Annotated in this window: 51 protein-coding genes (2 of these 51 running past the window's edge); 7 read left to right on the top strand and 44 right to left on the bottom strand. The window is 49.7% G+C overall.

Annotation, left to right across the window (positions count from 1 at the left end; translation table 11 throughout):
* From fabG to ACH33_RS19830, 6 genes are all read right to left on the bottom strand, one after another.
* Positions 1-450, bottom strand: partial view of a 3-oxoacyl-ACP reductase FabG gene (gene fabG / locus ACH33_RS07065; RefSeq protein WP_057898371.1) — the 5' portion only. Its footprint begins 291 nt before the window's first position; the window shows 450 of its 741 coding nt (coding positions 1-450); its start codon is at positions 448-450; its stop codon lies off the left edge, out of view.
* Between the two features lie 19 nt (positions 451-469).
* Complete coding sequence (fabD, locus tag ACH33_RS07060; protein WP_057898370.1) at positions 470-1411, bottom strand: ACP S-malonyltransferase; 942 nt, start codon at positions 1409-1411, stop codon at positions 470-472.
* Entirely contained in the window at positions 1408-2436 is a 1029-nt protein-coding gene (locus ACH33_RS07055) for a beta-ketoacyl-ACP synthase III (RefSeq protein WP_057898369.1), read from the bottom strand. Before ACH33_RS07055 ends, fabD begins: the two co-directional genes overlap by 4 nt.
* The gene (gene plsX, locus ACH33_RS07050; protein WP_057898368.1) at positions 2423-3427 is read right to left on the bottom strand and encodes a phosphate acyltransferase PlsX; all 1005 of its coding nucleotides are present in this window, start codon (positions 3425-3427) and stop codon (positions 2423-2425) included. Before plsX ends, ACH33_RS07055 begins: the two co-directional genes overlap by 14 nt.
* A complete protein-coding gene (gene fapR, locus ACH33_RS07045) occupies positions 3424-4017 on the bottom strand; it encodes a transcription factor FapR (RefSeq protein WP_057898367.1) in 594 nt (197 codons plus the stop codon). Before fapR ends, plsX begins: the two co-directional genes overlap by 4 nt.
* A 179-nt stretch (positions 4018-4196) precedes the next feature.
* Complete coding sequence (locus tag ACH33_RS19830; RefSeq protein WP_057898366.1) at positions 4197-4451, bottom strand: aldo/keto reductase; 255 nt, start codon at positions 4449-4451, stop codon at positions 4197-4199.
* A 180-nt stretch (positions 4452-4631) separates the two neighbouring features.
* Between ACH33_RS19830 and ACH33_RS07035 the strand changes: the two genes are divergently transcribed.
* Complete coding sequence (locus ACH33_RS07035) at positions 4632-10373, top strand: S8 family serine peptidase (protein ID WP_057898365.1); 5742 nt, start codon at positions 4632-4634, stop codon at positions 10371-10373.
* A gap of 160 nt (positions 10374-10533) precedes the next feature.
* Here the strand turns inward: ACH33_RS07035 and rpmF are convergent, their stop codons facing one another.
* Positions 10534-10710 (bottom strand): 50S ribosomal protein L32, encoded by a 177-nt coding sequence (gene rpmF / locus ACH33_RS07030; protein ID WP_057898364.1) that lies wholly within the window; start codon positions 10708-10710, stop codon positions 10534-10536.
* Positions 10711-10820: 110 nt separating this feature from the next.
* Positions 10821-11354 (bottom strand): YceD family protein, encoded by a 534-nt coding sequence (locus ACH33_RS07025; protein ID WP_082705939.1) that lies wholly within the window; start codon positions 11352-11354, stop codon positions 10821-10823.
* Between the two features lie 164 nt (positions 11355-11518).
* Between ACH33_RS07025 and ACH33_RS07020 the strand changes: the two genes are divergently transcribed.
* Positions 11519-12766, top strand: a complete 1248-nt coding sequence (locus ACH33_RS07020) for a nucleotidyltransferase (protein WP_057898362.1) — start codon at positions 11519-11521, stop codon at positions 12764-12766.
* Positions 12767-12769: 3 nt separating this feature from the next.
* On the opposite strand, the gene ACH33_RS07015 is transcribed toward ACH33_RS07020, so the two are convergent.
* Both ACH33_RS07015 and ACH33_RS07010 read right to left on the bottom strand, forming a co-directional pair.
* Positions 12770-13858 (bottom strand): SepM family pheromone-processing serine protease, encoded by a 1089-nt coding sequence (locus ACH33_RS07015; protein ID WP_236781982.1) that lies wholly within the window; start codon positions 13856-13858, stop codon positions 12770-12772.
* Positions 13855-14637, bottom strand: a complete 783-nt coding sequence (locus ACH33_RS07010; RefSeq protein ID WP_057898360.1) for a patatin-like phospholipase family protein — start codon at positions 14635-14637, stop codon at positions 13855-13857. Before ACH33_RS07010 ends, ACH33_RS07015 begins: the two co-directional genes overlap by 4 nt.
* Before the next feature lie 126 nt (positions 14638-14763).
* Between ACH33_RS07010 and ylbJ the strand changes: the two genes are divergently transcribed.
* The gene (gene ylbJ / locus ACH33_RS07005) at positions 14764-15996 is read left to right on the top strand and encodes a sporulation integral membrane protein YlbJ (protein WP_057898359.1); all 1233 of its coding nucleotides are present in this window, start codon (positions 14764-14766) and stop codon (positions 15994-15996) included.
* Between the two features lie 17 nt (positions 15997-16013).
* Here the strand turns inward: ylbJ and coaD are convergent, their stop codons facing one another.
* Together coaD and rsmD are read right to left on the bottom strand one after the other, a co-directional pair.
* A complete protein-coding gene (coaD, locus tag ACH33_RS07000) occupies positions 16014-16502 on the bottom strand; it encodes a pantetheine-phosphate adenylyltransferase (protein WP_057898358.1) in 489 nt (162 codons plus the stop codon).
* Between the two features lie 16 nt (positions 16503-16518).
* Entirely contained in the window at positions 16519-17073 is a 555-nt protein-coding gene (gene rsmD, locus ACH33_RS06995) for a 16S rRNA (guanine(966)-N(2))-methyltransferase RsmD (protein WP_057898357.1), read from the bottom strand.
* Between the two features lie 345 nt (positions 17074-17418).
* On the opposite strand from rsmD, the gene ACH33_RS06990 reads away from it, so the two are divergent.
* Positions 17419-17943: an MgtC/SapB family protein gene (locus ACH33_RS06990; protein WP_322787627.1), complete on the top strand. Its 525-nt coding sequence runs from the start codon at positions 17419-17421 to the stop codon at positions 17941-17943.
* On the opposite strand, the gene recG is transcribed toward ACH33_RS06990, so the two are convergent.
* Genes recG through sdaAB form a run of 3 tightly spaced genes read right to left on the bottom strand, consistent with a single transcriptional unit; the run spans position 17940 to position 21605 of the window.
* Positions 17940-20000, bottom strand: a complete 2061-nt coding sequence (gene recG / locus ACH33_RS06985) for an ATP-dependent DNA helicase RecG (protein WP_057900281.1) — start codon at positions 19998-20000, stop codon at positions 17940-17942. The genes ACH33_RS06990 and recG overlap by 4 nt on opposite strands.
* Complete coding sequence (gene sdaAA / locus ACH33_RS06980; RefSeq protein ID WP_057898356.1) at positions 19993-20889, bottom strand: L-serine ammonia-lyase, iron-sulfur-dependent, subunit alpha; 897 nt, start codon at positions 20887-20889, stop codon at positions 19993-19995. Before sdaAA ends, recG begins: the two co-directional genes overlap by 8 nt.
* A 53-nt stretch (positions 20890-20942) precedes the next feature.
* Positions 20943-21605, bottom strand: a complete 663-nt coding sequence (gene sdaAB / locus ACH33_RS06975) for an L-serine ammonia-lyase, iron-sulfur-dependent subunit beta (protein ID WP_057898355.1) — start codon at positions 21603-21605, stop codon at positions 20943-20945.
* A 320-nt stretch (positions 21606-21925) separates the two neighbouring features.
* Between sdaAB and rpmB the strand changes: the two genes are divergently transcribed.
* The gene (gene rpmB, locus ACH33_RS06970) at positions 21926-22114 is read left to right on the top strand and encodes a 50S ribosomal protein L28 (protein ID WP_057898354.1); all 189 of its coding nucleotides are present in this window, start codon (positions 21926-21928) and stop codon (positions 22112-22114) included.
* A gap of 233 nt (positions 22115-22347) precedes the next feature.
* On the opposite strand, the gene spoVM is transcribed toward rpmB, so the two are convergent.
* The 17 genes from spoVM to ACH33_RS06890 form a co-directional block, all read right to left on the bottom strand.
* A complete protein-coding gene (gene spoVM / locus ACH33_RS18635) occupies positions 22348-22425 on the bottom strand; it encodes a stage V sporulation protein SpoVM (protein ID WP_082706166.1) in 78 nt (25 codons plus the stop codon).
* A 195-nt stretch (positions 22426-22620) separates the two neighbouring features.
* Positions 22621-23280, bottom strand: coding sequence for a ribulose-phosphate 3-epimerase (gene rpe / locus ACH33_RS06965; RefSeq protein WP_057898353.1), 660 nt, complete (start codon positions 23278-23280; stop codon positions 22621-22623).
* Between the two features lie 4 nt (positions 23281-23284).
* On the bottom strand, positions 23285-24160 hold the full coding sequence (gene rsgA, locus ACH33_RS06960; protein WP_057898352.1) for a ribosome small subunit-dependent GTPase A: 876 nt from the start codon (positions 24158-24160) through the stop codon (positions 23285-23287).
* Between the two features lie 18 nt (positions 24161-24178).
* A complete protein-coding gene (gene pknB, locus ACH33_RS06955; RefSeq protein ID WP_082706165.1) occupies positions 24179-26170 on the bottom strand; it encodes a Stk1 family PASTA domain-containing Ser/Thr kinase in 1992 nt (663 codons plus the stop codon).
* 17 nt (positions 26171-26187) lie between these two features.
* Positions 26188-26931: a Stp1/IreP family PP2C-type Ser/Thr phosphatase gene (locus ACH33_RS06950; RefSeq protein ID WP_057898350.1), complete on the bottom strand. Its 744-nt coding sequence runs from the start codon at positions 26929-26931 to the stop codon at positions 26188-26190.
* Between the two features lie 14 nt (positions 26932-26945).
* Positions 26946-27986: a dual-specificity RNA methyltransferase RlmN gene (rlmN, locus tag ACH33_RS06945; protein ID WP_057898349.1), complete on the bottom strand. Its 1041-nt coding sequence runs from the start codon at positions 27984-27986 to the stop codon at positions 26946-26948.
* A gap of 95 nt (positions 27987-28081) precedes the next feature.
* Positions 28082-29473, bottom strand: a complete 1392-nt coding sequence (rsmB, locus tag ACH33_RS06940) for a 16S rRNA (cytosine(967)-C(5))-methyltransferase RsmB (RefSeq protein WP_057898348.1) — start codon at positions 29471-29473, stop codon at positions 28082-28084.
* Positions 29466-30404: a methionyl-tRNA formyltransferase gene (gene fmt, locus ACH33_RS06935; RefSeq protein WP_057900280.1), complete on the bottom strand. Its 939-nt coding sequence runs from the start codon at positions 30402-30404 to the stop codon at positions 29466-29468. Before fmt ends, rsmB begins: the two co-directional genes overlap by 8 nt.
* 41 nt (positions 30405-30445) lie before the next feature.
* Positions 30446-30904: a peptide deformylase gene (gene def / locus ACH33_RS06930; protein ID WP_057898347.1), complete on the bottom strand. Its 459-nt coding sequence runs from the start codon at positions 30902-30904 to the stop codon at positions 30446-30448.
* Positions 30905-30963: 59 nt separating this feature from the next.
* A complete protein-coding gene (priA, locus tag ACH33_RS06925) occupies positions 30964-33393 on the bottom strand; it encodes a primosomal protein N' (protein ID WP_057898346.1) in 2430 nt (809 codons plus the stop codon).
* Complete coding sequence (gene coaBC / locus ACH33_RS06920; RefSeq protein WP_057898345.1) at positions 33393-34604, bottom strand: bifunctional phosphopantothenoylcysteine decarboxylase/phosphopantothenate--cysteine ligase CoaBC; 1212 nt, start codon at positions 34602-34604, stop codon at positions 33393-33395. Before coaBC ends, priA begins: the two co-directional genes overlap by 1 nt.
* 144 nt (positions 34605-34748) lie before the next feature.
* Positions 34749-34943, bottom strand: coding sequence for a DNA-directed RNA polymerase subunit omega (gene rpoZ / locus ACH33_RS06915; RefSeq protein WP_057898344.1), 195 nt, complete (start codon positions 34941-34943; stop codon positions 34749-34751).
* A gap of 4 nt (positions 34944-34947) precedes the next feature.
* Positions 34948-35565, bottom strand: coding sequence for a guanylate kinase (gmk, locus tag ACH33_RS06910; protein WP_057898343.1), 618 nt, complete (start codon positions 35563-35565; stop codon positions 34948-34950).
* Between the two features lie 16 nt (positions 35566-35581).
* Positions 35582-35842, bottom strand: coding sequence for an extracellular matrix/biofilm regulator RemA (gene remA / locus ACH33_RS06905; RefSeq protein WP_057898342.1), 261 nt, complete (start codon positions 35840-35842; stop codon positions 35582-35584).
* Positions 35843-35898: 56 nt separating this feature from the next.
* A complete protein-coding gene (locus ACH33_RS06900) occupies positions 35899-36777 on the bottom strand; it encodes a YicC/YloC family endoribonuclease (RefSeq protein WP_057898341.1) in 879 nt (292 codons plus the stop codon).
* A gap of 18 nt (positions 36778-36795) precedes the next feature.
* Complete coding sequence (gene dapF, locus ACH33_RS06895) at positions 36796-37632, bottom strand: diaminopimelate epimerase (RefSeq protein ID WP_057898340.1); 837 nt, start codon at positions 37630-37632, stop codon at positions 36796-36798.
* A complete protein-coding gene (locus ACH33_RS06890) occupies positions 37629-40379 on the bottom strand; it encodes a calcium-translocating P-type ATPase, SERCA-type (RefSeq protein WP_057898339.1) in 2751 nt (916 codons plus the stop codon). Before ACH33_RS06890 ends, dapF begins: the two co-directional genes overlap by 4 nt.
* Positions 40380-40662: 283 nt before the next feature.
* Here ACH33_RS06890 and ACH33_RS06885 point away from each other — a divergent pair, with 283 nt between their 5' ends.
* Positions 40663-42390, top strand: coding sequence for an Rqc2 family fibronectin-binding protein (locus ACH33_RS06885; RefSeq protein WP_057898338.1), 1728 nt, complete (start codon positions 40663-40665; stop codon positions 42388-42390).
* Positions 42391-42400: 10 nt separating this feature from the next.
* On the top strand, positions 42401-44386 hold the full coding sequence (locus ACH33_RS06880) for an oligosaccharide flippase family protein (RefSeq protein ID WP_057898337.1): 1986 nt from the start codon (positions 42401-42403) through the stop codon (positions 44384-44386).
* Positions 44387-44626: 240 nt separating this feature from the next.
* Here ACH33_RS06880 and pyrE read toward each other — a convergent pair whose 3' ends face one another.
* The 12 genes from pyrE to ileS form a co-directional block, all read right to left on the bottom strand.
* On the bottom strand, positions 44627-45268 hold the full coding sequence (gene pyrE / locus ACH33_RS06875; protein ID WP_057898336.1) for an orotate phosphoribosyltransferase: 642 nt from the start codon (positions 45266-45268) through the stop codon (positions 44627-44629).
* A gap of 17 nt (positions 45269-45285) precedes the next feature.
* On the bottom strand, positions 45286-46005 hold the full coding sequence (gene pyrF / locus ACH33_RS06870; protein ID WP_057898335.1) for an orotidine-5'-phosphate decarboxylase: 720 nt from the start codon (positions 46003-46005) through the stop codon (positions 45286-45288).
* Entirely contained in the window at positions 46002-46934 is a 933-nt protein-coding gene (locus tag ACH33_RS06865) for a dihydroorotate dehydrogenase (protein WP_057898334.1), read from the bottom strand. The genes pyrF and ACH33_RS06865 overlap by 4 nt, the downstream gene beginning before the upstream one ends.
* A complete protein-coding gene (locus ACH33_RS06860) occupies positions 46931-47728 on the bottom strand; it encodes a dihydroorotate dehydrogenase electron transfer subunit (RefSeq protein ID WP_057898333.1) in 798 nt (265 codons plus the stop codon). Before ACH33_RS06860 ends, ACH33_RS06865 begins: the two co-directional genes overlap by 4 nt.
* Complete coding sequence (gene carB, locus ACH33_RS06855) at positions 47721-50954, bottom strand: carbamoyl-phosphate synthase large subunit (protein ID WP_057898332.1); 3234 nt, start codon at positions 50952-50954, stop codon at positions 47721-47723. The genes ACH33_RS06860 and carB overlap by 8 nt, the downstream gene beginning before the upstream one ends.
* Positions 50938-52041 carry a carbamoyl phosphate synthase small subunit gene (locus ACH33_RS06850; RefSeq protein ID WP_057898331.1) on the bottom strand — a complete coding sequence of 368 codons (1104 nt, stop codon included), beginning with the start codon at positions 52039-52041 and terminating at the stop codon, positions 50938-50940. Before ACH33_RS06850 ends, carB begins: the two co-directional genes overlap by 17 nt.
* Complete coding sequence (locus ACH33_RS06845) at positions 52041-53339, bottom strand: dihydroorotase (RefSeq protein WP_057898330.1); 1299 nt, start codon at positions 53337-53339, stop codon at positions 52041-52043. The genes ACH33_RS06850 and ACH33_RS06845 overlap by 1 nt, the downstream gene beginning before the upstream one ends.
* 210 nt (positions 53340-53549) lie before the next feature.
* Positions 53550-54920, bottom strand: a complete 1371-nt coding sequence (locus tag ACH33_RS06840; protein WP_057898329.1) for a uracil-xanthine permease family protein — start codon at positions 54918-54920, stop codon at positions 53550-53552.
* A gap of 72 nt (positions 54921-54992) precedes the next feature.
* Positions 54993-55550, bottom strand: coding sequence for a bifunctional pyr operon transcriptional regulator/uracil phosphoribosyltransferase PyrR (gene pyrR / locus ACH33_RS06835; RefSeq protein WP_057898328.1), 558 nt, complete (start codon positions 55548-55550; stop codon positions 54993-54995).
* 274 nt (positions 55551-55824) lie between these two features.
* Positions 55825-56769, bottom strand: a complete 945-nt coding sequence (locus tag ACH33_RS06830; RefSeq protein WP_057900279.1) for an RluA family pseudouridine synthase — start codon at positions 56767-56769, stop codon at positions 55825-55827.
* On the bottom strand, positions 56762-57229 hold the full coding sequence (gene lspA / locus ACH33_RS06825; RefSeq protein WP_057900278.1) for a signal peptidase II: 468 nt from the start codon (positions 57227-57229) through the stop codon (positions 56762-56764). The genes ACH33_RS06830 and lspA overlap by 8 nt, the downstream gene beginning before the upstream one ends.
* 18 nt (positions 57230-57247) lie before the next feature.
* Positions 57248-57671 carry the 3' end of an isoleucine--tRNA ligase gene (ileS, locus tag ACH33_RS06820; protein ID WP_057898327.1) on the bottom strand. The gene runs 2348 nt beyond the window's last position, so only the last 424 of its 2772 coding nucleotides appear in the window; its start codon lies off the right edge, out of view; its stop codon occupies positions 57248-57250.

The following is a 57671-nucleotide window of genomic DNA, read 5'->3' as shown; positions in this document are numbered from 1 at the left end:
GCCGGCGTTGCCCATAACCCCCACAACGGATGAGATATTAATAATGCGCCCCGTCCGCGCTTTCATCATCGGTCGCGTTACCGCCTTCATGCAGTTAAACACACCTTTTAAATTGGTGGCAATCACTTCATCAAATTCCTCTTCCTTCATGCGCATCAAAAGATTATCGCGCGTGATGCCCGCGTTATTGACGAGAATGTCCAGCTTCCCCAGTTCGTCCAACGTCCGCTTCACCATCGCATCCACTTCGCCCGCATTAGCCACATTCGCCTTCACCACGATCGCCCGGCGGCCCAACTTCACGATTTCATCGGCCACTTCACGCGCCGCGGCTTCGTTTCCTGCATAATTGACGGCCACATCCGCCCCCTGACGCGCTAGTTCAAGCGCAATCGCACGACCAATGCCACGGGATGCACCTGTAACGAGCGCCACTTTTCCTTTCAGCATTCCTCTGGCCTCCTAATCTTTATGCCTGCAGTTCTGCAAGCGCTTTTTCAAGTGTCGTGATATCTTGAATGGCAAGTGTTTTTACTTTGCGATTCACTTTTTTCACCAATCCTGAAAGCACAGTGCCCGGGCCGAGTTCCACGAACAGCTCAACGCCTTCTTCAAGCATAAAATGTACGCTGTCTTCCCAGAGTACAGGCGATGCGACCTGCTGAATCAATGATTCTTTGATGTCCTCTTTCGTCCGCACCGGACGTGCGGACACGTTGGCGACAACGGGCACCGCTGCGTCTTGGATTGTATAATCATCAAGTTTGCGAGCAAGCTTTTCCGTCGCCGGCTCCATTAGCATGGAATGGAAGGGGCCGCTAACATTCAGCGGTATTATGCGCTTCGCTCCGCCTGCTTTTGCCGCTTCACCGGCTTTCGCTACGCCCTGCGCGCTGCCGGAGATTACAATTTGTCCTGGGCAATTTAAGTTAGCGAGCTGCACAGGCGCGCCTTCCTCTGTTATCTTCCGGCATACATCGGCGAGCATTTCGCGTTCCATGCCCATGACAGCCGCCATCGCGCCCTGACCTGCAGGAACAGCTTCTTCCATGTACTGACCACGCGCACGCACAATTTGCACTGCGTCAGCAAACGACAACGCACCTGCCGCTACAAGCGCCGAGTATTCCCCCAAGCTATGCCCGGCTACATAATCCGGCACAACGTTCAGTTTCTCTTCCAGCACGCGTAACACAGCTACGCTCGTGGTTAAAATAGCAGGTTGAGTATTGGTCGTCAAACGTAGCTTTTCTTCTGGCCCTTCAAAGCAAAGAGCGGAGAGGGAAAATCCAAGCGCCCGGTCTGCTTCATCAAATACGGCTTTTGCTGCACTTTCCTTTTCATACAGATCGACTCCCATGCCAACAAACTGAGAGCCCTGACCGGGAAAAATAAACGCCGTTTTACTCATGATTGAACCTCCTTTTTCTCGGTCGTACACCATTTCATAACGGAAGCTCCCCATGTTAAACCGCCGCCGAACCCTACAAGCACAAGGGTATCGCCTTCTTTGATCCGCCCTTCGCTGACCGCTTCATCCAATGCGACCGGGATGGAGGCCGACGACATGTTACCGTACCGGTTCAGGTTCACAACCACCTTGTCATAAGGCAAACCGAGACGCTTAACCGCCGAATCAATAATGCGAAGATTCGCCTGGTGCGGAACAAGAAAATCTACATCCTTTTTGGTAATGCCTGCTTTTTCAAGCACCTGATCTGACGCTGTATTCATCGCACGCACGGCGAATTTGAATACTTCGCTGCCAGCCATGTAAATGTAGTTCTCACGACTACCCGGCTTCACCTTTGGTACCGGAATGCGGGAGCCGCCCGCTTCCAGCTTCAGCAGCTCCGCACCACCGCCATCAGCTCCAAGTTCAAACGACAAAAATCCCATGCCGTCTTCCACCGGACCGAGCAGTGCCGCACCTGCGCCGTCGCCGAACAACACGCACGTATTGCGATCTGTCCAATCAACGATTTTCGACAGGTTTTCTACGCCAATAACAAGCGCGTAACGATATAGACCGTTGGCGATAAATTGGGCGGCAACCGATGTGCCATACAAAAAACCGGAACATGCTGCCGACAGATCAAACGCCGCCGCACGCTTCGCCCCCAATCGCTCCTGCACAAGGCAAGCCGTGGATGGAAAGAACATATCTGGCGTAATCGTCGCAACGATAATCAGATCAATCTCTTCAGGAGCAATGCCCGCCTTGTCAAGCGCCTGGCGAGCCGCCGCCACCGCCATATCGGAAGATGTCTCATCCTCCCGTGCGATGCGCCGTTCCTTAATTCCTGTCCGGGTGACAATCCATTCATCCGACGTATCTACCATTTTCTCTAGGTCCGCATTCGTTAATACCTTCTCCGGCAAATAACGGCCCGTGGCTAAAATGCCTGCAGACCGAACTGCTTTAAACATTGCCATCCCCGCTTTCCTCTTGAATTTCTCTCGCAATCAATCCGTTAATATCCTGTTCAATAAACTTCTTCGCCTGTCTTACCGCAATATGAATGGCGCGAGGGTTGGAGGAGCCGTGCGCTTTAATGCAAATCCCTTGCACGCCCATCAAAAGTGCTCCGCCATATTCTGAATAATCCATCTGTGCTTTCATCCGCCTGAGTCCTGGGCGAAGCATCATCGCGGCAAGCTGGCTGGTAATGGTACGCGTAAATTCTCCCCTCATGACCGACATCATCGTTTTGGCCGTGCCTTCCATCGTTTTCAGCAAGATATTGCCGGAAAAACCATCGCAAACGACAACATCGCATACGTGTTCCATAATGTCCCGCGCTTCCACATTGCCAATAAAATTCAGCGAACTTTCTTTCAACAAACCGTAAGTTTCTTTCGTTAAATCATTGCCTTTTTTCTCTTCGGTACCGACGTTAAGAAGTCCAATGCGTGGCCGTTCCACGCCCATTACTTTTTCCGCGTAAATGTTGCCCATAATCGCATATTGTAGCAAATGCTTCGGATGAGCATCCATGTTGGCTCCCGCGTCAAGAATCATCACGCCCGCAGAATCCACCGTCGGTACAATCGGACTGAGCGCCGGGCGATCAATCCCTTTAATACGTCCGGTAATAAGCAAAGCCGCTGTCATGAATGCGCCCGTATTTCCAGCGGAAATGATCACATCAGCTTCCTTATTCTTCACCATCGTTACGCCAACAACCATCGAAGAGTCACGCTTGCGACGTACCGCTTTCACTGGTTCCTCGTCAGCCGCAATCATTTCGCTGGCATGTCTAATTTCAATATTTTTTGGCGCCTGGGATAGCATCGGGGCAAGCCGTGCCTCATCACCCACAAGCACGATGCGGACGTCCGGCATTTCCCGTGCAGCCTGAATGGCACCTTCCACATTCGAGGTAGGAGCGAAATCTCCCCCCATCGCGTCTATTGCAATAATCATACATCCTCCTGTTTATGACTGGCCATAGCGTCAAAATCCCGCATGCGGAACACGCGAAACGTTCCACTAAATACAAGTTCATCCTGTACCCTCGTCTCAACTCGCACTTTGCTCTGATCACCTTTCGTCTCGCGTACGGTAGCTTTGGCGACCAGCTTCTCGCCAAGGCGAACAGGACGAATATAGCGAATACGTGCCGCGGCAGTTAAAACAACGTCCGCATCAATAACCGCGACAGCCAGTGAATTAGCTTGGGCAAAAATATGATGCCCACGAGCAATTTGTGTCCGAGAAAAAATATGTTCTTCTGTAATCTCCAGCAAAGAAATACCCGAGCGATCCAGCTCGATATGAATTAACTCTCCGACGACCTCCTCAATCGGAAGAGACTTTACTTCATCCAGTTTCTTTTTCGCCATGTTTTTGATCCGTTCCCGGACTTCCGGAATGCCAAGTTCCAGCCGGTCAAGCCGGATCGTCTGGATGCTCACGCCAAAATGTGCGGCAAGTTCTTCGTCCGTATAAAACGGACTTTCCGCAAGCAAGTTGTGCAGTGCCTCCTGGCGAACTTTTTTCGCAAGGCGAGCCATCTTGCTTCACCACCTAAGTCGCTCCACAATACTCAGCCGTTCTTATTACCAGCTACTAATAGCAGTATATAAAAAAACCGCTAAAATAACAACGTTCTTTTTATGATTTTTTCCACTTATTTTCGCGTGTGGATCATAAATTCCTGCTTCATCAGAAAAGTAGTCAAAAATCGAGCAAATCAGACAAAGAAAAACCGACGGGCATAGCTAGCGAGTTTTTTACCGCCTAGCGGGTATACATCGGCCGTATCAAAGAAGTTTGCGCCTGCCTCAAACGCTTTATCCATAATGGCAAAGAAAGTTTGCTTGTCGGCTTGATTCCAAAAGTCATGGTCCCCAAACAAATTATAAATCAATTGGTCCCGTTTATCGTTCCAAATTAAATAAATATTGACAAAAAAATAAGAAAAATATAAATTGATATTGATTATCATAATCATTTAAATCCTACAAAATTCAAAGTAGAGGTGAAAAAAGGGATGGATACAAATGAAATTGTGTTAGAAAAAGTTGAATAATTGTACAAAAGTCTTTTCCAACACAATGGATTTGGCGAATTAAGGCTTTTTTGTATTAAAAAGAGGGAGTTACGCTTTTTCTAGGAGAGGTGTATTATGTTGCAAAAGAGAAAATGGCACAGGTTTGTTGGATCGCTGTTGAGTTTCGTCTTTGTTTTTACCATGCTCTTTCCCATGGGAACAGGGCTAGCCTTAGAGGCAGAGAATACCTTGGAGACAACAGCAGCTTTCGAGGAAGATAATCCTCTTGCGAACGGGGAAAAAACGACTTCCGCTGATAGCATTATCGTAGAGCCAGTAAAGCCTGGGGCTGGAACTATTGCTTCAGAAGAAGAACGTCCAGGTGAAATTATCGTTAAATATAAAAAAGGAAAAGAAAGGCAAGCAAGAGCTGCCCTTGCCACGATGGGAGTACAGGAAGTAGAGCAAGCAGACAATGGAATGACTCTATATACCCTGCAACCAGGGGAAGATATGGCGCAAGTAATAGAAGAACTGGAACAAAATCCTGCTGTGGAATATGCGGAGCCTAACCAGGAATATATGGTGTTTTCCGATGCATCCAGTCAAGAGGCAATCACAGATGAGTATTTCGAGCAGCAGTGGGCGCTGAAAAACATAAAAGCAGAAGAAGCCTGGGAAAAAACAGCAGGGCTATCGGGCACTGTTAAGGTGGCAGTCATTGACACAGGCGTAGACGATAGCCATCCGGATTTAGTCGGCCGGGTATTGCAAGGAAAAAACTTCGCTGAAAGAAAATCGGATGGTACGCTATATCCGGAGAATCGCGACAGTAAGGATGATCACGGACACGGTACCCAGGTAGCCGGTATCATTAGTGCCCTCTATAATAATCAAAAAGGAATAGCGGGAGCTGTTGGTTCTGCTGATGTTAAGATATATCCCGTTAAAGTTATGCATGATAAAGGATCCGGAAGTACTTTTGATATTGCCAACGGAATTCAGTACGCTGCCGACCAAGGTGTCGATATTATCAATTTGAGTTTGGGCGGCAAATATAGCAAAGCGATTGAGCAGGCCGTCAAGTATGCCCAGAACAAAGGAATACTTGTCGTCGCTGCTGCGGGAAATGCGGCTACCAATGTAGATGCTGTATACCCGGCGGCTCTGCCCGATGTGTTAACGGTAGGTGCCATCACACAGGATAAAGATAAAATCGCCGATTTTTCCAACCAAGGAAGCACCCTTGATGTCGTAGCACCGGGAGTGGATATCATTACTACGACGATAAAAGAAAAAGGGACGCTGGGTGATGAAAGTAAAGGATACTATGTGAAAGTAAGCGGTACATCTTTTGCTGCACCTTATGCAGCAGCGGTAGCGGCGCTATATAAGCTACAGAACCCGGGAGCGGCCGCTTCAGATATCGCTTACGCAATAACGGCGGCAGCTACCGATTTAGGTACCGCCGGACGCGATAACACATACGGGTACGGTAAGCTGAATGCGGCGAAAACACTCGATCCGATCACAGATCCCGAGCAGCGGCCCGCCATTCAAATTCTCGAGCCGACAAAAGATAGCCATGTTATGGGAGAAGTATCCATTCAAGCGCGGGTTTCCGACGAAACTATCAATTCGGTACGTTTTTATCTCGATGAAGTGAAAGAAGAGAATTTGATTTCACTTATTAATAAGCAAGGGGAACAGACGCTTTACAATACGAAATGGGATACGAAAAAAATTGCCGACGGTTCGTACACGGTATGGGCGGTTGCGTACAATGGAGAGGCGGAAATCGGGCGTACAAGCGTACCTGTCATCGTAAATAACAATCCGAAAAACGGTCTTATGCTGAATGTGTTTGACCCTGAGGGAAACAAGGCGCCGGGAGCAAAAGTAAGCATATATACAAAAGCGCCTGTTTCACAGGAAGAGACTCCGTTCCCTTCTTCTGCCACTGCTCCGTATACATATAAGTTACTATGGTCGGGCAGTACAGATAGTTTAGGAGTCGCGCGAGTGCCGGGAACGATTGTGACAGATTTAACAACTGTATCGATCGTCGTATACGGTGGGTTTGATTATGCAGATGCTGCGGAAGGAAATACCGTATTTTTATATAATAAGACAGTAGAAGGCCCCGGAGTCTTTACGATCAGGGGAGAAGAAACGGTTCCGGTTACGCTTAACACGCTTGGTGAAAATCAAAAGAAGCTGGAAAACGTAAAGTATTTTGCAACCCTCATCGATGATAACGGTATAACCGTTGGAACGACTACGGCTTTAAATGAAGAAGGTTCTTCTATCTCAACGGTTTTCATGAATAAAGGAAAATATAATTTATTTGCCTACAGTAAAGCAGCGGAGGCTACGTACTTCTTACATGAACGGGCAAAACAAATCGAACAAGCAACGACCATCGTATTCGACGGTTCAAAAGCGGGTGAAGTCGGGTTAGCGCCCGGCAATAATGAGAATAAAATTGTGAATGGCATTCTTTACATGTTTAATGAAGGAACGGAAGAAACGATCGGGATTAATGACGAAGTTCTCGTCGGCAGGAAGCTGCGGGTTACACCTGGGTCTTATGATTTTTGGGTCGATGTTGAGGTCAAAGACCCAGAAGGCGGGCAAAACTGGATTTATGTATTCGGTACCGGTGAAACCGGAGAGAAGTTAGTGGAAGTTCCGACAAACGGCAAGGTGTCCATCCCTGTAGGCGGAACGCTTACTCTTGCAGAATTTGCCCCGGATTTGGAAGAGTTGAAAAATCACCTGAAAAAGACGGGAAAAGAGTATGTGCCACAGGAAGACGAATTTACGGTTCAAAAAAGTTTCGAATATTTCTTTACAAAGCAAAAATTCACCGATGCATACGGCAATCTTCTTGTCGGTATGTATCGAGGCTCTCTAGAAGGCAGTGGACTGTGGAAAAAGCAGAATATGAACGGAGAGAATCCAACCGTCTCCCGACTTGATGAGCAAAGTAATAGCTGGCAGACGCAAGAATATTATTTTGGAAATATTTACCCTAATTTTAAAGTAACGCGTCAAGCGGATAACTTTACGATATACAATAACAAATTCCGCCAGTTTTATTATTGGGCGTTCTGGGCGGTGGTACTGCCTACCGTTACGCCGGGTAAGTATGATGTTCAATTGACGCTTCAGAACAATCCGCTGGCCGGCAAAGAGCTAACCGCTCATATGGTGAATACGGTAAAAGATGACCGGAAATACAAAACGATAAAAACCACATTGAATGGTAAGCCATTCGCAGCCAATGTAACTATTTATCATTCAGTAGAAGACGGCGGCGAAATGATATGGGAGAAGTCGTTCACAGGTAAAGCTAATGCCACTACAGGAGAGCTTGCCATTGAAGATAACATTAAGCTATCGAGTAAAGAGAACGGAAATCTGGCAAAAATCATCTATATTCTAACAGACAAAGAATATGGGGCCGCCAATAAAGGCGAGTATTTGTTCGCTTTCCGCCAATTCACAACGCTTGAAGAACTGAAAGAGATAAAGCTAGAGAATATGCAGCGGGTTGAAATCAGTGCGCAAGATCAAAACGGAAAAGCAATTCAAACTCCGATTCGCCGAGACCGCGGCATTATTTTCCCAGGGCTGGTTGAAGGAAAGAAAGTTCCTTTCTATCAATTTACCGGCAACGACTATAAAAAAGAAGTTGTATGGTTGGAGCCCGGTACGTATCACTTTGACGGTCACTACATTGTTGAAACTGGGGAAAGAAAGAAAGTGAATTATTACCTGTTCCAAAAAGATGCGGTTGTTTCCGGTAGCGAAGGAGCGGTAAACAAAGTATTGCTGGATGGTACCAAGACAGCAAAAATCACTTTTGAACCTGATACAGCGGGATATCATGATTTCAGGGGAGTAAGTCTTTTCCCGTTTAACCCATATCGTCATGAAATGAATGAACTCAACACCGTAGGTCATACTTTCTATTTAGCTGCAGATATTCCATATCATCTAGATACGAAATTAACGCTGGGAGATAAGGAGAATCCAGCGTATACATGGAATTATTTCTTGGAAGAAGCGAAAGAGCAGTCATTTGCACGCGGGGCAGAAAAAATCTGGCAGATCGGTAAGTTTGTACCGCAATTATTGCTCGATAAGACGACTATAAAAAGCACAGAAGCGGTGACCGGACGTTCCGGAATTGTGGACAAACATGGAAACAAAGTTGTCTACACATTCATTGATGAAGATAGCAGTTGGAGCGCCGCTGCAGGTGAGACAGAGGAACAAGGCTCACTTGCTGTCCGCTTGCAGGCAAATGGACAGATCAAAGTCAGTAAGGATGTAGAATATAGCGTCAACCATGAGGAAACGAAACCCACTGGCCCGTCCGTAACGGAAATCTATCCATATCTTCGTGTCTACAAGAAACAAGCAGATGGAAAAGAAACAAGAATTTTTAATGAGAGCAAGGCTGCTTACTATAATGGCTTTAGCGAATCGTTAGGAAACCTTGAGCCAGGAAATTACCGAGTAGAGGTGGCATTTGCTTCCGGGCCGAATGGACCAGTGACTACCACACTGCAAGAGGGTACATTTACTGTGCTAGGTAGCGGCAGCGGTGGATCAGGCAGCGGCGGCTCGGGCAGCGGCGGAGCAGGTGGCGGCGGTGGAAGCATGCAGCCGATGCCAACTCCGGCTAAAGAGGAGACGAAGTCAGTAAGCGATAACCAGATAAATCAAGCGGTGAAAAATGCGCTTGATAACAATGCATCTGTCATTCGTATCGAATCAGATAAAACAGCGGCCATTTCCTTGACAGTTAATCAACTTAAGACAATTAAAGACACGAAAAAAGCGTTGGAGATAAAATTCAATAATGTTACGTTTACAATTCCTTCTGCCGTACTTACTGAATTGCCGATAAAGGATACAGCCACTATTGAATTCTCAGCTACAGCTTTAAACGAGGCAGATGCGAAAAACGTGACAGACGCAGCGGAAAATGCGGCGATGGTGAAAAAAGTCGTCGGAACCATTTTTGAGCTGCGAGTGACTGCGATTACGAAAGCTGGTAAAGCTGTAGGTATCAAAACATTTACAGAGCAGTTGCAGGTAAATTTTCCCGTTCCGAAGGAGGAGCATGCCGCTGCACTGGCTGGTCAGGTTCATGCGCACCGTTTCAATCCGGATACGAAGAGATGGGATTATATCGGAGGGACGTATAATCCTACCACTCGTACGATCAGCTTCACCACCGGCAAGTTTGGCAGATTTGCCCTGTTGATTACGGATGAGGTTATGCAAACATTTGAGTTAACCGATTTGAGAGGTCACTGGGCGGAACAGGATATTCAGTTTATGGTCAGTCAAGGATACGTGAAAGGTATTGGGGGTGGCAAGTTTGCTCCGAACAGCCCGATTACCCGGGCCGAGTTCACGGCTATGCTGGCGCGTATCTTAGGATTGCAGGAAGATAAAGACAGCGCGATAACGTTCAAAGATCTCAGTCCTAAACATTGGGCTTACGAATCGGTACAGGCTGCAGCTAAAGCAGGATTAATCAGCGGTTATAAGGATGGTCGTTTCTATCCGGATCAGAAAATTACCCGTCAGGAAATTTCCGCTTTGATGGCCCGTGCTCTAAAGTATAAACAAGTGGAAAATGAAGTAAGCGAGAATGAGAAGAGCGAATTGCTTCGCAAATTCAAGGATCGAAAAGAAATTTCTCTATGGGCAGAGAAAGATGTGGCCGCAGCAGTGAAAGCAGGCATTGCGGCAGGACGAAGAAGCGATGAATACGCTCCACAGGCTTATGCCACCCGTGCAGAAGGCGCGGTGCTACTGAAACGGGCTCTGGACAAAATAAATAAAACAAAGTAGAGAAAGAGCGATTCGGTGTCAATTGGAACCCCTTGCTATTAAGGGGTTCTTTATTTTTTAAAGTTAATCAAACCAGAGATAATCAACTGCCCTGTTTCTATCCAACAAATAAAGGAGGCAGAATGAGTAAAGTATTATTCTGCCTCCCATGTGTCAACCATTAAGCATTGTTAACAACTTGTGTTCCTTTGTAAGTTCCGCAGCTTTTGCATACGCGGTGAGCAAGCTTCATTTCGCCGCACTCAGGGCATTTTACCATGCCAGGCACTTCCAGTTTGAAGTGAGTCCGACGCTTTCTTTTGCGAGTTTTTGAAGTCCGTCTAAAAGGTACTGCCATGAATCCCACCCCCTTCACAAGATCGCAATCAAAGCATCTATTTGATGGGACAAGTTATCCATCAAAGCACAACAATTATCATACCTGATTTTTGTACAAATGAAAAGCTTTTATTTATCTTGCTTTCCAAAAAGTTCACCCAGCACAGCCAAACGTGGATCAATGCGTTCCACAACGCAACCACAATCTTTTTCATTACGATTCGCTCCGCATTCCGGGCACAGGCCTTTGCAGTCATCGCTGCACACAATCGTGTGCGGTAAAGACAAGAGTACCGTTGCTTCTAGGTATGGTGTCACATCAATTTCATCACTCTCAAGCGGATGAATTTCCATCTCTTCATCGACTCCGAATTCAATCTGATCTTCATCCATAAACATTTCCTTACTACTTGCATTATAGGAGTAAGGAAATCGTTTTAAACACCGGGCACATTCTATCGTAAGCTCGCCGGACACTTGTCCTTCGATAATGAAAAGCCCCGATGTCGCATGCGCTTCTCCTATAAAACGTGCTGGCTTTGCCTCCACAATTTGCGGGTGCTTCCGCTTCAAATGCAAATCGACGGTTTCTTCAAGGGGAAGCTTTCCACCGCGTAGTTGAAGCAATTGATTTTTCCTAAACTTCACCATTTGCCACCTCATTTCGAGCAACGAAAATTATTATATCTTTCCTCTCACTATTATGTCAAGGAAACAATCTTGACAACCTTCCTCCCTTATCAGGTGCCGCTCCAGCAAGGAAAGAAAGAAGCGTTGCCAAGGGACGATTCATCCTTTATATTGAAACAAAAACGAAGGTGAATGACATGAAAACGGTAGGGATCGTTGTCGAATACAACCCGTTACATAACGGTCACGCATACCATTTTGTAGAAGCCAAAAAACGGACGGGCGCCGATGCAATCGTAGCTGTGATGAGCGGACATTTTCTCCAACGCGGCGAACCGGCCATCGTAAACAAATGGGCTCGCGCGAATATGGCGCTTCGGCTCGGCGTCGATCTTGTGCTAGAACTTCCATTCGTCTATGCGACGCAAAACGCTGAACGATTCGCATTCGGGTCCATTGCTACGTTGCACGCCACCGGAGTCGTGGACGCCGTCTGCTTCGGCTCCGAAAGCGGAGAAATCAGCTGGATGAAAGAGCTGGCGGCGCGTCTCGCGGAAGAACCATCCGCTTTTCAAACGGCACTTAAGCAAGAACTGTCACAGGGAAAAAGCTATCCTGCTGCGTATGGGCGGGCGATTAAAATGCTGTTACCAGATACCGAAGAAGCCGAAAACACCAGGCATGCAGCAGAGCCGAATAATATTCTTGGTCTAAATTATTGCCTGGCGCTTCACCGTCTGCAAAGCCCGATGAAAGCCGTTACTATTAAACGACAAAAAGCCGGATACCATCAGACAGACATCACTGATAAAAACATCGCCAGCGCTACCGCGCTACGGCGTATGATATTCGAACGAGAAAACGTCGGACTCGATGTTCTTCTGCCATACGTGCCTGCAGGTACGCTTGAAGTATTGAAGCAAGAAAAGGCAGCCGGACGCTTCCCCATGTCATGGGAACGGTTTTTCCCTTACTTGCAACACCAGTTGCTCACTCGCTGGCCAGAAGAGCTGGCCACCATTCATGAAATGAATGAAGGAATCGAACGCCGTCTGCTACAGGTTCTTCCGGGAACCGATTCGTTCTTCGAACTCATGAACGCGCTTAAAACAAAGCGGTACACATGGAATCGGCTGCAACGCTTGCTTTTGTATAGTATGCTCAACCTAACGCGCGAAAAAATGGCGCGCGCGGAATGCGCACCAGGCCCAACCTATATTCGTGTTCTCGGCTTTAACGAAATAGGACGAAAACTGCTGAAAAAAATGAAAGAAGTAAGCGCCTTGCCCGTAATTACCCGTGTTCCCAAAAACAGGCATCCGATGCTTTCGCTTGATGTACAGGCGGGCGCTATTTACGCGCTCGGCTATCCTCAATGCATAAGAAAAAAAGAAATGCAGCGGGAATTCTGGCAACCCCCACTGCAGTATGAAAACCATGTCTAGTCTTTATTGCTTAGGCGGTAAGCTTTCTAAATAGCGGATAGCATCATCCACCGTGCGCACGGGCACGATTTTCATACCGGTGTTAAGCTTTTCGGCTTCCGCTTTCGCGTCGGCATAATTGGAGCGCGCTTTGCTGCCCGGTGGCACCGGATTGTCCGGCACAAAGAAAATATCGGCTTTCATTTTGTCGGCGGCCCGCACTTTGTGCTCAACCCCGCCGATCGGACCTACCGTTCCATTCTCATGAATCTCTCCTGTGCCGGCAATGCGGTATCCTTTCGTCAAATCACCTGGCATAAGCTGGTTGATAATTTCCAGCGTAAACATCATGCCGGCAGAAGGGCCGCCAATATTCTCGGTTTGAATGGTTACCCTTTTCGGCAACTCTACATCCCGGGCTGTTACCGCGCCATCCGGGTCAGGGTAGGCGATGCCAATGCCGCCCCGTATTTTTTCGCCTGGCGCCTGCGGCAATGCCTTTAACGTCATCTCCACGGTTTTCGCGTGTCCGTCGCGGATATATGTAAGCTTCACTTTTTCCCCGGCCTGTCTGCCTTTTAGGGAGGTGAGCAATTGCTTAGCGTTTTTGATGTTCTTTCCGTCCACCCCAATAATCACATCACCAATCTTCAAATATTTTTCTGCCGGCATATTCGGAATTAAAAAAACGACAAGCGCGCCACGCTCATTGATTTTGACTGGCAGCCCCGCTTTGCGGAACGCAACGATCATCGCATTTTCCTGCGAATGTTTCATTTCCTGCAACTCACGTCGATTGTACTGCTCATCCGTTTCATGGGGGCTGTGAATAGCCTTTTCATTAATCAGTTCCGCATACGGGCTAATTTTGGCATACAAATAGCCCAGCACGTTGGCTTTGCCCATACGAACCGTCGTCAGCATAAGCACGCCTTTTTCATCTTTCTCTCCTCCTTCGACGGTTACCATCGGTTCAAGCTCGATAGCTGAGCCTGGTTGGACAATATAATAAGGCGTTGGACTAAACGCTATTGCGGCCAGCACCGCTGCGATCAGTACGGCCACAATAAACCGTGTCCAACGGCTTGCAAAAAAACGCCGGTGGCGAATCATGCTTGTTTCCTCCATTCTTCTATTTTCTCTTGAATATGCGGTATCATCAACCGCGCCGCTTTTCGTCCTTCTTCAATAATCTGAGCGACATTCGTAAAGGAAGTCGAGCTAAACCGACCTACATCCGGGCGGATCATAATGTCCGCATGTACGGTGCGGTGGCGGAAAATTTCCCGCTCCATTACATCAATCGTCTGGAATATCACATCAAAAAGTGAACGAATCGGGCTGCCTGAAGGCGCGAGTGAAACATCGACCCCAATGGTCAAGTCTGCACCCATGCTTCGGACAAGCTCAATCGGCACGCGATCCACGACACCTCCGTCCACTAATAACCGATTTCCTATTTTATGCGGAACAAAAATACCCGGAATGGAAACGCTGGCGCGTACCGCTTCGTACACAGGCCCTTCCGTAAAAACCACGCGTTCACCTGAAATGAGATCCGCGGCAACAATGGACAGCGGGCGATCCAACTCTTCAATATTTTTGCCGCGTGTCAGCAATTCTACAATATGGCGTAACTTCTCCCCGACGACAAACCCCATGCCAGGAACACATAAATCAAGCCAATGCTTCCGTTTTAAATGAACGGCCAGCTTTTCCATCATGGAAGGCGTAAATCCGCATGCATACAGCGAAGCAACAAGGCTTCCCATACTGCTTCCAGCCAAAAAGGCCGGTCTAATGCCGTGTTCTTCCAGTATTTCCAGCACTCCGATATGCGCAAATCCGCGCGCACCGCCCGATCCCAAGGCCAAACCGATTCGCGACATCATCTTCCCTCCATTTCTCCGTTTTCTTTTCTCCGCCGTATGCCCGTATTAGGAGCAGGTCTAATTTAGAATGCAAGCTCGTACATATATAAGTGTGAGAAGAAGTTGGATAAAGTAAGGAGAATTTGCATGCGTACGATAAAACCTTATATGGTCACCCTTCTGTTCGCCCTATGCTCCTTTTTTCTTGCGGCAAGTTTACTACTCTTCCCGAAAACGTCGTTTTTGGCCGCACTACGCGGCTTGAAAATCTGGTGGGATGTCGTCTTTCCGGCATTGCTTCCGTTTTTCATCACCTCAGAGATTTTGCTCGGCCTAGGCCTCGCCAATTTCATGGGCGTTCTGCTTGAACCGCTCATGCGCCCGATATTCAACATTCCCGGATCAGGTTCATTCGTGTGGACGATGGGCTTTGCATCCGGCTATCCGATCAGCGCCAAGCTCACCGTCCGTCTGCGCGAAAAAAATCTCATTTCACGTGCCGAAGGTGAACGCCTCGTATCCTATACTACGACATCTGATCCTGTCTTTATTACCGGCGCGGTCTCCATCGGTTTTTTTCACAATGCGAAGATCGGACTTATCCTGCTAATATCACATTACCTTTCCGCCATTCTCGTCGGATTCATCATGTCGCTCCATGATCGCAAAGCTGCCCGTACACCATATAATCCAGATACATCAAGGCCAATTTTTTTACGGGCGCTCGTCGCCATGCACCGTGCCCGCTTACAGGATGGACGGACGTTCGGCAAGCTCATGGGCGATGCCGTAATGACATCGATCCAAACTCAGCTCGTTGTCGGCGGGTTTATCCTTCTTTTTTCTGTCCTGCTCGCCCTATTTATGAAGCTCGGTTTAATCGCTCTATTCTCTAATATACTTGGCGCCACACTTTCTTTCTTCGGATATCCGTTCGAAACGGCCCAGGCGTTCATCTACGGCTTATTTGAAGTCACGCTCGGCGCGAAACAGGCAAGCGAACTGTCCACCTCCCAGCCGCCCGCGCTCATAATGGCGGTGACAAGTGCCATTCTGGCTTGGGGTGGGCTTTCTGTGCATGCCCAAGTGGCCAGCCTGCTTGCAGAAACGGATATTCGCTATTTGCCGTTCCTGTTTGCCCGCCTGTGCCACGCACTATTTTCCTTCCTGTTCACGTATACCATCGGCTCATTCCTGTATAACAAGCTACAGCAAAGCGCCAACGGAGCGCTTCCGGTATGGCTGTCTTCATTTGACCCAGCGCGCGATTCACTCTGGACATTATCCTCCCCCCAGACGCTTTCCCTGCTGGTATGTGCAACGCTTATGCTCTCTACCTGGCTGTTCCTTCTGCTCGGCGCTTTCACCTCCAAAAAATAGAAGCGAAAAACCCCGTTTTAACGGGGTTCTCCAAATTTTTCACGCAGCGCCTTTTCCACCACCGGCGGCACCAGACTGCTAACGTCTGCACCGTATTTGCCAACCTCTTTTACAATGCTGGAACTTAAGAAAGAGTACTGATTATTCGTCATCATAAAAAACGTTTCGATGTTATGATCCAACAGGCGGTTGATAGATGCCATCTGCATCTCATATTCAAAGTCCGAAACGGCGCGGAGACCCTTGATAATCGCTTTCGCGCCTTTCGTATGCATGTACTCGACAAGCAGGCCATTAAATGTGTCCACTTCCACGTTCGGCATCCCTTTCGTCGCCTCGCGCAAAAGTTCTAGCCGCTCTTCAATCGTAAAAACCGGATTCGTTTTATTGCGATTAATTAATACCGCCACAATCACCTTATCAAATACTTTCGCACCTCGCTGGATAATGTCAAGGTGCCCGTATGTAACCGGGTCAAAGCTTCCCGGGCAAACCGCAATACTCATCTATACCCACTCCTTTTTATCCCTCATTCTTATAAATGGTAATTGTCGTTTGTCCATACGTTACTTCTTTTATCTTAACGACACCGCCAATCCGGTTGCATAGCATATCTTTGGCATCGTGCTCTGCGACAATAACGGCGCCCGGCGCAAGCAACCTGTAATCAATCATCATCGCAATCTGGCTTTCGATTTGCTGCTCGGCATACGGAGGATCAAGGAACACAATACGAAACGAAAGCTTCCGCTTTTTAAGCGCATTCAAAGCCCGGTTCGCATCGTTTCGGTACACTTCTGCCTGATCGCGCAGACCGGTCGTCCCAAGATTTTGAAAAATAACGTGAACCGCCTTACGGTTTGCATCGATAAAAATGCAGCGTTCCGCCCCCCGGCTCAATGCCTCGATGCCAAGCCCGCCCGTGCCTGCGTACAAGTCAAGAACCAGTCCCCCTTCAAAATAAGGACCTATCATACTAAAAATCGCCTCTTTTACTTTATCCACCGTTGGGCGTGTACTTTTGCCGGGCACAGCTTGCAGCGGATGCCCTTTTTTCGAGCCAGCTATCACTCGCATCGCTTCCACTCCACTATTTTCCGTTTTTAACCGTCGTTAGTATAACACAAACGAAATATCTTGGTAAATAATTAAAGCCTTTTCTTACTTTTGTATGTATATTATGAGCTGAAGCCGACCAAAATAATAACAGCAGCACGGGCTTCCGTGCTGCCGACAACCGCGGAGAAGACTTACGTTTCCCCATAAGCTCTTCCTCCGGTTTCTCCTCTCCCATTATGCAAGCCAAACGATTACGCGTTTGGCTTGCCCGCCCTGTATGATTGCCGGGCGGTTTTTTTTTTATCTTATTTCCCATAGAATAGAATGTGGTAAGATAGAAAACACGGAGAGAGGTGAAGTTCATTGCAACATTTTGTAAATAGTATTATTCAAGCAGTGATTTCCCATGAACATTGGGAAATGTACGTCCGTCTGCTGTTGAGCGCTTTTTTTGGATTTGCGATCGGGCTGGAACGTACAAGCCGTTCCAAACCTGCCGGTATTAAAACATATACGTTTGTCACGGTCGCTTCCACGCTGCTTACGCTTGTGTCCATACACACGGTGGAGCGCTACTCCGTCGCCGGGCATACAATGATGGATCCCATGCGTCTCACCGCTCAGATCGTAAGCGGGCTCGGCTTTCTTGGTGCCGGTCTTATCATTCAGCGTGGCCGTTCTGTCAAAGGGCTTACATCCGCTGCCATGGTGTTTTTCGCGGGCGGCATCGGCATCAGCATCGGAGCCGGCTATTATGGCATGACAGCGTTCGCCATGCTCCTCATGTATCTTGTCATTATTATCGGGCACCGATTGGAACACTCTCCCCTGCTTTCCACCCACCAGGAAGAAGACGAGGAAGAGGAAGAAGAACACGCAGAATCTTAGTCTTTTATTCTTTCTAGGAAATACTCATCCCGCTTTAAATATTCGCGTAGCTTCGCATACTCCGGACCAACCCAAAAAGCAGGACGGCTCACCATATCGGCCGCCTCCTGACGGGCTACTTCAAGCATCCGATAATCCTGCACAACATCAGCCACTTTAAACTCTGGCAACCCGCTCTGTTTAGTGCCAAAAAAATCTCCGGGGCCGCGTAATTCCAGATCGCGACGCGCCACTTCGAAACCGTCGTTCGTCTCAGTCATAATGCGCATCCGCTCCTTGCCGACTTCCGTTTTTGGATCGGCAATCAAGATGCAGTATGACTGTTCCGAGCCACGGCCCACGCGGCCACGCAACTGGTGCAATTGGGCGAGCCCAAAACGTTCGGCATCGTATATAACCATCAAAGAGGCATTCGGTACGTTGACTCCGACTTCTACCACCGTCGTCGAAACAAGCACATGCACCTCGCCCCGGCTAAACTGCTGCATGACTTCATCCTTTTCCTTTGCGGGCAGCCGCCCGTGCATCAACCCCACCTTATACTTTCCGGAGAAATAATGGCTTAACTGCGCATGCACATCGATAGCATTCTGTAAATCCAGCTTTTCTGATTCCTCGATCAATGGGGAAATGACATATGCTTGGCGCCCTTTATCCAATTCTTTACGCATAAAGGCCAAGATCCGATCCAGCATCTCATGCTTCACCCAGTATGTTTCTACCGGCTTGCGGCCGGCCGGCAATTCATCGATGGTCGATACGTCCATATCTCCAAACGCGGTAATGGCAAGCGTCCGCGGAATCGGGGTTGCAGTCATAAACAGCACATCCGGATGCAAGCCTTTTTCCCGCAAAATACGACGCTGCTCTACCCCGAAACGGTGCTGCTCGTCCGTAATGACCAGTCCAAGTTCTCTGAAATACACATCTTCTTGAATGAGAGCATGCGTGCCAACCACAATATGAATCATCCCGGATTGTAACCCAGCCAGAATGTCGCGGCGCTGACGCGCCGTTGCACTGCCGGATAATAAGGCGATTTCAATCCGATGCGGCTCAAGCAATTGCTTAAGCGTCGCATAATGCTGCTCGGCAAGAATTTCTGTCGGCACCATCAATGCGCCTTGAAATCCCGCAGAAGCGGTGGCAAACAGGGCAATGGCTGCCACTACTGTTTTTCCGGAGCCCACGTCTCCCTGAAGCAGACGATTCATCCGGTATTTCGCCTGCATGTCATCCAGTATCTCTTTGATCACCCGCTTCTGGGCGTTTGTCAGTGAAAACGGCAAGCTCCGAACAAAAGCGCGCACCTTGTCGAGCGGTATTTTCTGCGCCATCCCATCGCTCGCTCTCCGGTTCATCGCATGGTAAGCTGCAAGCTTTAACTGAAATAAAAACAACTCCTCGAATGCCAGCCTGCGCCGACCCTGTTTGCCGGCTGCAATGCTTGTCGGAAAATGAATATTGCGAATGGCCTCCGCCCGGGAAGCAAGCTTATATTTTTGCACGAGGTAAGGCGGTAGAATTTCTTCCACCGCTCCCCCGTATTCTCTTAACGCTTCCGCCACCCAGCGGCGCATTTGTTTTACTTGAATATTGGCGGTCGTCGAATAGACCGGCTCAATGGTTCCTTCTTTCGGTACCTTTTTTCCCGTATCAAGAAAATAGTGTTCACTTACTGTTATTTGCAAACGCGCCCGCTCAAACTTTCCGGATAGCATAATCTCGCGCCCGGCACGCAGCTGTTGCTTCAAAAAGTGGCGGTTGAACCAGATGGCGGTCAGCACCACCCTGTCTACCACCACTTTCACCGACAAACGCGATTTCTTCTGGCCATAGAACCGGACGACGGGCTCGCCATATACCGTTCCGACAATCGTAATCTTTTCCCCGTCTTCCGCCTCGCTTACATCCCGCACCCGGTAGTCTTCGTAACGATACGGAAAGTGTTCGAGCAAATCTTCGATGGTGCGGATGCCGAGCGCTTCGAGATCAAGCGCCCGCTCCGCCCCGATGCCTTTGAGCGCGGTGACGGGCTGCAATAATTTGTTACTCACTTTTTCCCTTAAGCGGCCCACCGAAAATTTTCGCCTCCAATGCTTTTCCTGTCGGCGTAGCCGCTAACCCTCCTAACGCAGTCTCTCTTAAAGCATGCGGCATCGTTTTGCCGATCCGGTACATCGCATCAATAACTTCATCACAGGGAATCCGGCTCTTGATACCGGCCAAAGCCATATCGGCTGCCACGGTGGCGATCGCCGCCCCCATAGCGTTCCGCTTTACGCATGGCACTTCAACTAAACCGGCTACTGGATCACATACAAGGCCGAGCAAATTTTTCAGCGCAATGGCGGTTGCATGCGCCGATTGTTCCGCGGTGCCACCGGCCATTTCAACAATCGCCGCAGCAGCCATAGCTGTAGCCGATCCTACCTCCGCTTGGCAACCGCCTGTAGCGCCCGCAATAAAAGCATTATTGGCAATCACATAACCGATAGCGCCCGCGGTAAACAAATAACGTACCATGGCTTCGCGAGTCGCCTGCAAACGCGGCGCAATCGAGAACAATGTGCCTGGAATAATGCCGCAGGCGCCCGCTGTCGGTGTTGCTACAATCGTGCCCATCGCCGCGTTCACTTCGTTGGTCGCAATCGCCTTGCTTACCGCATCCAACACCTCCGCTCCAGCCAGCGTTTTTCCTTTTTTAATATATGCCTGCAACTTTCGAGCATCGCCCCCGCTTAATCCGCTGCGTGAAGCCACTTTCTCCATAGTTCCGCGCTGTACCGCCTGCTCCATTATTTCAAGATTTCGGTACATTTCCTGCATAATGGCCTCCCGTGTCCGGCCTGAAACTTCTATTTCAGCCAAAATCATAATTTCTGAAATGGGTTTATTCTCGTGAGCAGAAAGCTGGACAAGCTCAGCAACCGTCTTAAACTGCATCTTCTCATTCTCCTTTACGGATTTCTTTTTTCGTTTTCATGTTTGTTTCAAGTCTAAAGCGACAGCAGCGACGCTTTCAGCACATGGGGAATCGCTTCAATTTCGCGCACTGCATCCTCCGGCAAATCCTGGTCTGTTTCTATTACCATCAATGCCTCGCTTCCTTTGGATTTACGGGCCACTTCCATTGCCGCGATATTCATTTGCCATCTTGTTAACACATTGGAAACGCTGGCAATCATGCCGAATCGGTCTTTATGCAGTACAAGCAAAGCAGGAGAATTTCCTGAAAGCTTTACCGTAAAACCGTTAATTTCCGTAATCTCAATTTTTCCCCCACCGATGGAGATTCCCGTAATTTCAAGGCTTTCTTCCTTATCCTGCAACTTGATCCGCGCCATGTTCGGATGGGTAATTTCTTCTTCATCTATATGAAACACTACCGACACGCCGGAGCGGCGGGCAATCTCCAGCGAATCAACGATCCGTTTATCCGATGTATCAAAACCCAGCACACCGCCGACAATCGCAATATCCGTTCCATGACCTTTGTGCGTCTTGGCAAACGAACCGAAAAAAGTAATATCGATTCTTTCCGGCGCCCTGCCGAACAACACGCGTGCCACTCTGCCAATACGAGCCGCCCCCGCTGTATGTGAACTGGAAGGTCCGATCATCACCGGGCCAATAATGTCAAATACGGAGCGATATTTCAAAACGTTTCCCCCTTACAATAAAAATATTCCTATCATCAAGCATGATAGGAACGCAATATCTATTATTCATATTATACTTTATACAGCATCAAGGCTGACAACCCCAACCTCCATAGCAAAACTATTCTTACAATTTTTGTCTTCCCGCATCCGCCTTAACCTACGACGGTTCATTCACATAGAGTGCAGGCGCATCCTCTAACGATGTAAAGGATAAACCATTGACAGATTGCTTGCTTTTAAACAGCGCGTATGATATTATGTTTAAGTATGCAAAGAGAGTCATTTTGTGTGACTGCATCTCAGGGAGGTGGAAATAAATGGCACGTGTATGTTACGTAACTGGAAAGCGGGCAGGAACCGGTAATAAACGCAGCCACTCCAACCGCGCAAACAAGCGCAAATGGGGCGTAAACGTGCAAAAAGTGCGCATCCTAGTGGATGGTAAGCCGAAGCGCGTATACGTAAGCACAAAAGCGTTACGCTCTGGTTTAGTTACCCGTGTTTAATAAAGAAAACCGTAGCGCATCAAGTTGCGTCCGGACGGGACCTGCTATTTATGGCAGGTTCTTTTTCATTGTTTGAGAAGCATCCTCCTTTCCTTCATACTCCCTCAGTTCGCCATGGCGTTGACAAGCTGTTTTCACGTCAGGACTTGTGGTTAACAGACCACGATCGTTTTCTTTCTTATTAAGACAGAAAAGCACCTGATTTATGGTGCTTTTTCATGTCTTGCGCCGCCTCATCGTTTTCCTCCGCCGAGAATCGCGCGAATCAATCCTCCGAGAAACTTCGGCAGCTTAATGGTATAAAACTTCATGATGACCCCTCCCCTTAATTCAGGTACAATTTAGTATATTCACCTTGGTTCCTCAGATGTGTATCATCTGCGATTTTCATTTATTCGCTCGATTTAACATATGATCGATTCAGGGGATTTATGAAAACCGATAAAAAAGAATAAAAAAATTCTCCTTTCTTTAACATAAAGAAAGGAGAATTTCCGGGCCTTCTGTCATTCGCACGCCTGCCTGATTTCCCGAATTGCCCGAGCGCGATCCTGCTGTCCGAAGATAGCGTTACCGGCCACAAGGCAAGTCGCGCCTGCTTCCACGACAAGCGGCGCTGTCTCTGCGTTGATACCGCCATCAATTTGAATCTCTACTTTATCTTCCAGGCCGCGCTCCACAAGCAACTCTCTCAGTTGCTTTATCTTGCGCACAACTTCCGGGATAAACTTCTGGCCGCCAAAGCCCGGGTTGACCGACATCAACAGCACCATGTCAATGTCTTCGAGTATGTGCTCAAGCGTGGATACCGGCGTCGCCGGATTTAGCGATACGGCCGCCTTCACGCCCTGATTTTTAATATGGTAGATCGTGCGGTGCAGATGCACGCACGCTTCCTGATGCACGGTAATCATATCGGCGCCGCTCTTTGCAAATTCAGGAATGTAGAAATCCGCATTCTCAATCATTAGATGAACATCAAGCGTCAGGTTCGTATGCGGACGGATTGCCTTGACAACCAACGGACCGATAGTCAGATTCGGCACGAAATGCCCATCCATTACATCGACATGAATCCAATCCGCTCCTCCCTGTTCAACCTCTTTAATTTCCTCTCCCAAGCGGGCAAAATCCGCGGAAAGAATGGAAGGTGCAATCTTAACCATATGTCTAGTACCTCGGCTTTCTATCCTTAATTTCCTGTAAAAACTCTACGTAATGCTGATAACGCGCAGGCTGGATTTCCCCCGCTTCGACAGCGGCGCGCACGGCGCAATTCGGCTCGTTTACATGCAAGCAGCCCCGGAACTTGCATTCACCAAGCCTTGAGCGCATTTCCTTAAAATACAGCCCCAGTTCACCCGCTGCAATCGCCTGAAAATCGAGCGAACTAAAACCGGGCGTATCCGCCACCCAGCCGCCTTCCGGCAAACGGATTAATTCCACATGGCGGGTTGTATGACGCCCGCGACCCAGCTTCTGGCTAATCGGCGCCGTCTCAAGGTTTAATTCGTTGAACAACGCGTTTAAAAGCGAAGACTTCCCGACGCCGGATTGTCCGGCAAAAACAGAGAGATGTCCGCGCAGACGGGCGCGGATTTCTTCTATTCCGCTTTTGCTTTTCGAACTGGTTACAGCGACCGGATAGCCGATAGCTTCACAATAGGCCCAGACGCGCTCAATTTCGCTTATGTTCGGCACTAAATCGGCCTTTGTCAAACAAATCACTGCATCCACTCCGGCCGCTTCTGTGTGCACAAGAAATTTATCCAGCAATTGCGGATTAAAGTCGGGTTCGACAAGGGAAAATACGAGTATCGCCTGATCGATATTAGCGATGGGCGGACGGATTAATTCGCTCGTCCGCGGCAAAACTTCGGTTACTGTCCCTTCTGTTCCATTCGCTTCGTATACGACTTCGTCCCCGACAAGCGGCGTTATGCCTTTTTTCCGGAATACTCCCCTGGCTCGGCACCGCCAGCACTGATCCCCATCCTGCACATAGTAGTAGCCGGCCAGCACTTTTACAATACGGCCCTGCGGCATGAGACCCCTCCAACTATGTTATTGAAAATCGCTGTATCTGACTTGTTTTTCCTGGTACAATTGTCCATCCTTGTACACCTGGATGAGTGCGTCTTTCGAAGGCGAAAGAACGACCGGGATTTGAAACTTGATGCTTTGCGTGATGGTGTAATTTTCTATGGTCTTATTCTCCCCGGTGGCATCCGTTACTTTAATCTCGATGTTTGCTTTTTCGCCTGGATTCAGATAAACATCCACTTCTTCCTTCACGCGGCGCGCTTCTTCCGGCAGACCGGAACTTACCGTCACACGCACCCACGTGCCTCTCTCCAAGCGATTATCCGGTCGATACGACTGCTCGATAACCATTCCTTCCGGTTTGTAGCTCGGCGCCCGTTCAAGCTGAAGGCGTAAACCTAATCTTTCCATTTTTGCCTTCATTTCTTCTTCTGTCAACCCGACCAAATTCGGCATGGTTACTTTATCCTGTCCATCGCTTACGACCAGCCGAACTTCAGTTTCGCCCGCGACGATTTCTGTGCCGGCAGCTGGCGTTTGCCTGAGAATTGTGCCGGCAGGCTGTTCTTCACTCGGTTCTTTTTCAATTTTATAGTCTTTATATTTACCTGCAAGCTGGCTTTCGATTTCGTCAATATTCTGGCCGACGAAATTTGGCATTGTCGCCTTCGGCTTGCCCTTGCTGACAATAAGCTGGACTTCGGTGCCTTCTTTTACCGGCATGTTGGCCACCGGATTCTGTTTAATAACATGTCCTGCCTCTACCGTGTTATCAAACTGTTCCTGAATCGCCGGCTTCAGATGAACGGCCTCAAGCTTCTGGCGCGCTTCTTCCAGCGGTAGATTTTGCACCGACGGTACGACTACGTCAGGCGGTACGCCCAACCAAGAGAAACCGTAAAATATGCTAGCGCCTACCAGCACAAAAAACAGCAGAATACCACCCGTCCAGCCAATCGCCTTTTTCCACGGAACCGGCCTCGCCCGCTCTTCCGTCTCTTCTTCCTCTTCCTGTACGGGCGCTTTTTCCGCGGCACTCACCGCCGGAATCTCACGAATCGTATGCCCTTCTTCTTCATCCCACGAACGTTTGCGCAGCATCTCAGGTTTGATAGCCGGAATCACGCGGGTAATCTCCGGATCTTCTTCCGGCGCGTATTTCTCCGGCAGAACATAAGGCGCCTCGCTTCTCCGTTCAGAAGTCAAACACGTCCGCAAATCCTCAAGCATTTCGCGCGCCGATTCATACCGGTACATCGGCTCTTTAGCCATCGCGCGAACGATAATGTTTTCCACGCTTTGCGGAATTTCTGGACGCAACTTGCGCGGCCGCACATACGGTTCCTGCAAATGCTTCAGCGCCACACTAATCGGCGAATCCCCGGAAAAAGGAAGTTCACCCGTCAGCATCTCGTATAATACAACCCCGAGAGAATATAAATCGGACTTGGCGCCGGCCGCAATGCCTTTTGCCTGTTCCGGCGAAAAATAATGAACAGAACCGAGTACGGAACCGGTATGCGTGATCGTGACAGATGAGACGGCCCGGGCAATTCCAAAGTCGGTAACTTTAATGCGCCTGAACTTGTTAATAAGAATATTGTGCGGCTTAATGTCGCGATGAATTAATTCATTCTGATGGGCATGGTCAAGCGCATCACAAATCTGGATCGCAATGTCCACCGCTTCTTTCACATCGAGGGGAGCGTGTTCATTGATGTACTGCTTCAGCGTCATCCCTTCCACATACTCCATTACGATGTAGTACATATCATCTTCCTGACCGATATCATATATATTTACTACGTGTGGATGCGATAGGCTCGCCGCCGCCTGGGCTTCCCGATGAAAGCGGGCCACAAAATCGTCATCGTTGCCGAACTGGGAGCGCAGCACTTTAAGCGCGACCGTACGATTCAATAGCGTATCGCGCGCACGATAGACAATGGCCATGCCGCCTTCCCCAATTTTTTGCTCGATCTCATAGCGGCCTCCGATTCGTTTTCCAATCATTTGCAGGCTCCCCCCTTTCATTCTCCAGCCTCCGGTTGATTGCGCAGAAGGATAACCGTAATGTTATCTTCTCCACCCGCTTTTAATGCCCGGGCAATCAACTCGTCCGCCATTTCTTTCAGGGAACCGTTCGCGAGTACGGACGCGATCGTCTCTCCGCTGATTTTGCCGGAGAGCCCATCAGAACAAAGAAGCAGCGTATCGCCCGTATCCCAATGCAAAATGCTAAAGTCGGCTTTCACCTTTTTGTCCGTGCCAAGAGCGCGGGTCAAAATATTGCGTCGCGGGTGGTTGGCCGCTTCATCCTGCGTGATTTGGTGATTGCGCAAAAGCTCATTCACAAGCGTATGATCGTTCGTGATCTGCTGCAAAATTCCGTGACTATACCGGTAAATTCGGCTGTCTCCGACATGTGCGAGAACGCCAAGCTGCCGGTTCATGAGCGCGATAACGACCGTTGTTCCCATGCCGTGGCATTCTTCATGCTCCTGTGCGTACGCGAGAATTCGCTCGTTGGCAAGTTGAATCGCATCATTTAGTTTTTGCTGCAATTCGTTCGGCGTAAGATGGTCGGCCACTTCGCGCAGCGAGTCGCAAATGATGTCCACCGCCATCTGGCTGGCAACATCCCCTGCTTGGTGGCCGCCCATACCATCAGCCACAATTCCAAGAATCCATCCATTATCGTAGCGCTGAACTCGCCCGGAATCCTCATTTGTTTGTCTCACACAACCGATATGCGTTTGTATGACTGACTCCATCCGTATCCTCACCCCTACGTCTGTTTAGCGTGCTGGGCCCGCAGTTGGCCGCAGGCCGCAGCGATATCGCTGCCGTGTTCCCGGCGAATCGTGGCGTTAATACCTTTTGCTTGCAAAATTCTTAGGAACTTGAAAATGTCGTTGCGCGCGGTGCGTACATAGTTGCGTTCCGGGACATAGTTAACTGGAATTAAATTCACATGGCACAGCATGCCATCCAGCAATTCGGCCAGCTCTTCCGCGTGCCCGGGCTGGTCGTTAACCCCGCCAAACAAGCCGTACTCGAAAGTCAGACGGCGCCCGGTTGTTTTAATATAATACTCGCAGGCACGCATCAGTTCATCCATCGGATAACGGCGGTTCACCGGCATAAGGCGCGTGCGAATTTCCGCATTCGGCGCGTGCAAAGAAATCGCCAGATTGACCTGCATTTTTTCGTCGGCAAACCGGTAAATGTACGGCACGATACCGCTTGTTGATACCGTAATGTGCCGCTGACCGATGTTTAATCCTTTCTTATCATTGATAATGCGGAGGAATGACAACAGCGCATCATAGTTTTCAAACGGCTCACCGATGCCCATCACAACCACATGGCTAGCCCGCTGTCCTTCCGGATCAAGCGCTTTTTGTGCCGTCAGCACCTGGGCGACAATCTCGCCCGCTTCCAGATTGCGTTTCAGGCCGCCGAGCGTTGAGGCACAAAATGTGCAACCGATGCGGCAGCCAACTTGAGTTGTAACGCAAATACTGTTGCCGTAATTATGACGCATGATGACCGTTTCAATGGCATGGCCGTCATGTAGTGAAAAAAGGAACTTCACCGTTCCGTCTTGTGAAACTTGACGTGTAATCTCGCGCAGCGCATCCATGCTAAATGATGCATCCAACTTCTCGCGCAGCGCTTTGGACAGGTTGGTCATCTCAGCGAATGAACCCACCCTCTTGACATATAGCCAATCAAATACCTGCCCGGCGCGAAACGCTTTCTCTCCATTTTGCTGCATCCATTCTTGCAATTCGGGCAAGGTTAAGCTATAAATAAAAGATTTCATGCTTTAAATCACCATATCTTCCTCAAAAAGTTCACATCATATTGTATCACAAATAATTTGCAAAAAGAAAAAGGAAGCATAAAATACGCTTCCTACTATTGTTTCATTTTCAGGCGAGAAATAAAAAAGCCGTCTGTATGGAAATGATGGGGCAAAATTTGCACATACCCCTCGACAAGCGTTGGATACTTCTCCTGCAACGCTCTGGGCATATCCTGGATGAGCGATTTGTCCAGTTCCCATTCCGGATGCCCGGCTAAAAAGCGGCGCACCAGCTCGATATTTTCTTCCGGCTGCACGGTGCATGTGCTGTAAACTATTTTGCTTCCTGGCGCAGCAAGACGGGAAGCAGCACATAATATTTCGTACTGAATTTCGCTGATGGCCCGCGCGTCTTCTTGCCATTTGTACCATTTAATATCCGGTTTGCGGCGGATAACACCAAGTCCTGTGCACGGTGCGTCCACAAGAATCCGGTCAAACGTCTCACCAGCCAGCAGACGGGCCGCATCCCGCGCATCCCCATGGCGCGCGCGAATAATCGAAATACCAAGGCGAAATGCGTTCGCTTCGATCAGCTTGATCTTATGCGGATGCACATCCAGCGCAATAATTTGTCCCTTATTGCCCATGAGCTCAGCAATATGAGTTGTCTTTCCGCCCGGCGCAGCGCACATGTCGAGCACCCTCATGCCTGCTTCCGGCGCAAGCGCCCGCGCGACCAGCATCGAACTTTCATCCTGTACCGTGCAAGAACCGCTCGTGTAGGCTGGCAATTCAGCGATATTGCCGACATCGCTTGCGATGACTCCTTCCGGAGCGATCATGGAAGGCTCTACTTCCGCATCCGTGGCCTGCTTTTCAATCTGGGCGATGAGTTCATCCCTCGTTGCACGAAGAACATTAGCCCGAAGACTCAAGCGCGGCGGCTGATTGTTTGCAGCACACATGTTCTCTGTCTCCACTTCGCCAAAGCGTCGCAGCCATTCTTCCACCATCCACTTCGGATGGGAATGGACAAGCGCGATGCGTTCCACTGGTGGTAAATCGGCCGGAATGTCAACTCTTTCTGGATGGCGCAGTCGGTTGCGCAGCACGCCGTTAACCATTCCGGCAACGCCTTTATGCCCCCACACTTTAGCAATTTCTACCGCTTCATGCACGACGGCGTGGGCCGGAATGCGATCAAGATAGGTCAGTTGATAGAAGCTGATACGCAGCAAGTTGCGCGCCCATCCTTCCAGTTTGTCGAGCGGTTGATTTACAAATTGCGCAAGCATCCAGTCAAGCGTATATAAGCGGCTTATCGTCCCGTAGACAAGCTCTGTTGCCAGAGCTTTATCCCGATGCAGCAGCTTTGTCTGCTCCAGTACGCGCTTTAGTTCCAGATTGCTGTACGCCTGCCGGTTCTCGATATCCGTGAGCACACGCACCGCAAGTTCACGGGCGTTCCCTGGTTCGGGCAGCGCTTTCTTCCGCCTACTCATCGCCAGACCCCGTCGCAAAACACATGCCCGATGCCACGCTTGCGCTTCCCCTCACATAATCCGCTACCGCCATCGCTTTCTTGCCGGCCGGTTGAATGCGTGTCAGGCGCAGCACGCCTTCCCCGGTCTGCACATCGATACCTTCCGGCGCGACCGAAAGAATCGTACCTGGCTCTTCGGCACCTTTCCCGTCTTCTTGCAGTACATACGCCTCCCACACTTTCATTACCTGACCGTCCACCTCTGTGTACGCCACTGGCCAAGGGTTCAGGCCGCGCACTTGGTTAAACAACTGACGCGCGCTTTTCGTCCAGTCAAGCCTCTCATCTTTCCGCTGGATGTTCCAGGCATACGTCACTCGGGCCTCATCCTGCGGCACCGGCTGAATTTCACCGCTTATCAGCTTCGGAATCGTCTCGACGAGCAACCGGGCTCCCGCTTTGCTCAACTTATCGTGCATTGTCCCCACATTATCGCTCTCTTCAATCGTGACACGCACCTGGCTCAAAATATCGCCCGCGTCCAATTTTTCGACCATATACATAATGGTTACACCCGTTTCTTGTTGTCCGTCAATAATGGCCTTGTGAATCGGCGCGCCGCCGCGGTACGCAGGCAAAAGAGAGGCGTGTACATTAATGCAGCCATACTTCGGATACTCAATGATCTCTTTCGGGAGAATTTGTCCGAATGCGGCGGTAACGATTAAATCCGGTTCATAAGCTAGAATGTCTTCCGTGCCGTTCCTTTTTAATTTTTCCGGCTGCAACACCGGAATCCCCAGTTTTAGAGCGGCTTCTTTCACCGGCGGCGGAGTCAGCTGCTTTTTCCGGCCCTTCGGACGATCCGGCTGCGTCACTACCGCGACGATGTTATACTTTTCCTCCGCCAACTTCTGCAAACAGGGCACCGCGAAATCCGGGGTGCCCATAAAAACGATTCGCACAAGCTTCCACTCCTTCTGCGTCCCTTCTATTCTTTTGCTGCATACGTCTTCTCTGCAATATCGATAAACAGTACACCATTCAAATGATCGATCTCATGTTGAATGGCACGCGCAAGCAAGTCTTCCCCTTCAATAATAAATTCTTTGCCATGGCGATCCTGAGCTTTCGCTTTTACCCAACGGGCGCGGCGAACATCGCCCACGAGCCCCGGAATGCTTAAACAACCTTCCGGGCCAAACTGTTCCCCCTTCATTTCGATAATTTCCGGGTTCACCATTTCGATAATCCCATCACCAACATCAATGACAATAACGCGTTTGGTAATACCTACCTGTGGCGCGGCCAGGCCGACACCTTCCGCGTCATACATTGTTTCAGCCATATCATCAAGCAATTTGTGAAGATTTGCATTAAATTTTGTTACTTCTTTACATTTTTCCCGCAAAACCGGGTTCGGATGCTTTACGATCATTCGAATACTCATTATTTTTTCCTCCTACACAAGCGGAAGCATCTTTAATTAGAAGCCACCACCTTCTTGCATTACATCATCATTTGCGGGTCTACGTCTACCGTAAGCGTAATTCCCGTTTTTTTTCGTTCCTCTTCAAATGCCCGCACGATCCTGTGTACGGCAGATGATACATACGGATCATTTTTATATTTTATCATGCATTGGAAACGATATCTATCTTTGATACGAGCAATGGGCGAAGCGACCGGCCCTAGCAAATATGCGCCCGGCGGAATGATTTCGCGGAGACGCTTCGCAAACCGCTCTGCTGTTTTAACTACCAGCGGTACATTTTCATGCGCAAACGTAAACAAGATGAGCCGATAGTAGGGCGGATAGTTTTTCTCATAGCGCTGCTTGATTTCTTCCACAAAAAAAGATTCATAATTGTGCTGGCTTGCATACCGGATGCTATAATGCTCCGTATTGTATGTCTGAAGTATGACTTCGCCCGTTTTTTCATGCCGACCTGCCCGGCCACCTACTTGAGTGATCAGTTGGAACGTACGCTCCGCGGCGCGGAAATCCGGCAAGTGCAGCATACTGTCCGCCGCCAACACACCAACAAGTGTGACGTTCGGAAAATCGAGTCCTTTGGCGATCATTTGCGTACCCAAAAGTACGTCGCCCTTTCCTTCACGAAACGCCTGCAACAACTTTTCGTGTGCGCCCTTCCGTCCCGTAGTATCAACATCCATTCGAATGACGCGAATCCCCGGAAAATAGCGGGCCAGCTCTTCTTCAACTTTTTGCGTGCCCGCGCCAAAGAAACGAATGTGTTCGCTTCCGCATTCCGGGCAAACACGCGGTTCACGTTCCGTAAAACCGCAGTAATGACAGCGAAGCGTCCGGTTGCTGCGATGGTACGTTAACGAAATGTCGCAGTGCGGGCACTGAGCGACGTAACCGCAAGAACGACACATGACGAACGTAGAAAAGCCGCGCCGATTCAAAAACATGACCATCTGCTCATGTTTGCTTAACCGATCGTGAATGGCGGCCATAAGCGGCCTGCTGAACATCGTTCGGTTTCCTTCCCGCAATTCTTCACGCATATCCACTACTATGACTTTCGGAAGCGGCCGGTTATGCACCCTGTCTTTCATTTCAAAGAAACGAATCGCTCCTCTCCTTGCCTCATGGTACGATTCCATCGACGGAGTAGCGCTGCCGAAAATAACGACCGCTTTGTGGCGCATACCACGGTACTGGGCAATCGTACGGGCATGGTAGCGCGGCGTCTCCTCCTGTTTATACGAACCTTCATGTTCTTCATCTAGAATAATAAGACCCAGATTTTGAAATGGAGCGAAAATAGCGGAACGCGCGCCGATGGCGACTTTTACTTCGCCACGCCGAATTTTCCGCCACTCGTCATAGCGCTCCCCTTGCGAAAGGCGGCTGTGCATCACCGCAACCTGGCTGCCGAACCGGCCTTTGAACCGGTTCACCATCTGCGGTGTAAGCGAAATTTCTGGCACGAGCAAAATCGCTTCTCGCCCCTGCGCAATGGTACGTTCCATAATCTCAAGATAGACTTCCGTCTTTCCGCTGCCTGTCACTCCGTGCAACAGGCACGGAAAATAAACAGGCGGATTCATCCCCTCCGTAATACCGTCGATAACGGCCTGCTGCTGGGCGGTAAACACGTGCTTCGTCACAGGCTTAAACTTCCGCCCGGCAAACGGATCGCGATAATCTTCTACCTCCTGGCTATTAAGCAAACCTTTATCCACCAAGCTTTTTATAGCGTGGTTTGAGATGCCAAGCATAGAAAGCAACTCAGGCTGCGAAATGGGGCCGTAAAAATGAATGAAGTGGGACAAAACCTCTTTCTGCCGCACCGCTGTTTTCGGAAGCTTTTCCAGCGCAGTTTCCAGCTCTTCTATGGAAACCGCAGGCGAAAGAATCGTTACGTTTTTTGTGGTGGCCCGATCACCTACCACCTGCTCCACTGTAAGCCGACCTTGCTTAATGCCTTCATCAATCCAGCCTGCGGCATCAGGGAACTCTTTTATTACTTTATTCCAAGACACAGGCTGACGTTTCGCGATATATTGGTAAAATGCTTGTTCTTCCGGAAGTACCGGCACAAACATCTCTCCTGCCGGAGTCAAAGAAATTTGCTTTTCGTAGCTTGAGCGCAAAACCGCTGGAATCATCGCTTGCAGCGCAGCATAGTATGTGCACATGTAACGCTCGCTCATACGTCTGGCCAACCATACCATTTCCTCGGTCAGCGGAGGCTCCACATCAAGCACATCGAGAATATCACGCGTTTTTTTTACTTCCGACACTTCAGACAACTCAATCACAAACCCTTGCAGTTTGCGAGGGCCAAACGGGACGGAAACGCGGCTTCCAACCTGTACAAACGGTGCAAGCGCCGGAGGAATCCGGTAATCAAACGGACGATCCGTATCTATGACCGGCACGTCAACAATAACCCGGGCATACATCACTGCCGTTTTTGCCCCCCGCGTGCCTCAAGCACTTTATCCAGCAAGCAGTCGGCAATCTCCGTTTTTCTCATCTGCGGCAGCGCCTCGCTTTTTCCATCCCGCGTATAAATGGTAACAATGTTAGTATCCACGCCAAAGCCAGCACCGCTTTGTGTCACGTTATTCGCCACGATCATATCCGCGTTTTTCCGCTCTAGCTTGCCTCGCGCGTTTTCTTCCACGTTTTCCGTCTCTGCGGCAAATCCTACAAGGAATTGATGCGTCTTGCGTTTGCCAAGATCCGCAAGAATATCGCGTGTCCGCGTAAGCTCCAGCACAAGATCACCGGATTTTTTCTTCATTTTCTGGCTATGTACAACTTTCGGGCGATAATCGGCCACCGCAGCCGCTTTGACTACAATATCCATGTCATCATAACGCGAAATAACAGCCTGGTACATATCTTCCGCCGACGTCACTTCCACAAACTCCACGCCTGCGGGCGGAGTGAGATCGGTTTTTCCGCTCACCAGCGTTACCTTCGCGCCGCGCTTGGCCGCCGCTTCCGCAATCGCGTACCCCATTTTTCCAGACGAACGGTTCGTGAAAAAACGCACAGGATCGACCGCTTCTCGGGTTGCGCCCGCCGTTACAAGCAGGCGGATGTCCTTCATATCTTGGCGCTCTACCGCAGCGAAAAATCTTTCCATCTCCTGCAAAATATCCATAGGCTCAGCCAGGCGGCCCTTGCCGATCCAGCCACACGCAAGATACCCTTCCGCAGGTTCAATAAACCGGTAGCCGTATTCCGCGAGACGGCGAATATTATGCTGAACCGCCGGATGATTGTACATGTTTACATTCATCGCGGGCGCAATCCATACCGGGGCTTTCGTAGCCAGATAAGCTGTAGTTACAATGTCGTCAGCGATGCCGTTCGCCATTTTACCGATAATGTTGGCTGTCGCAGGTGCAATCAAAAACAAATCAGCCCGATCCGCTACATCAATATGAGAAATCACCGATGGATTCGGTTCTTGGAATATGTCGGTTAGTACCGGATTTCGTACGAGCGCTTGAAAAGTAACCGGCTGGACAAACTTTGTCGCCGCCTCGGTCATCAGAACCCATACATCCGCGCCCTTTTGTGTCAATTTACTGCATAAATCGGCAATTTTATATATCGCGATACCTCCCGCGACACCGATCACAATCGTTTTTCCCTTCATTTGTTTTCTCCCTCCGTACAGGAACCTGATGCATAAAATACATGCGTGCCTTTTTCCCTCATCATGCAGAAAAAGCGCATATCGTTCCCGCGTATGTTTTACATGAGCCCCGGTTCCGATATGCGCTCTCTTTTGTTTGCCGTCTTACTTTCTTTCAAAATCGATTTTTCCGGCGTGCAGTTCCTCCAGCGCGATGCCGACAAATTTGTGGGAAACAGGCTTTTCAAGCAAAAATTTGTTCTGCTCGCGCATCTGGCGGGCGCGTTTCGCAGCGATGCTCACCAGCGTATATTTGCTGTCCACTTTTTTAAGCAATACATCAATAGAAGGATAAATCATAGCGTCAAAAAACCTCCTTAAGCCAATCACGGTATTTCGTGATTTGTCGCTCTTTTTTCAGATGTTCGGCCGTCACGATGGCTTCGATGCGTTCGCAGGCCTTGTCCACTTCATCGTTGACAACAACATAATTATAATGATCCATCAGCTCGATTTCCGCCTTCGCCATCATCATCCGCTTGTGGATGCTTTCTTCCGTTTCCGTCCCCCGGCCGGTGATGCGGGAGCGAAGCTCTTTCAAATCGGGCGGTGCAAGGAAAATGAATATTCCCTCTGGAAACTTCTGCTTAACTTGCAGCGCCCCCTGTACTTCAATCTCCAAAATAACATCAAGGCCGCTCGCAAGCGTATCTTCCACAAATTTGCGGGGCGTGCCGTAGAAATTACCAACATATTCTGCCCATTCCAGCAATTCGTCATTCTCGATCATTGCTTTAAATTCTTCTTTTGTCTTAAAGAAATAGTTCACCCCGTCTATTTCTCCAGCGCGCGGCGCGCGCGTCGTCGCCGATACCGAATATACAAGCTCTTTCATACGCGGCCGAAGTGCGGCGCATACCGTCCCTTTTCCGACGCCGGACGGCCCTGACAAAACAAGCAACAATCCTCTGTTTTGCGTCATACAATCCCCCGTTCAATTATTCGTCAGAATCATCGTCTTTGCTGGTCAACCGGTGGGCCACTGTTTCCGGTTGCACAGCCGACAAAATCACATGGTCGCTATCTGTGACGATTACCGCACGTGTACGCCTGCCGTACGTTGCGTCAATCAGCATACCACGTTCCCGCGCTTCCTGGATGATGCGTTTAATCGGTGCAGATTCCGGGCTCACAATCGAAATAATGCGATTGGCTGAGACAATATTTCCGAATCCTATATTGATCAATTTAATGGCCATTCATTTACGCCTCCCTGTTTCAGCGGGATTATTGGATTAACTCTTATTCTACTGCTTTATTCTATATTTTGCACCTGTTCTTTCACTTTTTCTAACTCAGCTTTCAAAATGACCACTTTCTGACTGATTTCCAGATGATTTGCCTTGGCGCCAATCGTATTGATTTCCCGATGGCATTCCTGTACAAGAAAATCCAGCTTGCGCCCGATCGCTTCCGTTTCATCCGCGATCTGTCCGAACTGGGAAAAATGGCTGCGCAAGCGCGTAATCTCTTCAGAAATGTCGGCGCGCTCTGCAAACACCGCGACCTCATGGAGCAGGCGCGATTCATCAATGTCATAGCGGCCCTGTATGTATTCTTCAATCCGGGCGAAAATTCGCTCACGGTACGCTTCCGCCACTTTCGGAGCAAGCACAGCTAATTCCTCAACCAAGCGTTTCATAACATTAATGCGGCCCAGAATATCTTCGCGCAGCGCCTGTCCTTCTTTGCGGCGCATGGCAACGAGCATGGCCGCCGCTTCTTCTACCGCGACCAGCATCGGCTCCCGATAGGTCTCCGAGTCAACCGCTTCTTTGCCTACTTCCACCACATCCGGCAAAAGCAACAGCTCACGTGCCGACATCTGGTGGTCCAAGTCGAACATTTGTCCCATTTTTTCTGCCGCCTCTTTATACTGACGGGCCAATTCCCAATTCACAGTGAGCGAAGACGGGGAAACTTCCGTCTCCATCGTAATAAAAACGTCCACACGTCCGCGGCGGACATAGGAAAGAACTTTTTTACGTACCGCGTCTTCCAGCGCGGTCAACTCGCGCGGCATGCGGATCGCCACTTCGCTAAAACGATGATTAACGGAGCGCATTTCCACGGTAAACGAAACGCCTTCCCCTTTTTTCTCCGCACGACCATATCCTGTCATGCTGTGTACCATTATCCTCACCTCCTGCCGCTACCTTTTGCACCATGTTCCTGTAAATACCTCTTCGGCAGGCCCTATCATGTAAACATGGTCGTCCGTTTCAGCCCATTCAATTTCAAGATCGCCGCCTTTCAAATGAACAAGCGCACGGCGATTCGTCCGTCCGGTAAGCGCGCCAGCCACCACCGTGGCGCACGCTCCCGTGCCGCAGGCAAACGTCTGCCCGCACCCGCGCTCCCAGACACGCATCTCTACTTCCTGTGGGGACGTAACAGATACGAACTCAATGTTCGCTTTGTTCGGAAATAAGGAATGCTTTTCCAGAAGCGAACCCCATTTTTCCACATCAAAGTCCAAGGCATTATCAACGAAGATGACTGCGTGCGGATTCCCCATCGAGACCCCTGTAAAGGAAAATGTCTTGCCCTCCGCTTCAATCGGATGATCGATCACTTGCTCACGGTCAATCGCAACCGGAATGGAAGGCCCGTATAAAATCGGCGCACCCATATCAACTTTTACCAAGGAAACTTTTTCGTTCTCCACGGTTAACCATACGCGCTGAATCCCGGCAAGTGTCTCCACGGTGAGCGCTTCTTTTCGCGCAATCCCGTGGTCATACGCATACTTGGCTACACAGCGCACGGCATTGCCGCACTGTTCAGCTTCCGAACCGTCCGCATTGATAATGCGCATGCATACATCCGCCTTGTCTGACGGCAATACAAACACAAGTCCGTCCGCACCAATTCCAAAATGCCGGTCACACATCACACGAGCCATATCAGATGCATTCTCCGGCAAAGTCTCAAAATGGGCAACGATAATAAAATCGTTGCCCAACCCATTCATTTTCGTAAAATTCAACTCTCTCTCACCCTTCCCTGCTTGCCGGACTTTATACGCAGCAGGGAGAAACATCCTGTCGCAAACGTCGGTATTCCGGCCAGCAGTACAATAAATAACCATTCGTATGCCGTGAGCGCCACCGTGCCAAAAATCGGCTGTAGCACCGGCAAGTAAATCACCGGTAGCACCAGCAGTACGGAAGAGAGCACCGCCAGCACAAGGTATTTATTCTGCAGCGGATTACGGCTAAAAATTGAAATCTCGCTCCGGCAGTCAAACACGTGGATTAACTGTGCCATCACGAGCGTCGCAAACGCAATTGTCTGTGCCCGCGTAAGCTCGCCGGGATACGCTTCATACGCAATCCAGAACGCCGTAAGCGTTACAAGACCGATGAGCAGGCCGCGCGATACAATTTTCCAGGCCAGTCCACGCGCGAACACATTTTCATGCCGTGAGCGCGGAGGGCGCTTCATCGTCGCTTCTTCCGGTTGATCTACTCCAAGCGCCAAAGCTGGTAATCCATCCGTAACAAGATTGACCCAAAGAATCTGAATCGGAACGAGCGGCAAAGGCAATCCGGCCAGCATCGCAAAAAACATGACCATAATTTCCCCCACGTTAGAGGCGAGCAAATAGCGAATAAACTTGCGAATGTTGTCATAAATCGTGCGCCCTTCTTCAATCGCCGCCTCAATCGTGGCAAAATTGTCGTCGGCAAGCACCAAAGAAGCCGCTTCCTTCGTCACATCAGTTCCGGTAATCCCCATCGCGATTCCGATGTCGGCCGCTTTAATCGCAGGCGCATCGTTTACGCCGTCGCCTGTCATCGCCACAACATGCCCCCTCTTCTGAAGAGCCTTCACGATTCGAAGCTTGTGTTCCGGCGATACACGAGCGTAAACGTATACATTATCCACAATCGACTCGAACTCACTATCGGACATATTATATAAATCCTGTCCATTTAATGTCAACCCGCCCGGCGGCAAAATGCTGAGCTGGTCAGCGATCGCTTCCGCCGTTGTCTGATGATCGCCCGTAATCATCACTGTCTTGATTCCGGCCTGGCGGCAGCGGCGGATGGCCGCTTTCGCTTCCGGGCGCGGCGGATCAATCATTCCCACAAGACCGACGAGCACGAGGCCACGTTCTGCCATCTGCTCGTTACCCGGCGTCTCGCCCGCGCGCAAATCGCGATATGCAATCGCCAGCACGCGCAACGCCTGCCTGGCCAGCGTTTCGTTGGCGGAAATAATATGACGGCGCATTGTCGGCGTAAGCGGAGTCGGATGTCCCTTCCATAAAACATGCGTGCAGCGGCTTAGCAGTACATCGGGAGCCCCCTTGGCGACCAACATTCTTTTGTTGTATCGATCCTGTACGATGACGGACATCATCTTTCGGGTGGAATCGAACGGAAATTCGCGGACTCTCGTCCATGTTTCCTCCATCTTCGCGCGTGTAATATCCGCTTTTCCTGCCGCCACAAGCAATGCACCTTCCGTTGGATCGCCATTTACCACCCACTGCTCTTCCGTTTTCCTAAAAAGCCCTTTTCTTTCCTCCTGCTGATGCTCTAAATGCGCATTATTGCACAAAACGCCAAGCTGCAAAAGTTTATAAAGCGTTCCATGGGCCTGAGCCCGAACCTGCTGGTTGCCCGTAAAAAATTTTCCTTCTGGCTCATAGCCAGTGCCTGTTACTCCAATAATAGAGTTCTCCAGCCACACATGAGTTACCGTCATTTTATTCTGCGTCAAGGTTCCGGTTTTGTCCGAGCAAATCACGCTGGCGCTGCCGAGCGTTTCAACCGACGGAAGCTTGCGGACGATGGCACGACGCCTAATCATGCGTTGTACGCCCAGCGCGAGCGCTACCGTGACAATTGCGGGCAATCCTTCCGGAATCGCGGCGACAGCCAAACTAACCCCGGCAAGAAACATCTCATAAGCTTTCTGCCCATGAAAAATTCCGGCCGCTACTACAAGAGCAGTAAGCGTAAGTGCGACTGCGATAAGGATTTTTCCAAGCTGTTCCAACTTAGCCTGCAACGGTGTCTGGAGCGTTTCCGTCGTTTGTAGCAAATGGGCGATTTTCCCCATTTCCGTCATCATGCCCGTAGTGAGTACTACGGCATATCCTGTTCCGGCAGTGACCATCGTGCCCATAAACCCCATGTTGATTTGATCACCGAGCGGAATCGCTTCATGAGGCAATACCGTGCTTTTTTTCATAACTGGAACCGATTCGCCTGTCAGTGTGGACTCTTCCACATGCAAACCGTTTGCGGACAGAAAACGGACATCAGCCGGGATGCGGTCACCGCCTTCCAGATAAATAATATCACCTGGGACCAATTGTTTGGCAGGAATATGAACAAGTTGCCCGTCCCTTACGCAATATGCCATCGGAGCAGTCAATTCTTTCAGCGCAGATAACGAACGCTCCGCCCGGTACTCTTGAATAAAACCGAGAATACCGTTAATGATCACAATCGCAATAATGGTGATCGCATCCACATATTCGCCCAAGAAGCCAGAAATAAGCGTAGCAACAAGCAACACAAGCACCATAAAATCCTTGAATTGCCCGAGAAACATCATAAGCGGCGAAATTTTCTGCTTCTCCGCCAGCACGTTCGGCCCGATTGTCCGAAGCCGTAACTGCGCTTCTTCTTCGGTCAACCCTTGTTTTACATCCGTTTTGAGAGTGCGCGAAAGTTCCTCTTCTGAATAACTAAACCAATAATGCTGCCCATTCATGCAGGTGCCTCCTTTGCTCCGATCCTTGTTTTTCAAACCTAATGTATTCTGACAAGCTGCAAAAAATGCTATCTGCATTGAACTTGATATATCGACTTCGCAACAATGGTATAAGAATGTAGATACGTCAAACTATATTTATCATAGATTTACCAACACGCGTGAAAAGTTTATAGTATAATCTACAATGTTAGTCTGCATCGTTTTTCCGCCGCATACATTTGTTTCTTTTGATATTTTGATCGTTGTGCAGCGGTAAGAGAAATAGGAAGGTGAGATAACCATGGCCTTTGACGGCATTGTGACGCGCGCGGTGGCCCACGAGCTGCATGAAAAGCTCGCCACCGGCCGCATTATGAAAGTCTATCAGCCGACCGATACGGATATTGTCATGCAAGTAAGAACACGATCTGGAAACGTCCGGGTTCTGCTTTCGGCAAGCCTGAGTTTTCCGCGTATACATATCACGAATATAAGCTACCAAAACCCGCTGGAAGCGCCGATGTTCTGCATGCTACTTCGCAAATACTGCGAAGGGGCTATTATTGAAGCCATCCGCCAAACGAATATGGAGCGCATCATCCATATTGACCTTAGAAGCCGCGACGAACTCGGAGATGAGCGGCCAAAGCGAATTGTGCTTGAAATCATGGGCCGCCACAGCAACTTAATTCTTATGGACCCTGAGAGCGGAATGATTCACGACGGGATCCACCATGTCACCCCCGCGGTCAGTCGTTATCGAGTTGTTCTGCCCGGACGTCCATATGTGGCTCCGCCACCACAAAACAAGCTTAACCCGCTCGCCGCGACAAAAGAAGACTTTATGCGCAAAATCCATTTTAATGAAGGGAAAATTTCCAAACAAATCGTCGGGGCTTTCGCGGGGATAAGCCCTCTGATCGCGGATGAAATCGTGCATCGTGCAGGACTTGCGACGCAGGATCGGCTATGGTCTGCTTTCTCGGAAACGCTGGAGCCGACCCGACGCCATTCCTATACACCCATGCTTATTCGCACGGATAAAAAAGAATATTTTTCCGTCATTCCTTTAACCCACTTACCAGCGAAAGAAAGCGAAACGTTCCCTACGGTTAGCGAATGTCTTGAAGCGTTCTACCAAGGCAAAGCGGAACGCGACACCGTCAAGCAGCGTATGCACGATTTGGTACGGTTTATCACCAATGAGAGGAACAAAAACGAGAAGAAGATCGAAAAATTACTAGAAACGAAACAGCAGGCGGAAAACGCGCGCAAATACCAGATATACGGTGAACTGATTACAGCAAATCTATACCAAATGACTAAAGGCCAAACGGAAGCAAAAGTGGTAAACTACTACGAGGAAGAGGCGCCCGAGATCACGATTCCGCTTGATCCGGCACTTACGCCAGCGGAGAACGCACAGGCGTATTTTAAGCGGTATACAAAAGCGAAGAATAGCCTCGCTGTCATCGATGAACAAATCGCCGCAGCGGAAGAGGAAGTACATTATCTGGATACCGTGCTACAGCAAATTGAGAATGCAGGGCTTTTGGACATTGAAGAAATTCGCGAAGAACTGTCCGAACAGGGCTATCTGCGGAAGCGCCCGGAAAAAATGAAAAAAGGAAAGCCGAAAAAACCTGTGCTTGAACGTTATATCTCCAGTGAAGGCGTAGATATTTATGTAGGGAAAAACAACAAGCAAAACGATTATCTAACCAACCGGCTGGCCTCTCCAAACGACACATGGTTGCATACGAAAGACATTCCCGGTTCGCATGTGGTCATCCGCGGAACAGATTTCGGCGAAACGACGCTGTCGGAAGCAGCAACGCTTGCCGCTTATTACAGCAAGGCGCGTCATTCCAGCCAAGTTCCTGTCGATTATACACTTATACGTCATGTGAAAAAACCGAAAAGCGCCAAACCGGGATTTGTGATCTACGAGCAACAAAAAACACTATTTGTCACACCGGACGAAGAAGTTGTCCGCAAACTAATGAAAACGAAAACTACAACGTCTTGAGGAATGAAGTATGTCAAAGAACTCATTTTTAAAAGGCACGCTGATTCTAACCTTGGCAGCCGTCATTTCGCGCGTACTGGGCGTCGGCCAGCGCGTTCCGCTCCAGCATATTATGGGGAATGACGGGATGACGCTGTACACTATTTCCTACAATATTTATAGCATGCTGCTTATTATCGCCACGCTGGGCGTGCCGAGCGCCTTAAGCAAACAAATCTCGGAATATACGGCTATCGGCCAATATCACGAGGCGTATCAGACCTATAAAGCAGCCCGCAATTTTGCGCTTGTGACCGGTTTTGTCATGTTCGCATTGATGATGATCATCGCGCCATACTACGCCAAATATACGCTCGCACCGCAGGCGGAGCTGGCGATCCGCGCCATCGCTCCAGCGATGCTCCTCTTCCCGTTAATCGCGATCATGCGGGGATACTTCCAGGGGCTGCAGTTCATGCAACCGACCGGTCTGTCGCAAATTATGGAGCAAATTTTGCGCGTCATAACCGCAGTGGCGCTGCCGCTTGTGCTGCTTCATCTAGGCTATAACAAAGACGTGGCTGTCGCCGGCGCTTCATTCGGAGCTGTAACCGGCAGCATTGCCGCCTGCGGGGTCATGATCTATTTCTATAAAAAGCGACGCCCGGAACAAAAGCGTGAACTCGCCACGCAAAAAAGGTATAAAAAACTTACGTATCGGCAAATTTACAGCAAAATGCTCCGCCTGTCGCTGCCGATTACTCTATCAGCATTGGCGGTGCCGCTCATTTACTTTATTGATTCATCCACATCGCTGCGCCTGTTGACGCCGCAGGAAGAGCGCATTTCGTTCGCGGTCGGTCATAAAGAGGCAACCATCGGCAACAAAGAAATAATTCTGCCAGTGGCTCCTTACCTGCACAACAATAATACAACGATGGTGCCGCTTGAACCGGTAGCTGAAGCGATGGGCGGCAAAGTTACGTGGGATAAAAACAGAAAATACGCCTTCTATGAGCGAGGAAAAGTAAAAATAACGCTTACGTTGGGTGAAAATATCAAACTGGACAGCAAGTCACTCGGACCGTTCCAGTATGCGGAAAACACAAACATTCCGTGCGTGCCACTCCGTTTCTTTACCGAGCAGTTGCATACGTACAAGGAAGCGATGGACACGCTCGGCATTCTCGGTGGAAGCGCCCAGTCACTGGCAGGTCTGCCGATTATTCTCGCAATTGCGCTTAGTTCGTCTATTATTCCTGTTGTCTCGTCTGCGCACTCGCGCGATGACGAACGCGAAGTGCAACGCATGAGTTCAATGGCATTGCGTGTGGCGCTCATTACCGGGGTTCCAGCGGCTCTATATTTAACGGTAGCCGCATATCCAGTAAATGGATTTCTGTTCAGCAACACGGAGGAAACGTATTCAAAAGCGGCCTGGATTATCGGTTTTCTCTGCTTTGGAACAATCTTTCAAATTTTGATGATGACCTCGTCCGGCATTCTTCAGGGACTGGGGCGTACCGACCTGCCCATGCGCCATGTCGCGATCGGCATTCTCGTAAAATGGGGCGGCAACTATGCGCTGGCACCGCTGTTTGGGATTTATGGAATTATTGCGGCGACATCGTTGTGCTTCATTGTCGTTATGGCGCTGAATTTGCGTGCAATCAGTCAATATACTCGCCTGATTATTCTCGGCGAAAAGTGGCGCGGATTTTTGCTGTCATCTCTACTGCTTAGCGCCATTGGTCTCAGTATTGTATGGCTCGGACTCAAGGTACAACCGCTCATTCCAATGCCGGCATTTCTGTTCTTTGGTATTGAATCAGCTGTCATCGCCATTTTTAGCCTTGCCGGTTATGGTATCGCGCTGTTCTGGTTAAAGGGAATTGACGTGCAGGAAATCCGCTATTTCCCACGGGTAGCACAGAAAGCATATCACCTTCTGGCACGCTACCGGATTGTCCCAGAGTATACCGCTCCTGTAAATCAACAATCAAGTAGGAGGGGGTGACTAGCCCCCGCCCTCTCATCTATGAAAAAATGCAAGTCCTTCTCGAAAAAATATTTTAATGTACACCACCACTCGGAACTTGAACCCTAGAGATAACGCTCATGCCGGGCACACGCAAAAAAAGTGGACTTCCTTAAGCAGGATGTCCACGTACTGTTCTAAAACAAAAATGAGGCAGCCCCGCTAGGTTTGTCCAGCGAGGCTTCTCATTTATCTATGATAACGACGAAACATATAAGGTTAGCCTTTATACGCTGCGGGATTTTTGCGCCATGCATGGAGTGCCTCCAGTTGCTCGGGGCGGATGGCACCTTTTTCCTGAGCGACTTCGAGCAACGTCGTATAGTTGCTTAATGTTTCAAATGGAAAGCCAGCTTCCGCAAATGCCTGCTCCGCCTGTGGGAACTGATACGAAAAGATAGCGAGTACGCCGAGCACATTTCCACCCGCTTCTTTTACTGCCCTCGCCGCTTCAATCGAACTGCCACCAGTAGAAATTAAATCCTCAATCACAACCACTTTCGCACCCGGCTCTAATCTCCCCTCAATCTGGTTGCCTTTTCCATGTCCTTTCGGCTTAGAGCGTACGTATATCATCGGCAAATTTAATTGTTCTGCTGCCCAGGCCGCATGGGGAATGCCCGCCGTTGCCGTTCCGGCAATCACTTCCGTTTCCGGGTATCTCTCTTTAATAAGCGCGGCGAAAGAAAGACAGATCAAACGGCGCACTTCCGGATAAGACATCGTCAGCCGATTATCGCAATAAATAGGGCTTTTCATACCGGATGTCCACGTGAACGGCGCGTCTGGACGTAACGCCACCGCATCGATTTCAAGCAGCTTTGCCGCGATTTGTTTTGCCGTATCTATATTCGTTTGCATATTGGTTCACTCCCTGTTTACTGTCTGTTGACTGTTTCTAAAATATTGAATAGCGCCTGCTTCGGATCCTGCGCCTGCGTAATTGCCCGACCAATGACGATATAATCAGACCCAAGACGAAAAGCTTCTTCCGGAGTCGTAATCCGGTGTTGATCCCCTGCGTCCGTACCCTTAGGACGGATTCCCGGAGTTACAGTCAGAAAAGATGGGCCGCACGCCTCCTTAATCAACGGTACTTCCTTCGGGGAAGCCACTACCCCATCCAATCCTGCCTCCTGAGCCAGCCGTGCATAGCGCACGACACAGTCTTCCACCGTACCGGCAATCCCTACCTCATTATTCATCATTTGCTCCGTTGTGCTTGTTAGTTGGGTAACACCAATAAGCAAGGGCCGCTTCTTTCCTGCCGGCGTTCCTTTTTCCAATCCTTCCCGGGCTGCTTCCATCATTTTGCGGCCCCCTGCCACATGCACGTTCACCATATCCACACCAAGTCCCACAACGCTTTGCATCGCGCCTTTAGCCGTGTTTGGAATATCATGCACCTTTATATCAAGAAACACGGAATGGCCTTTTTCTTTGATTTGCCGTACATAGTCCGGACCTTCCGCATAATAAAGCTGCATGCCAATTTTTACATATACACCTGTACCTGCAAGCGACTGCAAGCAGCCATTCGCTTCTGCGGCACTCGGAAAATCAAGCGCCACCATAATCCGTCCGTTCCTGCTATTCATCGTTTCCACCCCGCTCCCGTTAATTCAGAAATCGACCCCACGTCGAATTCGTCCAGCTTCCTTTCTAGTTCATCAATGATCGTCGGGCAAATATACGGATCGACGAAGTTTGCCGTACCGACCGCAACAGCCGACGCGCCCGCCATGAAGAACTCAATCACATCATCCGCCGATTGAATGCCCCCCATACCGATAATCGGGATCTTTACCTGCTGGCTTACTTCGTAAATCATGCGAATCGCTACCGGCTTAATCGCCGGGCCAGACAATCCGCCGGAGCCGTTGGCTAGAACAGGTCGGCGGGTTTTTAGGTCAATACGCATGCCAAGCAGCGTGTTAATCATACTTAACCCATCCGCGCCAGCCGCTTCCACCGCCTTCGCAATCGTCACCACATCTGTCACATTCGGCGATAGCTTAACAAATACAGGAACTTTGCTTACTTTCTTAATCGCCGCCGTAAGCTGTGCGGCAATGTCCGGGTCTGTACCGAATGTAATCCCGCCACATTTCACGTTCGGGCAGGAAATGTTTAGCTCAATTCCTGCTACATTTGGAACTTCGCTTACCCTTTCCGCCACCTGCACATAGTCTTCGATTACCGTGCCTGCGACATTGACAATGACAGGCAGCTCTGTAAACTGTTCCAGCCACGGCAACTCATGCGCAATGACATCTTCCAATCCTGGGTTTTGTAAGCCGATTGCATTCAGCATACCGCCCGGCGTTTCTGCCACACGCGGCGTCGGGTTACCTTGGCGCTCTTCTACAGTCGTAGCCTTAACAGCGATTGCGCCAAGCCGATTCAAATCATAAAACTGCGCATATTCGCGGCCAAAGCCAAAGCAACCGGACGCTGGCATAACCGGGTTTTTCATGTGAATGCCCGCAATGGTAACCGCTAAACGGTTCGTTCTCGAAGCTGTCATGACAACCGCACCTCCCCAAGCGGAAAGACCGGGCCATCGGAACAGATTTTGCGGTATTTCCTGCCTTCTCCTTGTTCCTGTACCGGGCATACGCACGCGAGACACGCACCGACACCGCACCCCATCCGCTGTTCAAGCGAAATGTAACCTTCCTTGCCAGCTGGCTGGTATTTATCCTGCAATGCACGCAACATGGGAAGCGGTCCGCACGAGTACAGCACGTCCCAATCACTCATACCCAAACCATATTCACCTGTCAGCACATCTGTAACGAGCCCTTGGACTCCTGCCGTACCGTCAATCGTAACGACATGCACATCGCCCAGTTCCGCCAACTCCCTTTCTAAAAATACCTGCGAAGCAGTGCCAAAACCGATGACGGACGTAATGCGTACGCCGCGTTGTTTCAGCTGTTTGCCAAGATAATAAAGCGGAGGAACCCCGATACCGCCGCCAACCAAAAGCGCATGCTCGCCCGCTTGACGTCCTTCCACAGGAAACCCTTCGCCCAATGGCCCAAGAATGTCAAGCGGCTGTCCAGGCACGTATTCGCTCAATACACGCGTGCCGTGCCCTTCCACCCGGTAAATCATCGTCAGTCTCTTTTTGTCCGTGTCCACATTGCAAATACTGATAGGACGGCGCAGCAGCGGATCGATGCCAGCGCCGCATTTTACGTGAACGAACTGGCCAGGCCGCGTCATGCGGCCCGCCAATTCCCCTTCCACTTCCATACGAAAAATCCGCTCTGCTATCTGTTCATTGGACACAACGCTCAGCACGCCTTTATCCATGCACGTATGCCTCCTTCGACTGCGGCGCTTCAAATCCTGGCATGGATTCCGCTGTAAACGTAATCGCTTCAAGCACTTTCAGAAGGGCGCGTGCAGTGTCAAGCGATGTCAAACATACGACGCCATTCTCCACTGATTCGCGGCGGATGCGGAACCCGTCCCGCTCCGGCGTTTTGCCTTTCGTCAACGTGTTAATGACGAAGCTTGCTTCACCTTTGCGGATGATATCGAGCATATTTGGCGAAGCCTCATTCACCTTGCGAACGCGGGTTACGCGCATGCCCTCCGCTTCAAGGAATTTGGCCGTTCCCTCTGTCGCCAGCAGCTTAAATCCGAGTCGGTTAAAGCCTTTGATAAGGTCTTTCGCTTCTTCCTTGTCTTTATCGGCAATGGTCACTAGGAGTGAGCCGTGTGTCGGAATGCTCATGCCGGATGCAAGCAAACCTTTGTAAAGCGCTTTGGCCAGCGTTTTGTCGCGGCCCATGACTTCGCCCGTAGACTTCATTTCCGGTCCGAGCGTCGTGTCAACGCGACGCAGCTTAGCGAACGAGAACACCGGCACTTTTACGGATACGTGTTCCGTTTCTTTTTGATAGCCAGGCTCATAGCCCAATTCCGGAATGGTAGCCCCGAGAATCACTTTGGTTGCAATGTTCGCCATCGGAATGTTTGTGATTTTGCTCAAGAACGGTACGGTACGGGAAGAACGCGGGTTTACTTCCAGCACGTACGCTTTGTTTTTATGGATAACAAACTGAATGTTCAACAGCCCTTTGATATGCAAACCGCGCGCGATGCGAGTCGTCATATCGACTAATTCGTCTTTTAGCGACTGTGAAATGGTCTGCGTCGGGTATACGGCAATCGAGTCGCCAGAATGGACGCCGGCCCGCTCGATATGTTCCATAATTCCCGGAATTAACACGTTTTCGCCGTCGCTAATAGCATCTACTTCTACTTCTGCCCCCATCAAATACGTATCCACAAGCACCGGGTGTTCGGGATTCACTTTTACGGCTTCGCGCATATATGTCAACAATTCCTGCTCATTGTACACAATCTCCATTGCTCGGCCGCCCAGCACGTATGACGGACGAACAAGCACCGGATAACCGAGAGATGCCGCTGCTTCGACAGCCGCTTCGATGGATGTTACCGTTTGACCCGGCGGCTGCGCGATGTCCAGCGAACGCAACAGCTTTTCAAACTTTTCGCGGTCTTCCGCCGCATCAATGCTGGCAAGGTCGGTACCGAGAATTTTTACACCTGCTTTTTCCAGTCCTGCTGCCAAATTAATCGCAGTCTGCCCGCCGAACTGCACAATGACGCCTTCCGGCTTTTCTTTTTCAATAATGTGCAGCACGTCCTCAATATAGAGTGGCTCAAAATACAGACGATCAGATGTGCTGAAGTCAGTCGATACCGTTTCCGGATTGTTATTAATAATCACGGCTTCATAGCCCATTTCTTTGAGCGCCCATACAGCGTGAACGGTTGAGTAGTCAAACTCAATTCCCTGTCCGATGCGGATCGGGCCGGAGCCGAGTACGATTACGCGCGGTTTGCCTGAATCGACGCGTTCGTCTTCCTCTTCATATGTAGAATAGTAGTACGGTGTGGCCGCTTCAAATTCGGCCGCGCAGGTATCAACCATTTTATATACAGGCACGATGCCTGCTTCTTTGCGTTTTGCTTCAATGTCCGCAACCGGAATACCGGTTACTTCCGCAATGCGGCGATCAGTAAAGCCCATGCGCTTCGCCTGGCGCAGCATGTCGGAACTAAGCGCGCCTTCTTTTGCCGCTTCTGCCATTTCTGTTTCAAAGCGCACAATATTTTTGAACTTCGCCAAGAAGAAGGGATCGATTTTCGTCCATTCATGAATTTTCTGTTCGGTTATACCGCGGCGCAAACCTTCCATAACGAGGAACAAACGCTCGTCGTCTGCCTTTATAAGGCGGCGCTCCAGTTCTTCTTGACTAAGCTCTTTCGCCTCTGGCAAATCCAGGCTGTGCAAGCCAATCTCGAGCGAACGCACGGCTTTGTGGAGCGATTCTTCAAACGTGCGCCCAATCGCCATAACTTCGCCTGTTGCCTTCATCTGTGTGCCCAGTTTCCGGTTGGCCGAAGTAAACTTATCGAATGGCCAGCGCGGAATTTTTGTTACGATATAGTCGAGCGTGGGTTCAAAGCAAGCGTAAGTTTGCTGAGTCACCGGATTTTTCAGTTCATCAAGCGTGTAACCAACCGCGATTTTGGCAGCCATTTTCGCAATCGGATAACCGGTCGCTTTGGATGCCAGTGCAGAAGAACGGCTTACGCGCGGATTGACTTCAATAACGTAATATTGGAAGCTGTCCGGATCGAGCGCCAGCTGTACATTACAGCCTCCCTGAATATTCAAAGCGCGGATGATCTTGAGGGACGCAGAACGCAGCATATGATACTCGCGATCCGAAAGGGTTTGGCTCGGTGCTACAACGATACTGTCGCCGGTATGGATCCCAACCGGATCAACGTTTTCCATGTTACATACGACAATCGCATTGTCATTCGCGTCGCGCATGACTTCGTACTCAATTTCCTTAAAACCGGCAATGCTTTTTTCGACAAGACACTGGTGAATCGGGCTGTATTTTAGACCGCTTGCTACGATTTCGCGCAATTCTTCCTCATTGGATGCAATGCCGCCACCGGTTCCGCCGAGCGTATAGGCCGGACGCACAATAATCGGATAGCCGATTTCCTCGGCAAACGCAAGCGCCTCCTCCACTGTATGAATGATATCGCTCGGTGGAACCGGTTCGCCGATCTCCTGCATCAGGGCGCGGAACTGTTCCCGGTCTTCCGCTTTCTTGATCGCTTCAAGATTCGTGCCTAAAAGCGTTACATTTTCCTCTTCTAAAATGCCTGCTTCATGCAGTTCCATGGCGAGATTCAGGCCGGTTTGTCCGCCGAGCGTGGCAAGTAGACCGTCCGGCTTCTCCTGACGGATAATGCGCGCGAGAAAGCCTTTCGTCAGTGGTTCGATATAGACTTTGTCCGCCATGTTCGTGTCAGTCATAATGGTGGCCGGGTTGCTGTTGACCAGAATGACTTCAAATCCCTCTTCTTTCAGCGCCTGACAAGCCTGCGTTCCGGCATAGTCAAATTCAGCGGCCTGGCCGATGACAATAGGGCCTGATCCAATTACAAGAATTTTCTTGATGTTATCGAGTCGCGGCATAATTCTTCTCCTCCTTTGTGAATTTGGCAACTTGCTCTAAGAAACGGTCAAACAGATAATCGGAATCGTATGGTCCTGGCGCAGCTTCCGGATGGTACTGTACGGAAAATGCCGGATATTTTTTATGTGTAAGGCCTTCTACCGTACCGTCATTGAGCGCGATGTGACTAATTTCCAAATCAGTGTCTGTCAATGATTCCTTGCTAACCGCATAGCCATGGTTTTGGGACGTAATATAGGTGCGTCCGGTCGCTAACTCTTTCACCGGGTGGTTGCCGCCGCGATGGCCAAACTTCATTTTATGCGTATCAGCGCCGCACGCCAGCGCGAGCAGTTGATGGCCGAGACAGATGCCGAACAGCGGATATTCACCCAGAATCTCCTGAATCATGCGAATCGCTTTCGGAACGTTTTTCGGATCTCCCGGTCCATTGGACAGCATAATACCATCCGGACGAATGCGGCGGATTTCGTCTGCGGTCACATTATACGGCACCACGATAACGTCGCAGCCCCGTTTGATCAGCTCGCGTAAAATACCGTATTTGGCTCCGAAATCTACAAGCACGATTTTAGAACCACGTCCTGGTGCAGCAAACATATTTTTGGTAGATACGCGGGCCACCTGGTCTTCCATCAGCGGCGCTTTTAGCTTCTCCAATAAGGATTCTACCGGCTCATCCGAGGTAGTAATGAGCCCTTTCAGCGTGCCATGCTGGCGGATAATACGAGTTAACTTGCGCGTATCGACTTCTGCGATGCCCGGAATATTGTATTCTTTCAGCAGCGAATCAACTGTTTGCTCGCTGCGCCAATTGCTGGGAACCTCGCAGTGCTCCCGGACAACGAAACCATGCACGAACGGCCTCATCGTTTCAAAATCATCGCGGTTTATGCCATAATTTCCGATTAAAGGATATGTCATTGTCACGATTTGCCCGCAATACGATGGGTCTGACAGCACTTCCTGATAGCCGGTGATTCCGGTGTTAAAGACGACCTCGCCCAGCGATTCTCCCTGTGCCCCAAACGATTTGCCAGTAAATACTGTTCCATCTTCCAATACAAGTCTTGCTTGTTTTTTCATTATTGTCTCGCTCCTTCGCTGTTCATCTCTTCCGCTTGCCACACGATACGGCCTTCTAGCATGGTCAGCACCGGCCAACCTTTTAACTTCCAGCCAGTAAACGGTGTATTGCGCCCTTTGCTCGCGAATGTTTCCGGATTCACTTCTTTTTCCGTTTCTAAGTCAATTACCGCAATATCGGCGCTCTTGCCTTCCTCCAGCGCACCCCACGGCAGGTTAAATACTTCCGCAGGAACGCGGGTCATCCGATCCACAATTTCCTGTAAGGTAAATTCGCCTGTCAATACTAGCTTCGTATATAAAAGCGGGAATGCAGTCTCCAAGCCAACGATGCCGAACGGTGCCAGTTCAATGCCACGCCCTTTTTCCTCTGCTGTATGTGGTGCGTGATCCGTTACAATCATGTCAATCGTGCCGTCCTTTAATCCTTGGAGCAACGCTTGACGGTCACGTCGTGAACGAAGCGGCGGGTTCATCTTGTAGTTAGCATCCGGACCTGGAATATCCTCGTCGCACAGCAGCAAATGGTGCGGGCAAACTTCCGCGGTTACGCGCACGCCCCGCTGTTTCGCCTCACGAACAAGCCGCACTGATTCGGCTGTGCTGATATGGCATACATGGTAGTGTGCCCCCGTCGCCTCTGCCAGCAAGATATCACGTCCGACATGAATCGACTCCGCCTCAGATGGAATGCCTTTCAAACCATGCTTTTCACTGAACACACCCTCATGCACGCAGCCGCCTTCCACAAGACTATCATCCTCACAATGTGCCACAACCGGCAGCCCAAGGGAGGTAGCTACTTTCATCGCATCTTTCATCATTTTGCTGGATTGTACGCCTACACCATCGTCTGACACTGCGATAACCCCTGCTTCTTTCAACGCGGCCATATCTGTCAATTCTTGGCCCAGTTCACGAACAGTAATCGCCCCCATCGGCAGCACCCTGGCGCTTCCTTCCTCTTTTGCTTTCTGCAGAATCAACCGAACCGTCTCGGGAGTGTCAATCACGGGACGCGTGTTCGGCATGCAAGCAACGGTCGTGAAACCGCCTCGCGCCGCGGACGCTGTTCCGGTAGCAATGGTTTCTTTTGCTTCAAAACCCGGTTCCCGCAAATGTACATGCATATCTATAAAACCGGGGACAATCAGTTTACCCGCCGCATCTAACACTTCGTGACCTGCTTCCTCTATGCTGTCGGCAATTCGTGACACGTTCGTTCCTTCGATAAGAATATCTTTCTTTACTAGCTTTCCATCTACAAGTATTTGACCGTTGCATAAAATGGTACCCATTGTTCTCCTCCTGCCCTAGAATCAAATTTGATTTATAAAAAAAGCTTCTTACCCATTTTTCTTGGTAAGAAGCCTTGTTATATACACACTGAGAAGCGAGGCCCGGTTTCTCTAAGTGTCCGGTCTGAAGCCGGGCACGAAGCCTTTTCTCCATATGCAGTATACATCATGGCATCCTTACCAGACTCACAGGACTGTTTTAAAGGATGATTATGATGCCTGTTTATGCAATTGTCCCTCTTTTGTTTTCCCAAAAGCGACCTCTTTGCCGGGCAACACCGCATGCAGGAAAATACCAAGGAACGTTGCCATTGCAATGTTGTCGATCGTAAGGTTCGCGATGAAGGTGCTAAATGTTACTTCATGGAAGTCCATTTTAAATCCTCCGATTCCGGTTACGAGCACAATGGCCGAGATAACCATATTCCGCTTATGGGAGAAATCGATGTTGTGCTCTACATACATTCGCATCCCCTGCGCCGCGATAATGCCGAACAATACAATCGTTACACCGCCTAATACCGGTTTCGGAATCGTCATCAGGAACGCGCCGATTTTTCCAATGAACGCGAACAGGATAGCAAAGCAGGCGGCTCCGGCAATAACCACGCGGCTGTATACTTTAGTTAACGCAAGAACGCCCATGTTTTCGCCGTAGGTTGTGCTCGGTGGTCCACCAAGGAACGATGCGACTATCACCGCTACCCCATCTCCCGCAAGCGAGCGGTGCAAGCCCGGGTCGCGCATCAAATCACGGTTCATAATGTTGGCTGTTACGAGCAGGTGGCCAATGTGCTCAGCCAGCGTGACAAACGCCACCGGTGCGATTACGAGCGCGGCCAGCAAGGCGCCCGGAGAAGCAAATGCGTCCAATACCTGACCTGTTATGAAATGCTCGTTCACCCACATGCCTGGGCTAATAAACCAGGGCGTTTCCTTGATTTTCGCAAAATCAATCCATTCTGGATGGCGAACCGCCGCGTACGCATAGCCGACGATCATTCCGGTTAACACCGGGAGCACCGATAAAAATCCGCGGAAGAAAATCGTCGCCACAACCGTAGCCGCCAGCGTAACAAACGCCACTTCCACCGCTCCGAGGGAGTAGGCCGGCTTCGCCGGATCGCTTAGCGGGTCATTTAGCGCCCAGCCAACCGCCACGCCGGATACGCTAAGGCCAATTACAACGATAATCGATGCAATAACAACAGGCGGCAACAAACGATTGAGCCAATGAACGCCCGTCCATTTGACAATGGCTGCCACAATTAAATATACGAGACCGGCCATAAAGCAGCCGAGCATTGCAGTGCCGACACCGTGACTGTGGCTTACCGTAAGAATTGGGCCAATAAACGCGAACGAGGAACCAAGATAGTTCGGCAGCTTGCCTTTAGTAATGAGCAGGAACAGAAGCGTTCCAATTCCGCTCGTAAGAAGCGCCACCGATACGTCAAGCCCGGTCAAAAGGGGCACCAGAACGGTTGAGCCAAACATCGCAAACAGGTGCTGCAAGCTTAGCGGAACTACTTTTTGCAGCGCCGGTATCTCATGCACATCAACATAATCCTTTTTTATCATTGAATTTCTTCTCCTTCCTTATCAGCCTCACGGAGCTGAGTTAAAGGTCACTGTTCTTTTTTCTGTGCTCTGTTACTTTTTAAATTTTTCACGAATCGTTACGCATTCGCGGTTATCAATTTCAGCCAGTTCAACAACGATAATCTCTTCCTTCGATGTCGGCACGTTTTTTCCCACATAGTCCGGGCGGATAGGAAGTTCGCGATGTCCTCTGTCGACTAACACGGCCAGTTGAATCATTTGCGGTCTTCCAATATCCATCAACGCGTCCAGCGCTGCCCGTACCGTCCGGCCTGTAAACAACACATCATCTACGAGGATGACTTTTTTACCAGTAATATCAACCTCAATCTTGCTGCCTCTGATCGTCGGCTGTTCTTGTTTATGCGTAAGGTCATCGCGATACAGCGTGATATCCAGCTCACCGACCGGGATCGTCTGGCCTTCGATTTGCTGAATACGGGCTGCAAGCCGCCTCGCCAGATAAATCCCACGCGTGCGAATGCCAACCAACACACAATTTTCTATACCTTTGTTGCGCTCGATAATTTCATGGGCGATACGGGTCAACGCCCGCCGCATCGCAGCCTCATCTAGAAGCACGTTTTTTTCTTTCCATTCGCTCGTCATTGTCACGCTTCTCTCCTTCACAAACGTACCTTTATTTTATCCATAAAATAAAACCCCGACACAAAAAAAGCTTTCTGCGGGCGGCAGAAAGCTTTTTTGTGCTCGACAAAGAATGAGTGAGCGCACAACTCCCCATCCCTATGCCAAACCTATTCGTTCTCCTTGCCAGCCTCACAGGACTGATTTAAAGGTTCCTTTGTAGTTAAAAGAAGTATGACACGAAAACGGGAGTATGTCAACTACTTTTTAGAAATAAGGTAAACTCGTGGATTTTTCACTGCTCCATAAACGCTCCAAATCTTAAGCGCTTCAAAATTTGTTCCATATCATCCGGCAATGCAGCATGAAATTCTAGGTACTCTCCGGTCGAAGGATGAGTAAATCCGAGCGTTTTCGCGTGCAACGCTTGCCCCTCAATCTTAAAGAAGCTCTTGGGTCCGTACTTTGGATCGCCGACCAACGGATGGCCAATGTATTTCATATGCACACGAATCTGGTGCGTGCGCCCGGTCTCCAGTTTCAATTCGACAAGCGTATGCTCTTTAAAACGCTCCAGCACGACGAAATGCGAAACCGCCGGCTTGCTATACTCAAATACAACCGCCATTTGCTGGCGATTTTTCGGATCACGGCCAATGGGCGCATCAATGGTTCCTTTATCGTGCGAAATCACACCGTGCACGAGCGCTACGTAGCGGCGCGTCACCGTGTGATCTTTCAGTTGACGCGCCAGCGATTCGTGCGCTTTATCATTTTTTGCCACCATCAGTAAGCCGGATGTATCTTTGTCGATCCGGTGTACGATTCCGGGACGAAGTACCCCATTAATGCCGGATAAATCTTGGCAATGGTAAAGCAGCGCGTTTACCAGCGTGCCGGAGTAATGACCCGGTGCCGGATGTACGACCAGCCCACGCGGCTTATTTACCACAATGACATCGCTGTCTTCGTACACAATATCCAGCGGAATGTTTTCCGGCTCAATGTTCAATTCTCTTGCCGGCGGCACGTGCAGTACGACTTCATCATCTTCCTGTAACCGATAATTTCCTTTGACCGACTTTCCATTAACGAAAAGCAATCCGTCTTTAATCCAGCCCTGCAATTGGCTGCGAGACCAATCATCCTGCACAGAAGCCAAAAATTTATCTACGCGCTCGCCTGCATCCTCCGGCTCGATAATCCAATCATGCCGTTCATAACGTTCTTCGTTATTCATACGTTTTACCCCGTTCATTCATAAGTAGCTCCCGCAGCGCGTCTATCATAAACAGACCTACCCCAATCACAATCACTGAATCGGCAACATTAAAAATCGGAAAATGAATCAATGTAAAATCAAAGAAATCCACAACCTCCCCGGTCAGCAACCGGTCATAAAAGTTGCCGGCCGCGCCGCCCAAAATAAGCGCCAGCGCCCAGGAAACAAGCGTGCTTTCTTTCACCATTTTCCGCAAATACCACACGATCCCGACAATGACAACCAGGGTAATGATGATAAAAAAGGCGCGCTGGTTTTGAAGGATACCAAACGCTGCCCCTTTGTTCCGGTGCGAAGTAAGATGAAACACACCCTCCCACAGGGGGATAGACTGGCCGATTTCCATATAAGTTACAACCAGCCATTTCGTGAAGCGATCAACAAGAAAAACCAGCAGCGCAATCACATAATAATAAATCAACAGCCTTCCTCCCGGTTATGCGTTTACTTCCTGTTTAACTACCGTTGCACAGCGTACGCACAGCGTTGGATGGTCAGCATCATGTCCTACTTCCGGCGTAATCACCCAGCAACGCTCGCATTTTTCGCCTTCCGCAGGCGTTACGACAACCGCGAGACCTTCCAGCTGCACAGCATTTTCCGGGGCCACTTCGGAAGAGGAGTGAAGCGTCACATGCGATACAATGAACAGTTCTTTCAAATGCTCGTCCGCGCCTTTAAGCGCTTTTTCCACCTCTTCGCCTGGATAAATCGCGACGGATGCAGCCAGCGATTGACCGATGACTTTCTCGCGACGTGCCTCTTCAAGAGCCTTCAGCACTTCATCACGAATTTCCACAAGGCGATCCCACTTCGCTTCCAGCGCCTCATCGCTCCTTTCACTCCGCGCTTCCGGCATA

This window comes from Aneurinibacillus sp. XH2 (assembly GCF_001439585.2).
GTDB classification, from domain to species: Bacteria; Bacillota; Bacilli; order Aneurinibacillales; family Aneurinibacillaceae; genus Aneurinibacillus; species Aneurinibacillus thermoaerophilus.
This window is presented reverse-complemented; position numbering and strand designations above follow the sequence as displayed.

Bases quoted from the DNA above. Each gene is read 5' to 3' on its own strand.
- ACH33_RS07020 (WP_057898362.1), top strand. From the start codon at position 11,519: ATGAAAACGGTAGGGATCGTTGTCGAATACAACCCGTTACATAACGGT.
- plsX (WP_057898368.1), bottom strand. From the start codon at position 3,427: ATGATTATTGCAATAGACGCGATGGGGGGAGATTTCGCTCCTACCTCG.
- rpmF (WP_057898364.1), bottom strand. From the start codon at position 10,710: ATGGCAGTACCTTTTAGACGGACTTCAAAAACTCGCAAAAGAAAGCGT.
- pyrF (WP_057898335.1), bottom strand. From the start codon at position 46,005: ATGAATAGCAGGAACGGACGGATTATGGTGGCGCTTGATTTTCCGAGT.
- ACH33_RS06830 (WP_057900279.1), bottom strand. From the start codon at position 56,769: ATGAATAACGAAGAACGTTATGAACGGCATGATTGGATTATCGAGCCG.
- fmt (WP_057900280.1), bottom strand. From the start codon at position 30,404: ATGGGCACCCCGGATTTCGCGGTGCCCTGTTTGCAGAAGTTGGCGGAG.
- pyrE (WP_057898336.1), bottom strand. From the start codon at position 45,268: ATGCAAACGAATATAGATACGGCAAAACAAATCGCGGCAAAGCTGCTT.
- sdaAA (WP_057898356.1), bottom strand. From the start codon at position 20,889: ATGCAGTTTAAGACGGTTGCTGAGCTTGTCCAGCTTTCTGCTCACGAG.
- ACH33_RS19830 (WP_057898366.1), bottom strand. From the start codon at position 4,451: ATGATAATCAATATCAATTTATATTTTTCTTATTTTTTTGTCAATATT.
- pknB (WP_082706165.1), bottom strand. From the start codon at position 26,170: ATGATTGGAAAACGAATCGGAGGCCGCTATGAGATCGAGCAAAAAATT.
- ylbJ (WP_057898359.1), top strand. From the start codon at position 14,764: ATGCGTACGATAAAACCTTATATGGTCACCCTTCTGTTCGCCCTATGC.
- carB (WP_057898332.1), bottom strand. From the start codon at position 50,954: ATGCCGCGACTCGATAACATCAAGAAAATTCTTGTAATTGGATCAGGC.
- ACH33_RS06890 (WP_057898339.1), bottom strand. From the start codon at position 40,379: ATGAATGGGCAGCATTATTGGTTTAGTTATTCAGAAGAGGAACTTTCG.
- ACH33_RS07025 (WP_082705939.1), bottom strand. From the start codon at position 11,354: ATGAGGTGGCAAATGGTGAAGTTTAGGAAAAATCAATTGCTTCAACTA.
- priA (WP_057898346.1), bottom strand. From the start codon at position 33,393: ATGTATGCCCGGGTTATTGTTGACGTGCCGGTCATAGATACGGATCGT.
- fapR (WP_057898367.1), bottom strand. From the start codon at position 4,017: ATGGCTCGCCTTGCGAAAAAAGTTCGCCAGGAGGCACTGCACAACTTG.
- def (WP_057898347.1), bottom strand. From the start codon at position 30,904: ATGAGTATTCGAATGATCGTAAAGCATCCGAACCCGGTTTTGCGGGAA.
- coaD (WP_057898358.1), bottom strand. From the start codon at position 16,502: ATGAGTATTGCGGTTTGCCCGGGAAGCTTTGACCCGGTTACATACGGG.
- gmk (WP_057898343.1), bottom strand. From the start codon at position 35,565: ATGACGCAAAACAGAGGATTGTTGCTTGTTTTGTCAGGGCCGTCCGGC.
- ACH33_RS06950 (WP_057898350.1), bottom strand. From the start codon at position 26,931: ATGGAGTCAGTCATACAAACGCATATCGGTTGTGTGAGACAAACAAAT.
- fabD (WP_057898370.1), bottom strand. From the start codon at position 1,411: ATGAGTAAAACGGCGTTTATTTTTCCCGGTCAGGGCTCTCAGTTTGTT.
- ACH33_RS06865 (WP_057898334.1), bottom strand. From the start codon at position 46,934: ATGACAGCTTCGAGAACGAACCGTTTAGCGGTTACCATTGCGGGCATT.
- ACH33_RS06850 (WP_057898331.1), bottom strand. From the start codon at position 52,041: ATGAAAAAACAAGCAAGACTTGTATTGGAAGATGGAACAGTATTTACT.
- rpoZ (WP_057898344.1), bottom strand. From the start codon at position 34,943: ATGATTTATCCTTCTATTGATGTATTGCTTAAAAAAGTGGACAGCAAA.
- ACH33_RS06845 (WP_057898330.1), bottom strand. From the start codon at position 53,339: ATGGGTACCATTTTATGCAACGGTCAAATACTTGTAGATGGAAAGCTA.
- ACH33_RS07035 (WP_057898365.1), top strand. From the start codon at position 4,632: ATGTTGCAAAAGAGAAAATGGCACAGGTTTGTTGGATCGCTGTTGAGT.
- remA (WP_057898342.1), bottom strand. From the start codon at position 35,842: ATGGCCATTAAATTGATCAATATAGGATTCGGAAATATTGTCTCAGCC.
- ACH33_RS06885 (WP_057898338.1), top strand. From the start codon at position 40,663: ATGGCCTTTGACGGCATTGTGACGCGCGCGGTGGCCCACGAGCTGCAT.
- rsmD (WP_057898357.1), bottom strand. From the start codon at position 17,073: ATGCGAGTGATAGCTGGCTCGAAAAAAGGGCATCCGCTGCAAGCTGTG.
- rlmN (WP_057898349.1), bottom strand. From the start codon at position 27,986: ATGAAATCTTTTATTTATAGCTTAACCTTGCCCGAATTGCAAGAATGG.
- coaBC (WP_057898345.1), bottom strand. From the start codon at position 34,604: ATGAAGGGAAAAACGATTGTGATCGGTGTCGCGGGAGGTATCGCGATA.
- ACH33_RS06880 (WP_057898337.1), top strand. From the start codon at position 42,401: ATGTCAAAGAACTCATTTTTAAAAGGCACGCTGATTCTAACCTTGGCA.
- rsmB (WP_057898348.1), bottom strand. From the start codon at position 29,473: ATGAGTAGGCGGAAGAAAGCGCTGCCCGAACCAGGGAACGCCCGTGAA.
- rpe (WP_057898353.1), bottom strand. From the start codon at position 23,280: ATGGTTAAGATTGCACCTTCCATTCTTTCCGCGGATTTTGCCCGCTTG.
- ACH33_RS06840 (WP_057898329.1), bottom strand. From the start codon at position 54,920: ATGATAAAAAAGGATTATGTTGATGTGCATGAGATACCGGCGCTGCAA.
- ACH33_RS07010 (WP_057898360.1), bottom strand. From the start codon at position 14,637: ATGATGTCGCGAATCGGTTTGGCCTTGGGATCGGGCGGTGCGCGCGGA.
- pyrR (WP_057898328.1), bottom strand. From the start codon at position 55,550: ATGACGAGCGAATGGAAAGAAAAAAACGTGCTTCTAGATGAGGCTGCG.
- ACH33_RS07055 (WP_057898369.1), bottom strand. From the start codon at position 2,436: ATGGCAATGTTTAAAGCAGTTCGGTCTGCAGGCATTTTAGCCACGGGC.
- ACH33_RS06860 (WP_057898333.1), bottom strand. From the start codon at position 47,728: ATGGATAAAGGCGTGCTGAGCGTTGTGTCCAATGAACAGATAGCAGAG.
- rsgA (WP_057898352.1), bottom strand. From the start codon at position 24,160: ATGCCGCAGGGCCGTATTGTAAAAGTGCTGGCCGGCTACTACTATGTG.
- spoVM (WP_082706166.1), bottom strand. From the start codon at position 22,425: ATGAAGTTTTATACCATTAAGCTGCCGAAGTTTCTCGGAGGATTGATT.
- ACH33_RS07015 (WP_236781982.1), bottom strand. From the start codon at position 13,858: ATGATTCGCCACCGGCGTTTTTTTGCAAGCCGTTGGACACGGTTTATT.
- rpmB (WP_057898354.1), top strand. From the start codon at position 21,926: ATGGCACGTGTATGTTACGTAACTGGAAAGCGGGCAGGAACCGGTAAT.
- ACH33_RS06900 (WP_057898341.1), bottom strand. From the start codon at position 36,777: ATGGTACACAGCATGACAGGATATGGTCGTGCGGAGAAAAAAGGGGAA.